Here is a 57,671-nt window from a genome sequence, read left to right as displayed (position 1 = left end):
AAAAGGATTGGAAGGAGAAAAAACATTGCCCAGACCACTGAATCCAACCAAGCCCCATCGGGGTTTGAATTTCCATCGGTACTCTCCTTGGATCAATGCCATATTTCTGTCGCGAAATTTGCCCTCAAACAAACCCCTCATCAATCTATTCCCTCCCAGTAAAGGCATACCAAAAAATGGAACTTCACCATTCAGAAGCTCTGCGTAGGCTTGGTAAACAAACACAGAGTTTTCTTTTATTGGCAAAACCTGCCTAAAATCACCTATCCAACGCATATAACTATAACCTGACCCGGTCCAAGGTCTGAACAATTGAAAACTGCTTTCTGCAAAAATCCCACTTGTAGGGTACAATTGACTGTCCCTTGAATCATAATAGAGCATCGGACCTATCCCTCCTATCCTACCTCCCATACTTCCAGGTATATTGTTTCCATCCAACAGTCCTCCTTCCTCTACTTCTTGGATTTGAAAATTATCATACCAATACCTTACGCCAGCATAAAAATCCCCCTTTATCTGCCTCAGGTAGTCAAAACGCAATCTGGGAAGTCTAGAATTGAACACTTCACGGTCTGATTCCGAAACACCTGGCCCAATACCATAAAAGAAAAACACATAATCATACCAGCCCAACTCTCCTGCAAATAGGTGTTTATTCTGCTCTGTGAAGATCCTCCAACTCGTGTAACTTAAAAACTGATTGAATAAAGTATAAGCACCTCCCAAAGCTATCTGGCTTTCGAATGTTTCATCTTTTTCTCCTAACCGAAAGTTGCCTACTGCCCCAGCTCCAAATGCCCATGAGGTTTCCGGGGTGTAGTAAATCAATGGCAAGACCGCTATAGTCGTTTGCTTTTCCTCATTGCCAAGTTTATCCAAGGGTTCATTTTGGGCAAAAGAGGAACCTGAAAAAATAAGAATCAAAGTAAATACTGAATAAAATTTCTTCACATTTGAATTACGCATTTAAATATAATCTGGATCAAGACCTATACCTAGGTTCTACCCACAGCAATGATGCTGATATCAATATCAGCACAAACCACAACCACGCTGGAATATTAGACTTACTGGTAATCCGCTCACTTCCAAAGCCATAATCTCTTCTTTCTTTAAGGAACTCTATCAATATTTTCCTGCCTTTAACAGCTTTGAAGCTTTCTTCATCTTCCACATAAATAGATAAACTATCAGAAAAATATATCCAACCACTTTCCAAAGGGATAAAACGTGAAAAGTACATGTCACCAATCAAAGCATCCTTTTTCCAAGTAAATGAAAGCTGTTCATTTTGAAGATTATTTGGAGAATCTGAAGCGCCCAGAAATGAAATATTTGATTTCAAGTTCCTAAATACAGGAGACGAAAGTTGAAAAGAGTTCTTATTCCCCATAGAAAGTTTTTCAAAGACAGGTTCCCAAACCTTAGCATAACCTATGCTATCCCCAGAAAGTAAAAGAGAAAAAGAGTCTTCCATCAAACTTACAGCAATGGTATGGTCACCTTTCATTTCAAAGGCAGTTGCAGAATTTTTCAGAGTATCTTGGTTGAATTTTGTTACAAAATCAAATGCTTGGGCGCTGGTGCCGTTTTCCTTCTCTACACTTTTCTCGGAGATCCTGTTGATTGTAAAACTGGTACCAAACTTCCTGTTCAGCTCTGAAATATCCAACTCAGGATTATTGACATTGGTTAAAAGTACAGCTTGGTAGTCAGAACCCAATTTATTGACATCAACACTTTTTAGCTGAGATGGATCAATGACCAATACACTTCTATCCGCTAATTCCTCCCCTGCAACAATACTGGAGCTTTGTGCCACTTGGGTTCTCAAGCTCACCAATTCACCTCTCTTCCTAAGGTAGTCGGCAAAAAACCTGGTTTCCGGATTGGGAAAACCTACTTTCAACTCAAAACTCATTTGTTCCGGACCCATGACAAAATACCTGACTGTACCAATTTTGCTTTCATCCAGATAAAGGTCCATTTCATTTTTCCCCAGAATCAAAGCTGAAAAAACGAGTTCAAAACTCTGTTCGCCATCCTCTAGAGTTTGTTCTGCCCATACTTCATTGACAAATCTCAATTGTAACTTCTGGCTCTTTTCGGAATTTAATATTCCGGTAATCTTTTGCTCTTGGCCATATTTCAGAATTCCTTCCCAGCCTAAGTCCAAAACAACAAAACTCTTGTCCGATGAAGGAATCCATTCCATATCAACTAAGGGCAAAGAAAGTAATTCTTCTTTCTTATAATTCTCTCCAAAAATATAGAGCTGCCTAAAGCCTTCTGCTCTTTCTCCAGCTTTAATGACTTTATCTACTTCCAATTCTTTTGAAAAATCAGAAAAATGGGCTTTGTTCTCGCTTTCAGGAATAAGTAAAGCTGAGCTTCCAGGAAGTTCCTTTTCCCAAGTAGGGTTCAAAATAAATAAGGAAAGCAGGCTGCTAAAAAGCAAAAACAAAAAAACCTTAAGATAGCGGCGTTCTACTTTTTTGAACAAATAATAAAACACTTGAAAAACCGAAATAAGAGCTAGGACTCCTAAAACCATTATCAGTATATTACCGGAAAGAATTGGTTCAAACTTTATCATTTGAAATTTTCCCAAAATGATTTAGCCAATTGCTCATTCCGTCCAACTGAAAAAGCATTTCTTCTTTCTAAATTGACCAAAGACTGGAGTTTTTTCCCTAATTCGGATTTTTCAGATTCACTGAGATTATCCTGTCGAAGCTTTTGTAAAAGCAATAAGGTGTTCCAATCCTCCATTCCTGTATGCGACAACCTCAATGACCAAAGTTGACCAAACTCATCCAAAACATCTTTATCAGCCTCCGAGAGTGATATTTGATTGAACATTCCCAAGATTTTCCCCGCCATAAGGGCCATTTCATTCACTGATACTGATTTTGCTGTGGCATAGTAGGTGTCAACTCCCTCAGTATCTCCGGTTAACCTTTTTTCAGCTTCCTTGATGGGTACAGGGTCAAATCCTGATTTTTTGACATAGGTTCTGGACTTTTGCTGAACAGACTTCAAATATTCCAATGCTTTATGTTGGAAAGGCAAGGCTTTTTCAGGCTCAAATAAGCGTAAATGAAGCTCTGATTGCCACATCTGTTCCAAAGCCATTTTCAGGATGCTCCTTGTGGACTGTTCGTACAAAGTATTCATTTCTTCAGAATCATGATTGTGCAGGTATTCTTCCAAGAGACTGGCAAGCTCATCATCTTCATCGTGATCATGGTCATGATGGTCATGATCTTGGTCACTTAGCTCACCCAATTGTTGTTTGAGCAATTCTTGATTTTTATCATGGTTTTCCCTGTATTGTTCCAATGCAGCATACCTAAATTTACTCAATGAGGGGGCTCCCTCATTTTCACCTTCATGATCATGATTATGAATAAAGCTTTCCAAAATATTCCTACCCTCAGCTGAATTCAGACTTCCCCCTGGTGCATTGGATTCAAACTCCTCCCCCAAATACTGCCCGTAGCGCATGCGAAGTAGTTTTTGTTCATACCCCAACTCGTTGGATTGTTCATTAAACTTCCGATCTGAAAGCTCTTCTTTTTCCTTCAACAGCTTTTCAGTATCAATGATGATTTGTCGCTGGCTTCTAAAATAATCAGGTAGAACATGGATTGCCAGGGACTCTAGCTGTGAATCGCTGAGTCCTGTAGAATCTACATACTGAATAAAGTAAGTGTCCGATTTACTGATATTGGGCTGAGGTCTTTTATTATCTACTGCCAACCAATAATAGTATAACTCATCACCGGGCTGAAAATCCATGGATTCTAAATCCAATGCCTGAGCTAATTCAGCCTCCTTAAAATTACTTTTGGGCAGCTCAATACGATTTTCCCTAAATTTCACATTTTCACCCCTACCCCTTGCCAAAGTAGCTACGATATAAACTTGCCTTACCTTAAAGTCATCAGAAACTCTGGCTCTTAATTTCCTTTGCATTGGATCTTTCTGAAAATGATAAACATATAGGTCCTTTTCTTCAGGAATTATCAAGGGAGACTTGTCACGGATCACTTCCAACCTGTAAAAATCTGACTCAAAAATTAATGAATCTTTCCCGAATGCCTGTATAGCATATATTCCTGAAGCTTCCAATTTATCCTTCATGGTGAATTGCTCCCCTTTTTTCTCAAAAGATAACTCTAATCCAGATGCGTCCACCAATTTTACATATTCTACCAAATCAGAATTAAAACTCAATCTCCATTCCAATATAGAACCTTCCAAAGCCCTGATATCCAAATCTTCTTGGAAAAAAACCGGCATTTCTGAATAATCAGGAGGGCTTACTATGATTAAGTTGTCGGACAAACTAACGGTTTTTACCTTCACATCATCCTCCACAATGGACTTCTCCATTTTAGCTTTACCATCAGGGGTTGGATTTTCAATTGTCAAAAAGCTACTCATGCCATAAAGGCCAGTACCCAATAATAAAAATAAGAATGCAGGAATTATATTTTTACCCAACAGTACAGGAGTAGAGGTAAAATTGATTTGATTAGCTAGTCGGTTCAATTGAAAAGTCTCAGCTAAGTTCCACTCTCTCTTATCCAATAAGTCTAAACTATATTCCAATTCAGGAAACCTACTGTGCAGGTAATTTTTTGCAGCTTGCTCATCTCTACGGAACATCCCAATATACCAAGCTAATAGGATAAAAACCACAATTGAAATTCCGAGACTAATAAGATGATTGACCCTAAAGGACAATAAAAATAAAAATACACCAACACTTACCAGCAATGCTTTCAAGAATGCATTTACTTGCTGTTGCAAAACAGTTTGTGCTAGTAGTTTTTGTAATTTTTTCATAAACCAGATCTATTCGCTATAAATCTTTCCCCCATCAATACCAACAGAAATACTATCCATAAGATTTCTTCAGCATTGGGTTTGATAGGTTTTTTGTATTTTTCTTGCCCTGATTTCAGGATGAATTTTTCTCTAACTTGAGTTTCGGCCAAACGGATCGACTCCCCCTTGATCCCATAGAAGTCCAGAATACTTTTAAGAATTTCAGTTGGGAGATCATCCAAAGTACTGTGACTTCTTGATTTGAATGGTTTCAGCCCATATACATTTGGAAATTGTTCAATACTCCTGTCATTTGAAAAGCTCAAGGTCAGAATTTCCTCATTTTCAGAAATATTATTTTCTGTAACTAAGATATCCACTTTTTCGTCTCCGGAAAATTCAAAGTTTAACCCAAATACTTTTTGCACAGCTTGAAATGCCGCCTGTATTTTTCTTTGGTCTTTTGAGTTTTCAACATCAACCTCAACCCCAAAATTGCCTTGAATGACATTTTTCATAACAGGTAAATCATCAGAAAACGTAAGGTTGTTGGTATTGTCAACAAAAAGATAGCGACCTCCATCAATCGCTAGAGAATTTCTCTGATGGTATTCATTCGAAAATTCAGAGAGAAATATTTCCGGTTGAGAACCAATCAAATACGCACTGAAATCAAAGCTATTTTCAAAACCTGAAAGGTAAATTTTAAAGTTGTATTTATCTTGATCTAACCGGTTGAGTGCGGTCTGCAAATGCATGATTTCAGAAGGTTTTGGGGTCTGTATATCCTTTTCTTCTAAAGCTTCCAATTGCTGATTCAACCAAAAAACTGGCTCCTGATTTTCTATTGCTTGAGCCAGCTCAAACTTAAATTCCGAAAGCAAATCAGCATTGGGTTCTACCAAGTGCACAACTTCTTTTTCTTCCTCTTTATCCAAAAATTTTATAAAAAGCTGAGCCATTAACAGGGTTAGCAACAGCAGCATGAACATTCTTAGCGCCATCAGAAGCCAATGCTCAAGCCTGATATGTCTTATAGGCTTGTTGTCATTTTCCTCCAAAAACCGAAATGCTGCCCAATAAACTTTGGTTCCCTTTCTTCCATTCCAAAGATGTATCAGTAGCGGAACTGACAGCGCAAACAAACCCCACAACATATATGGTGAAAGAAACTGCATCAGTTTATTGAATTTTGATTGAGTACGCGGTTCAAAAGCTGAACTATAGATTCCTGCATTTTGACTCTAATAAGTTCTACTTTTGGGAGGTTTAGATTGTGATCCAAATCATCCAGATATTCCTTCATTTTCTGATTATAGGTTTTCACCAATTGTCCCGCATCAGCATGTACAGACTCTCCTGACTCAAGGTCAATAAATCTCCTATTTCCTTTCAAATTCATCTCCATTTCTTGGGCCCCAAGTATCTGAAATAGCCAGAGTTGCTTTTTCGGATGCACCATGGATTTTACAATATCCGTCCATTCTGACTCTGATTGCAAAAAATCAGATGCCATAATGACCAATTCCCTTTCTCGGGATTTTAATTCAGGAAAGCTTCCCTTCCTTACCTGCCATGCCCCTCGGGCTTTGGCTGTCTCCAAGTTGTAGAGAATCATCTGAAAACCTTTACTCCCTGCTGAAGTCACCTGTTTCACCTTTCCATCTACCAAAAAGTATAAAGAAAGACTATCACCTTGTTTGAAGGCCAAGTATGCGATGGAAGCCAATAATACCTTTGCGTATGAAACCCTACTGATCTGATCCTCCTCATAATTCATAGAGCCCGAAAGATCCAGGATCAGTTTGACATGAAGATTGCTCTCAATTGGCGATTCCTTAATCAGGTATTTACCCGACCGGGCAAAAAGCTTCCAATCCAGACGTTTCAGATCATCTCCAATTTCATAATGTCTATATTGTTCAAATTCAGCTCCATAACCTACCCTTTGGCCAAAGTGATTCCCCTGAACCAATTTTTCACTGATTATTTTAGCTGCAAGACGCAAGTTCTGCAGTTTGATAATTTCAAGATGTTCTTCTTTACTTTCCAATTTGTGAGGCCTTCAAAATTTCTGAGATAATCTTGTCTGAATGAATCCCTTCTGCTTCCGCCCTAAAATGCAAGGCCAACCTGTGTCTCATCACAGGATAAATCAGCTTTTCTACGTCTTGAGGGATCACAGAAAACCTGCCCTGAATGAGTGCACGTGCCTTTGCGCAAAGGATTAAAGCTTGCCCTGCCCTTGGTCCCGCACCCCAATCGATGTATTGATTAACGGCCTCTACTTGAGATTCTTCCGGCCTACTCTGCCGAACGAGCTTATTGATTCCTGAAAGTAAGTTTTGATCAATATGTATCTGCCTCGTCAGCTTCTGAAGATTTTGGATTTCCTCTCCATCGAAAATAGGCTGAACTTCTTCATGCTGAGTTCCTGTGGTCCTTTCAAGAACCTCCAATTCTTCCTGCTCCGAAGGGTAGCCCAATTTTATATAGAGTAAAAACCGGTCCATTTGTGCTTCTGGCAAAGGGTAAGTTCCCGATTGCTCAATAGGGTTTTGGGTGGCTATTATCAAAAAAGGTTTGGGCAAGGGATAATTTTTCCCGCCATAAGTAACAATTTTTTCCTGCATGGCTTCCAAAAGTGCCGCCTGAGTCTTGGGAGGTGTTCTATTGATTTCATCTGCCAATACCATATTGGAAAAAATAGGTCCTTTATTGAATTGAAAAAAACGCCTGCCTGTGCTGTGGTCCTCTTCAAGTACTTCTGTGCCCAAAATATCCCCCGGCATTAAGTCAGGTGTAAACTGAATTCTCTTGAACTGCAAATCCATAGCCTCAGACAATGTTTTGACCAATAGGGTTTTTGCCAAACCAGGCACTCCTTCCAACAAGCAATGCCCTCCGGCAAGCAAGGCTATCAATACTTCCTCCACAGCTTCCTCCTGGCCAACTATCACTTTGGCTATTTCCTTTTTTAATAAGGGAAGGCGGTTCAATAATTTTTCGTAAGCTTTTGTATCTGTATTTTCCAAAGTAAAATCAGGTTAATGCATAAATGATAATGTTAACACCAAACTTAGTATTGTCTTCTCGTAGGAATCGCTTGTTTCTAAAATCATAATCCCACTCGCAACCATAGTCTTTGTTGCTATAGAGGACTCCAATCCTTCCATTGATAATGATAGCTTTGAGATAATCATGGACCAGGTCATCACCCCAGCCGTTCAGTTCAAAGGAAGTTGTGGGAGGTCCATCCTCAAATTTGAAAAAGCAATTGTAAATCTCATGATCATTGGGAATCTTCTGCAAAGCATCTTTTCCGAAAATCTCACTCATCTCCTCTTCAAATGACTTTGCAAACAGTCCATCGATATCGTGATTGCAGTCATCCGCAAAAAGAAAACCTCCATTTTGAATATAGGTTTTGAGGTTCTTTCTTTCACTTTCAGAAAAGGCAACCAACCTATGCCCACTCAGGTAACAAAATGGCGACCTAAAAATCTCAGTGCTTCCAACTTCAACAATCTTTTCCTGTTCTTCAATTGGTATTGTGGTGTATTCAACCAATGAATTCAGCAAATTGGTGGGCATACGTTGATCTGTATCCCAGTTTCCTGAATTGTATTTGAGTCTTGTAAAGAAAAAAGGCTGCATATAAGCATAAACAAACCCCGAAACCCTAAGATTCCGGGGATTTGGTTTTCAAGATTGGAGGGTTATACCGCGTCTGAAAGACTCGTAAAGGTAAAGTCCCTGATTTTCATAGGTGGAATCAGATTTCCTCCTGCTCTTTGGGGCTTACCCATGGCTTCAATATTGTTGAGCATAATTACAGGACTTTCGTTGAATCTGAAATTTTTGACAGGAAACTTGATCTGCCCATCCTCTATATAGAAAGTACCATCACGTGTCAATCCTGTATATAACAATGTCTGTGGATCAACAGCCCTGATATACCAAAACCTTGTTACCAAAACACCTCTTTGCGTATTCCTGATCATATCTGCCAAGGATTGGTTTCCTCCTTCAAAGATGATTCCTGTAGGTCTTCCTACGGGATCGACTCCCTGCTTATCTGCCCAATACCTTGAATAAAACATGTTTTTCACTGCTCCGTTTTCCACCCATGTGATTTTTTCACTGGGTAGTCCTTCGTTATTCCAAGGTCTTCCCGGCAGATCAGGATGCATAGGGTCTGAATAGACATTCACTCTTTCATCAAAAAGCTTTTCTCCTAAGCGTGTACCACCTCCTTTTTTGCTAAGAAAGCTTCTCCCCTCGTCAGCACTTCGGGCATCCATATTAAAAGCCAAAAGCCTCAAAAGGTCATTCGCAGCAGTAGGCTCCAAAATTACCGTATACTTTCCAGGTTCTATCGCTTGGGCATTTCCCGAAGCCTGTGCTTTTTGGGCAGCTATTTCGGTGACATTTTTGGCATTGAGCAAATTGACGTCATTGAAGTCACGAACAGCATAGCCTGAACCAGTACCATCGGCAGTCCTCACTGTGATTGAAAAATCAACTGAGGAATTTTTGTTGTATCCAAAACGGCCTCGACTGTTTCCTACTGCCGTAAAACCTGCAAAATCTTCCATGTACCCAGCTGCAGTCAGATTGCCCGTGTTGGACACCTCTATGCTGTCCATGGCTGCTTTTGCCCTGTATTCCGGATTGATGTCAGCTGTATTCTGAGAGAAATTCTTGGTAGACGGGTAATCCTGTGGCCCAAGCATTGGCATATACTCGGGGTTTTCCGGAGCCAGTTTTGCTATTTCTTCTGCTTTTTCAACTATCCTTTTTAAAGCAGCATCATCTAACTCATTCCCTGTAGCCACACCTGATTTTTTTCCATATACTGAAGTGACTGCTACCGTGATAGAATTAGACTCACCACTTGTATTGACTGTATTTCTTGCATATCGGATATTTCCTGTTCTTCCGCCACCGATACTCACTTCGGTCTCATCTGCTTTGGCATAGGAAAGTACTTTATCGATAATCTTTTTTGCTTCTTCTTGAGATAAAATTGCCATGTTATTTGATTTTTGGTGCTTAGATCTGTCTTCCTGTGTTGATTACATTGACACCGTTGAATCGGGTCGTAGAACTACCGTGAGAAACTGCCGAAACCTGTGAAGGCTGACCTTTTCCATCGAAGAAAGTACCAAAGAGTTTATAATCGTCTTTGTCGCAAATCTGTGCACACGAATTCCAGAATTCCTGGGTATTGGACTGATAGGCTACATCTTCCAGCATACCCACTATTTCTCCATCTTTGATTTCATAAAACAACTGTCCTCCAAACTGGAAATTGTAGCGCTGCTGGTCAATGGAATAAGAACCTCTTCCTACTATATAAATCCCTTTATCTACACCTTTTATCATTTCATTGACGCTGAGTTTGTCTTTTCCAGGTCTTAATGAGACATTAGGCATACGCTGAAACTGTACTGAGTCCCAGCTATCCGCATAGCAACAGCCATGGGATTCAGATTCATCTATGATACTGGCTTGGTCTCTGATTGCCTGGTAATTCACCAACACTCCATCTTTGATCAATTCCCATTCTTTGCATTTGACTCCCTCGTCATCATAGGCAGTTAGTCCAAGAGAATTGGGTTGTGTCTTATCTGCCACAATATTTACCAGATCGCTGCCATATTTGAAGTCTCCAGCTCTCCACTTATCCAATGTTGCAAAACTTGTCCCTGCATAATTGGCTTCATAACCAAGTACCCTATCCAACTCCAATGGGTGTCCGACAGATTCGTGAATAGTCAGTCCAAGATGATCCGGATCCAATACAAGGTCATACTTACCCGGAGTGACGGATTTAGCAGTTAACTTTTCTTTGGCGTGTTTGGCCGCTGCAACTGCATCCTCCACCATGTCATAAGAATTTCTGTAGCTGATGAGTCCTGCCGGGCCTTCGATTTTTTCGGAGGCCAGGCCATCAAGATATTCATAGCCCATTCCCATCGGCGCGCTCAGAGCCTGTCTGCTTCTGAATTTACCTTCTGATTGATTGACTGCTGTTACATTGAATGTTGGCCAGATCCTGTGAATATTCTGATCTATATAAGAACCATCAGAAGATGCAAAATACTTCTGCTCGTTGACCATGAATAGGTTGGAATTGACAAAAGTTGCTCCGTTGTCCAATGCTGCAGCATTGACACTTAATAAGAGATCAATCTTATCGGCTACAGGAATATCAAACGGGTTTTTGGAAATAGGCGTCTCCCAACTTACCTCTCCTGCACCTTGGACAGGCGCTAGGATTACAGGTTCTTTCTGCATGATTGAGTTTGCCTTAGCTATTGCCACAGCTGTCTCTGCACATTTTTTAATGCCATCTGGACTGACATCATTGGTGGCTGAAAACCCCCAAGTACCCTCAGCGATTACACGAATACCCACACCAAAGCTTTCGGTATTGGCTATGTTCTGTACATTTTTTTCTCTGGTAAATAAAAATTGATTTAAGTACCTACCTATTCTTACATCAGTATAAGTAGCACCATTTGATTTTGCTGTATTGAGGGCAATATCAGCCAAAGCTTTTTTTTCGGCATTTTCTAGACCAGGGTTCAATAGCTGATCAGCGGAAACCGGGTTGCCTGTGAGCAAAAACCCAGGAGTCATCAGCGCACCCATTCCGAGTCCTGACAAATGAATAAAGTCTCTTCTTTTCAAATTTCCTCCTTTTGTTAAGGTTGTGAGAATGATATAATCAGGGAAAGTATTTTATTATCGGCAACTATCCAATTTCCTTTACAAGGTTGGTTATATTTTGTGATTCCTGATTAAAAAAGGTTGAATTCAATTCTCTGAGAGTTCTACAGTGTTCCTTTTAAGATGAACAATCATCTCCGTACCATAACCTGCTTTACTTTTCACCTTCAAAAAGCCTCCATTATAGACCAATAGTTGTTTGACCAGTAATAGCCCCAAACCTGTTCCTTTTTCTCCTAAAGTGCCTTTCTGTGACTTGACCATTGAAAAATCATTTTCCAGTCTTTCCCTGTCTTCTGCCTCCATACCTTGACCACTGTCCTTGATATGTATTCTTGCAAACTCAGCACTTTCAGAATAGAAAATACTCAATTTGCCAGATTTGGGTGAAAACTTGATGGCATTGCTGATAATATTCTGAAAAATCATTTGCAAATGACTTCGGTCAGCAATTACATATTTCAGTGTTGGGTCAGGCCCAATATGCTGTATATTCAGCTGTTTGTTGCTGATCTGAAACTCATATTGTACGAGCGCTTCCTCCATTATTTCTTTGACAGATAGGACTTCCTGTTTGGTATTAAAACCCTCTAATTGAGATTTGGCCCAATCCAAAAGATTTTCCAATAAGTTGTCCGTTTTATTCAGCTGCTCTTCCAAAAGATTCAAAGCCTGTGTTTTTTCGTCCTGGTTAAATACTCCTTTTTTGTCCAGCATGACAAAACTTTTAAGGTTCCCTATTGGAGATCGAAGGTCATGGGAAAGTATTGAAAAAAGCTTATTTTTAGCTTCATTGATTTGGTTAAGGCTTTCATTTTGCGCTGCAATCAATTTCCTTTTTTCGTTTAACTCTTTGTTAAGCTTTTCGAGTTTTTGATTGAATCTATCCCTGAGCTTTAGGTTTTTTCTATAATTAAAAACCAATACTCCCAAAAAAATCGATAGCAGGATCAAAATCAGATTTAAGGCTCTTCTTTGCTGGGACTTTTGTTGAATCAATTCATTCTGATTCAATAGCTGTTTGTTTTCAGCATCTTTGACCTGAAGTTGTAAAAAACTAATCCCCCTTTCTTTTTCTATATTCAATAAGCTATCTGCGTAGGACTTATTCATCCTTGCAATATTTAGCGCTTGTCTATAATCCTGAAGATTTTCCAAAGCTCTTGACCAGATATTGGTTGCTCTTTCCATGTCCCACAAGGCCTTAAGATCCTTCGCAAAACCATACGATTTTTCAGAAAAAGCTGCAGCTTTGGCATCATTCCCAGCTTTCAACTCCAGCTCTGCAAGTCCCGCATATAAGAAAGTCTTTTCCCAATTACTCAGTTCATATTCCCTTGAGAGCAACATTCCGTAATACAACATAGCCTTTTCATCATTACCAATGTCAAAATAAACTTTCCCCAGTCTATTAATTGTCATGTCTTTCAAAGCAAGATTTCCCGAAACCTCTAATAGCTTGTAAGCTTCATGCAAAAATTCCAGTGATTTGGAATATTCAAAAATCTGAGAATAAGCCAAGCCTATATTGAAACTTAAATTACCCTCCATGCTTTTGTCTCCAGCTTTTTTGAAAACAGGTAATGCCTGTTTCCAAACATCGATAGCTTCAATATATTTTTCCTGCCCCAGTAAAATTAATCCTTTTCCATTTTGGACTTTGGCGATGGAAAGGGAATCTCCTGATTGTAAGGCAAGATCATGAGCCTCATTGTAAACACTTTGGGCATTGATATAATCACCGGAAACATAGTAGATACCACCCTTTCTGTAAAGCACCTCTGTCTTTTTGATGGGATCCGGGGATTTTTCTAAGTAATCCTCCAATCTGGATATAAAATAAAAGGCCGAATCCAAGTTATCATACCGGTACTTTAAGGCCTGCTCCATTAGGAAATCAAAGTCTTCATCCTGCTGAAAAGCAAAAGCTTCCAATAGAGTGAAAAAAAATGTGCAAATGAGGATTGTTCTGGTTTTAAGCATGAAATGGAAATCGGGGCGACTTGAAACTCAATAATATGAAATCTTCCGCTAAAATTCATCACCAGTCGACCTGTCGGTTTTTTTTCTTTTCGGATTGCTTCTTTTTTGATTTTAAACGTTTTTCGATGGCAGCTTTTCCAGGCTTGGTAGCCTTTCTGATTTTCCTCCGTTGAAAGGCTTTCCTTAACAAATCATAAAACTTTCGGACCGCAATTTCTTTATTCTGATATTGGGATCGCTTTTCCTCCACTTGTATCAGTAATTCTCCATCAGCATTGATCTTTTTATCCAGTTTTTTGAAAATCATTTCTTTCTCCTGCTCATTAAGCACGCGGGAATTCACAACCGAAAATTTCAGGGTGATTTTAGAATTGACTTTGTTGACATTTTGACCGCCAGGACCAGAACTTCGACTAGCTTGAAACTCAAGTTCATTATCCAGCAGCTTTTTATTGATTTTATCTTTGATTGACATGCTTTGATGGGACACCATATATATTTTCTTTCATGATTATCCGCTCTTATCAGTAGAACTTTAAGAGTGGAATAAACCTATGATTTCAAGACAATATCAATAAATAACTTGTCCGCCGAGGCGGATCCAATCCCGGAGCCTCGGGATCGGGTTAATCTAGGCTCTTATTTAGTTTGGTTAGTGGTATAATTGCGGATATGTATATTTGCTTACATACTTTAATCCTTTCTAGTTCCGATTGTTAATAATAAGGAACTAATTGTAAGGATTTTTTTTAGATTAGAAGCAGATTAGTTTTATTCAATGAAAATACGAGAAATCCAATCCAATGAACTTCATTTAGTCAGAGAAGTCGCCCTAGATGTATGGCCGAAGACTTTCTCTGACGTCCTGACACCCACACAAATTGATTTTATGATGGACTGGATGTATAGTCTGGAATCTCTTAAAAATCAAGTGGAAGATAAGAACCATGTGTTTTTACTGGGTGAGGAAAACCAAAGGCCCGTAGGTTACTGCTCCTATCAACTTGATGCCAAGGAGAAAAAGACCAAAATCCACAAAATCTACCTCTTACAGGAAACGCAGGGCAAAGGGTATGGCTTGAAGCTGATTGAAGAAGTCAAGTCAATTGCCAAACAGAATGGACAAAACCACATATTCCTCAATGTCAACCGACATAACCACAAAGCCATATCATTTTATCTAAAAATAGGTTTTTACGAAGCCTATCGTGAAGTAATCGATATAGGAAACGGTTTTGTCATGGATGATATCGTTATGGAAATGTCTATCTCAATGCTTCAGGCTGATAATTCCTAATAGGTTCCTCTCCCATCAAGTGTTCTATAAAATAATCCCAACGCTTCTTGGTGAAATAATCTCCATATGGCCTTCCGAAATTATGATCCCGGCTGGGCCATATGAAAAAATCGAAATCCTTGCCTGCCTTGATCAGCTCCTCGGCAAATTTGTAGGATGCGGAAGGGTTGACATTTTCATCCATGGCTCCATGTGCTATCAACAATTTCCCCTTAAGCTTATGTGCATTGGTCACATTGGATTGTTCGTGGTAGTATTCTTCTATTGGATACCCCATAAACATTTCCGGCCACCAGGCTTTTTCCATCCTATGGTCATGATCTGCTGCTGAGCTTACTCCTACTTTGTAAAAATCAGAATGAAGCAGCATAGCTCTAGCTGCATCGTATCCTCCTGCAGAATGTCCATAAATCCCGACTTTTTCCAAATCAATAAATGTGGTATTCTCTGCAAGTTGCTTTATGGCCAAAACATGATCTGTAGTGCCGTCTCCGAGGTTTCTATAGGAATGATTCTGAAATACTTTTCCCCTCCCACCAGTTCCCAGGCCATCGACCATCACTACTACAAAACCCAATTCCGCCATTTGCTGGGGATGGTTAAATAAAGCAGATTTGAAAGTTTTAGGAGTTACAGCTGTATGTGGTCCCGTGTAGGTGTAATCTATGACCGGGTATTTTTTGCCAGGGTCAAAATCACTTGGAACAAAATAAAGTCCGTATAGCTCTGTAATCCCATCTTTGGCTGTGGCGGTGAAGGAGTCCGGAAACTTATATCCCCTATTAAGCAAATTGGAAACATCCGCTCTTGATACTTCCCTAATGATACTCCCATCTTTTGCAGAGCGTAAGACAGAAACTGTTGGAGCATCAGGCCTTGAGTAGTTGTCCAAAAAGCTTTTGAAATCGGGTGCCAGATCAATCTCATGAAATGCATTTTCAGGAGTAAGTAACTTCACTCCGGTTCCGTCCAACTTTACGGAATAAAGGTGATTGAAATAAGGGTTACTCCCCTTTTCTTTTCCTGATGCTTCGAAAAAGACCAATTGGTTTTTTTCATCCACACCGGAGATTTTATGGATCACAAATTCTCCATTGGTGAGCTGTCTGATCAATCTTCCTGTGCTGTTATAATGGTACAGGTGGTTCCATCCTGATTTTTCGGAAGAAATGATAAAATCCCCATTTTGAAACTGATGAAACAAAACATCTCTATTCACAAAAGTCTCCTGCTCATCTGTAAACAAATCTCTCACAGCCCCATCCAAACTCACTTCCAGGAAATGTGACTTCTTAAAACCCCTTTCCAAATAAATCCCCCGAAGGTGCTGACTGTCCTCTTGCCACCTAAGGTTCACCGACATAAAATGTGGCCTCTTAAGAGAGTTTAAGAGCTTTTCAGTTTTGTTTTCTACATCAAAAATCACTGGAGTCAGCTGCACTACTGTAGAATCCCCTGGGGAAGCTCTATAATAGCCATACAAATCAGGCCTGAATTTATCATCTTGACTGAAGTCTAGCAGATACATTTTTTCGGCCAGGCGAAGGTCCACTACATTGGTCAGGATTTTCTTTGAATCGGGCGACCAAGACACATAAAACCGCTCAGGTCTTGTCCCTCCTTCTCCTTTGACCAAATCGCTCCAACCATAACCCGAAGCATATTCAAAGCCTTGCTTGCCTGCAACACTCAACTGCCTTTGTTCACCTGTGATGAGGTTCTCCACATAGAGGTTATGATCCTTTTGGAAGGCCCGCCATTGCCCATCCGGAGATAAGCCCTGAACGTTCTGCTTCCTATCACTTTGCTCAAATGAAAGATTCCCCTCTTCTAAATCATATATCCAGTCCCTGTTCCTCCAAGTAAATCCTATCTTTTTCCCTTCATACCACCTTATTCGATCAAATGGCAAATCAGCAGGATCAACATCCTCTCCTGATTGCTCTGAAAGTAAATCTGCCATCCTCCTGTGGTCAAACAAAGGTGTGGTCTTTGCGTCTTGAACCTCAGTAAGAAAAAATCTCTTTCCTTCAGCTGTCTGGGCCACATGCCAAAACTTACTTCCCTTTTCGACCCAATTGGGTTTGACTTCCAAGTGAAAAACTTCCTTTTCCAGGTTATTGGTCAGGTAATAAGCCGCTTTCTCATACTTTTCCTTAGGGAACTGGGCATAAGATTCCTGGACAAAAAACATACAAATCAATAGGGCAGATAGGTATTTCATAATAGGTAGAAGGTAAGTTTTGCCGATAAATATCACAAAAATCTGAATCAATTTCTCCCACACTTTTATAAGCGGAATGATACAATATATCTACCTCGAAAATATTAGCCAATCCTCACCTATTCTCGGAGTACATAACAACCTGTGAAATTTCTGACTATGAAAAAAAGGGCGATGCCGCCCTTTTTGTCACTCTTTAAATCTAAATTTCAGGTATTTGATTTTCTCTCCTTTATCACTGAATATTTTTTCATAGCGGGTCTTGATCCCATGATGCTCGTCTTTTAGCTCCGAAGTATAAAAATCATGAGTGGAAAAAATTAAATCCACGTCCTCCCGCTGACCTAGTACTTCCAGTGTGAAATCAAAAAGACCGGTATTGTCAGTTTTGAAATGCACAGTCCCGTCCTTTTGGATCATGGGTCTATACATATCCAAAAATCTGGGAGAAGTCAGCCTCCTCTTTTCATCCCCATCCCTAGGGAAAGGGTCCGGAAATGTAATCCAAAGCTCTGCGATTTCTCCATCAGCAAAAAATTTCTCCAACATCTGAATCTGGGTTCGTAAAAAAGCCACATTCTCCAATCCTTCCTGAATAGCGATAGTACTCCCTTTCCATATCCTGGAACCTTTGATATCAACTCCAATAAAATTTCTATCCGGATATTGTCTTGCCAAACCAACTGTAAATTCACCCCTGCCACAGGCCAATTCTACTGTAAGGGGTTTCTCGTTTTCAAATTGAAGGGCTTTCCAGTTACCCTTTATCTTTTCAAAAATCTCTTTTCCTTCCTGGACTACGTTTCGGTTTTCTTCGTTTTCCTTAAATCTTTGCAGTTTTTTTCTGCCCATCTTATAATTCCTTGATTTCAGCGACCACAAAGGTACTGCCTCCGATGAAAATCATATCCTTGAAACCTGCTTTTTTCCTTGCTTTTTCTACAGCAGTATTGACATCTTTCTCAATTTCTCCTCTTAAGCCAAAATTTTCACTCATAGCTGCCAGAGTTTCTGCTTCCAGAGCCCTTGGGATACTGGCTTGACAGAAAAAGTAATAAGCGGTTTTGGGCAACATGCTCAATACTTTCCTCAAATCCTTGTCGTTTACCAATCCCAAAACAAAAAACAAATGCTCATGAGGCGTCCTGCTGATTTGCTTCAAGATAATCTGGAGTCCATTCTCATTATGTCCGGTATCGCAAACAGTTAATGGATTCTCTGAAAGCACCTGCCATCTACCTTTTAAGCCTGTCGTTGAACATACTTGCATCATTGCTGATCTAACCTCTCTGGTTTGAATATGGTAGCCCAGTTCTTTTAACAAATCAATACTTTGCAATATCCCCGGAAGGTTAAAAGACTGGTAATCTCCCAGCAAATCTAAAGCTAATGAGTAGGAAAGTGCTCCATTTCTTATTGTATAGTTTCTTAATCCATTTGTTCCATTTTCAAATGGAGCAACTTCAAAAGTATCTTCTGCAAAGTAGATGGGTGCATTTTTCTCGTGGGAGACCTTCCTGAAAACATCATCTGTCTCAGGTTGTCTTTGACTGATAACTACCGGTACGCCCTCTTTGATTATTCCGGCCTTCTCAGCGGCTATTTCTGGAAGGCTATTCCCCAAATACTGCATATGATCCCAACCGATATTGGTGATTACTGTCAATTGAGGATTAATGATATTGGTACTGTCCAATCTTCCTCCCATACCAACTTCGATGACAGCTACGTCAATTTTGGATTTAGCAAAATACCAGAAAGCCAGACCAACAGTCATTTCAAAAAAACTAGGCTTTATCTCATCCAGAAAGGATTTATGCTCTTTTACAAAATCGACAACTTCCTTTTCAGGAATTTCCTGTCCATTAATTTTGATTCTTTCTGTAAAAGACTTGAGATGAGGAGAAGTATATAAACCCACCTTATAACCAGCCTGCATAAGCACAGCACACAAAGCATGGGATGTACTCCCTTTGCCGTTAGTGCCTGCTACATGGATAGATCTGAATTGATCTTGCGGATCGCCCAAATGGGTACAAAGGGCAATGGTGTTCCTAAGATCCTTTTTAAAAGCAGCTGCACCTACCCGCTGAAACATGGGCAAAGCATTGAACAGGTAGTCCAACGTCTCTTGATATGTCATTTTAATCAACCTTGATTATAAAAGTAATTTTCCCTTGAGAATAATCGGCTGTGGCAGCACCTGCTTGTCTTTTAAAATTGATCTGATTGACCACAGTACGGTAATAGGCCAAGACCTCATTGGATACATTATACTCCAAAGGAACAGCCTGAACTATTCTGCCACTATCGTCAACCGTAATTCTAAAAACAATTTTACCATTACGGGTAGACACTCTATCACTGATGTTAGGTCTAGAGGCAAAGTCCCACCCTGCAAGTTCAAGGTTATAACCTGAAGCAGGCCCCGGGTTTCCCTCTCCTGAACCGGACCCCATAATTGCTCTTCCATCTACAGTCCCCTGAGGCTTCCCTTCATCACCTTTTTTATCTGTTGAACCTTGGGCTGAGCCTTGAGCAGGTTGATTTCCTGAACCTGAAGTTCCACCAGCACCAAATATTGCTCTTTGATCAATTTTTGGTTTTTCCTCAGCCTTCGTCGTTGTTTTTTCTGCTTCGGAAGTAGCAGGCTGGGCCACAGGAGTGGTTTCTTTCTTGACAGGACTTGGTTCTTTGGGTGCGGGTTTGGGCTTCTCGCTTCCTGTAACTGGGCTTGGTGTCTTGGATCGGGCTTCAACAGTGGGCCTTACAGGACTTGTCTGTGGCTTTGCTGCTTCTGTTTTGGGTTGGGTAATTGGAACAGATGACTCCGTAGGTTGAGGAGCTTGTTCACCTGGCGCTGGAGCTTGAGTATTTTGTGTTTGGGTTTCAGAAGGTGGAACTGTAGTTTGGACGTTACCGCTTCCAAAGTCAGAGAAACCTAAATTGAGTTCCATACCATACTTAGGTAAAGGAGGAATTTGCTCTTTCCATACTACGATAAAGAATACAGCCAAAAGCACCAGGATATTTACTATCAAGGTGATGATGGCAGCTTTCTTTTTGTTTTCTGCCTCTTGGCTATCTGATTCCCAAATCTGCATTATTTGTACGGTTTGGTCGCGATGGTCACATTTGCTTCAAGCCCGGCTGCTATTCCGCCTATTTCTACCAAATGCTCTACGGGTACTTCTTTATCTATGTGCAAGACAACCTGCCCCTTTTTATCCTTGAGAAGATTGGTAAGTTCAGACTTCACTTGTTCTCTGGACACTACCCTGTCATTGACTGAAAACTTCAGGTCCTTGGTAACTGTAACGGTAATTTCCTGCATAACGATATCTGAAGATTCGCTGGAAGGTAGATTAACAGGCAAACCTGAAGGCGTAATGAAAGAAGACGTAAGCATGAAAAATATCAACAACAAGAAGATGATATCCGTCATGGAGGACATACTGAATGCTGAATCTACTTTATGTTTGGATTGCAGTCCCATATTATTTGTCTTGCAATAAATCGATGAATTCTATGGAGGAATACTCCATGCTATGTACAAGCTTTGAAACCTGTGTTACCAAATAGTTGTAACCTAAGTAAGCTATAATCCCTACGACCAATCCTGTGGCAGTTGTAATCATGGCTTCATAGATACCTGTAGAAAGTAATTTAGGGCTTACCATACCTTCTTCTTGGGCTACACCGATAAATGCCCGGATCATCCCGGCAACTGTTCCCAAGAAACCAATCATTGGAGCTGCTCCGGCCACTGTGGCCAAGAGACCAAGATTTTTTTCCAGCTTATAAATCTCAATTTTACCTACATTCTCAATAGATACTTCAATGTTTTTCAAGGGACTACCTATTCTTTCCAACCCTTTCTGAATCATATTGACCACAGGCGTATCCTCTTGCTGGCAAAGCATTTTGGCCTGTTCTATTTTTCCTGCCTGAACCAAAATTTTAACTTGATCCATCAAATTTTTGGGAGACTTACCAGCTTTTTTTAGGGTGATTACTTTTTCTACGAAAATGAATACTGCCAGCACAAATAAAATGTACAGGGGAATCATCATATAACCTCCTTTGATCATCAAGTCCATTAGACCTATGCTCTCCGGAGCTTTTTCCATCAAGGAAAGTGAATCGGCCATCATTTGGCCATCAGTGCTGATTTGTGTAATTATCATGTTAGTATTTCAAAATCCATATTGAATCATCTAATTCAGCTTTTGCTTCTTCCAAAGCACTTGAAGCTGCTCCGAAAGTGCTGTAAGAACCAACGGACAAGCGGTAATTTTTGGTATCCCCTTGGGGAATTAACATCCAAATATCTTTACCCTGGATAAGAAATTTCTCAGCCTCCTGCCTTGCAAGGCTTTCATTGGGAACACTACCCACAATTATATGATAGGCGGGCCTTTCTCCAGGTTCATTCACGGCATAAAGTGTTCCTGTGCTTGATTGAATCTCAGTGCTTGTCTCTTGGGACGGGGTGATCGTCTCTTCTTCGGGAATCAACTCAGGTTCCACATCAATCAATTCTTCATCCTCTACACTTGCGGCTCCTTCCGCTTCTACAGGTACAGGAAAGCTAGTTTCCTCAGTTAGTTGACTGCCTTTTGCAGGTTCTTCAGATGTTGGTAAATAGTACAAGAAATATGCCATCACTGATAAAATAATTACAATCAGCAGTACGATTGAAAATAAAACAGGTGATTGTTTTTTTGGTCTTTTTTCCGATCCTCTAACAGGCTTTATAAGTCCTTTATTTACAGCAGGTTTATCCTTTTCTTTTTCGCTGGCAGCTTTATCAGAAACAACCATTGTTTTTGCTTCATGTTCCACTTTGGGTAACGGTGCCCCAAGAGGTTTAACTTCAACAAAAGGAAAACCAAAATCTTTATCTTCTTGGCCTGAATTGTTCTCTGATTGTTTAGACGTCATAATTCTGGAATTTCTTTTAACCTACGAAGCTAAAATAATTGATGCAATTGACCAACCTAAATAGCTATCGAATAGACCAGTGATGGAAATTAGTAACCAAATTTATATGTAAGTCCAACAATCCCCTGTATTCCTCTCACAGGGTAATTTAGAAATCTTTGGTTTTTTCGGTTCAGGAGATTATTCCCTACAGCAAATACTGAGAACTGATCATTGATCTGATAATCTGCTTTGAGCTGTAAATCAATAATAACCGGCAGCACCTCACTTCTGAATGCTGTTGATTCCAGCTCTGCTTCCGGTCTAAGTGGATCAAATATTCCTGCAACAATCCCTCCCATCACATTGGCATTGAATTGAATCAGCCATTTTTCATCGAGGATAAAATTATTGTTTAGACTGAGCTCCCATTCCGGTCTCTGATAGGCCGCTTCCAATGTAGAAGTGTTGTAAAAGAAGTAGTTTGCCTTAGCCAATAACCTATACCAGCCTTCATATTCCCAACCAACTTTTGCCTGATAATTCAATACTCTGGTGTCGTCATCATAGAAAATATTGAATCTTGTACTGTCTATCCCTGAATTGGCAAAAAAGTGCATATTTCTGAATCTACCATAGCCAAAACCAAGCTCATAAGTTAATTCCTGATTCAAAACACCTTTGACCCCAGCTTTAACCTCATAATTCTGAATGGTGTTCAATAGCCTTTCACTAGGTCCAAGAAAAGGGTTTTCCAACACAAAATCCTGATAGGTCTTCCTATGCACATCTCCCTCAAATCCTGCATAAACACCAAATTCATCCTGAATCATGTATTCACCTATCACTTGGGGAAAAACCTGAAAATCGGATGTCTTATTTTGAGTGACATCATTCTCAAAAACGACATTGGCACCTGCTCTCACTTTCAATGCTTCGTTTTGATATGCCACGTAAGGGTTTACTTTAAAGTAATTTCTGCTGATATCTGAATAGAACTCATCCCTTGGTCTGGTCAGGGAAAGATCAAGATCGATAGCAGTTTTCAAATAATCCTCAAACCAGAATCCGGATTTGATTTTTAATGCAAGTTCGGTTTCAGCTGCTTCATATCTATCATTGAAAGCTCTCATGCCCAGGTTGACATCATAATTGAATCCTTCCATCCTGTCAAGATCCTGAATTCCTGCATGCAATTTAAAAGTGTTGAGAATATTTTGATTTGGAATAAAGTTTTCAAGTGCTGGGTTTTCAAAATCATAACCATAAAAATTAAACTTATGCCTGTAATAATCTACTCCTCCATACACTTGGAAGAAATCTCTGAAAAGTGTACCGTTCAACCCTACATCAGTAAAATTCTCAGCTGAATTTCTTCCTTCTACAGGCCCTGTATAAAAACCCTCATGCTTTACTTTGACGCCGTAGTTATAATCACCATCTTCCCAATTATTGAATCTTCCTTCGAACAAAGGAGAACTGTAATTGCCAAAACCTAACCTTGCAAACCCTGGATAGAGATCTTGCCTCTTCCGTGGCCATTGTTTTTGAGCTGCCTCCGGCTGCATTACCTCAGGAGCAAGAGATAAAAAATATGGATTCACCGTATAATCAAATCTGCCATCACTTTTGGGCACTGGCAATACAGGGGTTCTCTCAAACTTCCTGGGTTGAGTTGGCAAAGTCAAAACCCTGTCTTTTCTGATCACGAATTCCTGATCTTTGACTTCACCTGCTTGTTGGGCTGATACCTGAAAGGCATTGGTAAGTATAACCACCCCCGCCCAAATTACTTTTATGATATTTTTACTGGTCTTGTTCATCTTAGGGGAAATGATTATTTGATTTTTTCCAACTTCTCGTTGGCCAGTTTGATAACTTCTTGATTATTGGAATTTTCTATGATAGACTCCAAGGTTGCTTTAGCCTGAAATTCTTCTCCCAATTGGATGAAGTTTTCTGCCAGCAAAACAAATACTCTTCCGTACCAATACCCATAGCCTGAATATGGTCCTGAAAGATCAAAAATGATTTCATTTGATTTTTCGTATTGACCGCTTTTATTGAGATTCTCAGCTAGTAGATACAGTGCTTCAGCTCCGTGTATGGTTTTATATTCATCAATCAAAGCTCTGAATACCTGCTCTGCCTGATCACTGTTTTTGGTTTTTAGTTTTGATTTGCCTTTTACCAGCATAGCTTCAGGAACAGCATCGCCTGTAACATTCCCCAATGCAATCACTCTATCTGCATAATGCGCTGAGGAATCATAGGTCTCAGTCTCAAAGTGCGCCCTCATCAAGCCTCTGAAAGCTTCATATTCCTCTATTTGATTTCTGGCGTTTTTGGAAGCCTCTCTAAGGAAAGGCAAAGCTCTTCCATAGTTATTGTTTTCCATTTCAATGGCAGCAATTCTCTGAACTGCCCTGATTCTTTGTGGTGATTCTCTTTCTTTCTCAATTCTGTAGAAATTCTCCAAGGCAAGATCTTTTCTACCAACTCTATAATGGGATTCAGCTATAAAAAACACTGCTTCTGATCTATTTGCAGCTTGTGGGTAATTTCTGAGATATGTTTCAAAAGCCTGGATTGCCTGCTGCCATGAATTATCAAAATAAAGTGCCTTGGCCGCCTCAAATTCAAGATTTTGGAGACTCTTATTATCCGGGTTAGCTCCTCTATACCTGCTTAGGTATTGCGAGAATTCGGCCGAACGCCCTTCTATTGCCAAAGCCTCCTGCAATCCTACCAATGCCGATTCTGAGTTGGTTGAGTTGGGATGGTTTTCCAAAATCCTCTTGTAGTCATTGATGGTTTCGTTGTAATTTTGAAGCGAAAAATTTGCTACTGCTCTTCCTTCTAAGGCAAATGGCATAAAAGGACTGTTTGGTCGGGTGGAAATCAGCCTTCCAAAACCATCACGTGCATCGGCATAACGCATTTCTTCCATATTGATCTGGGATTTTTGAAATATCGCATCTTCCAAGTACAAACTGTTTGGATAATTATTGATGACCATATTCATCTGCTGTATAGCCTCATCATTTCTGTTTTGAAAATTGAAAACAACTCCGCTTCGGAAATAGGCATAATCAATGTAATCATTGCTTTCCCTAGTGGCTCTTTGGAAAATAGCCTGGGCCTCGGAAAATTTCTTCTGAACATAATAAGTATCGCCTAATCTGATCAAAGCTTCATCATAAAATTCCGGATCAGTGCTACCTTGCTTTCTGTCAGTATAATTTCTGAATTGTGTTTCGGCCTTTCCGTATTGTTCAGTATTAAAATAAGCATATCCTAAGCCGTAATAAGATTTGATCAGATAGGGATCATTAGGGTTTGGTCTTTGAGCCTGAAGAGATTCATATGCTCTACTGGCAGCTGGAAGGTCACCTTTTGCGGAAAGGGACTCTCCTTTCCAAAAATAAGCCTGGATTACCAGGTCCTTGTTCACGGGGGTAGAAATGGATTTATCAAAATAATTTGATGCCATATCAGGCCTATTATCCCTGTAGTATACTATCCCTTGGTATAATGTGATTTTTTGATAAGCTTCTTTTATCCTCTGAGATTTGTTGGGCATTTTTTCAATGTGCTCAATTGCCCTCAGGTAGTTGTTAGTATTGATCAAAGCGTCGGTAAGCAATGCTTCTGCCTCCCTCGCATGCTTTCCATTTGGATATCGGTCCAGATAATTGTCCAAAGCACCAACAGCATCCTGGAAGCTTCCTCTTTCTAGATTGACTTTGGCAAAATTAATAAGAGCATCTTCCTTAATCTCAGTGTTAAAGTCAGCCTTTGCAGCTGCCGAAAAACTGTTTGAAGCAAATTGGGGATTATTCAGCTTGACATAAGCATGTCCCAAGTAGTAGGAAGAGACCTGCCCTATTTCATCGCTCTCACCAGCTGATACTTTAAAATAATCAGTGGCTCTTTGATAATTTCCTATTTCAAAAAGTGAAATTCCTGCTTTATAAATCTGGGGCCTTTTAAGGTCTCCTTTTTTGGAATTTACAAAAGCATCATAATTTTCAGCGGCTTTATTAAAATTCCTTTTTTCAAAATAAGCCTCAGCCAGATACAAATGGATTTCCTCTTTTCTGTCTAGATTTTTCCTGTTTTGAAGTACAGACTCGGCATAGGAAACCAGTTCATCATACTGAGCTTGTCTGTAATAAATCCCGGAAAGCATATATGGGACCTTAGTCGTGTAAAACTGGGATTTGTCAGCTGCACTGAAATCCCTACTTGCCTGCTCATAATTGCCCTGCTCCATTGCAATAAAACCGGCATAATAGAAAGCATCTGCAGAGTATTCCCCTCCTCTTCCTTTGATCTGATTGAAATTCTGCAGAGCTCGTGGATAATCCCCCAATTGAAAGTATGCATAACCTGTTTTGAAGACTACTTCGGATCTTTGGGCATCAGAAACCTTTTCGGTGTTTACTTTTTCAAAGGCTGGAATAGCTTCTCTGTAATTCCTGTTATCAAAATAAAAATTACCCAATACATGGGCTGCTTCGTTGGTTTTGGGATGATTTCTGTAATCTCTGATAAAAGTATAGACTAAATCTGCACTCCCAGGATTATCAATTTTGATTGAAGAAATGGCATAGTAGAACTCGCTGAGAATCTTTTTCTCTTCTTCGCTTACAGACTCTTTCAGCGCTTCAAACTCATATTTGGATGCACTGAAGAGGTGCTTGTTGAAAATCTCAAAATTTTCATCCAGTAATTTGGTATCGCTTGTCTGATACAAACTTGATTGGGAATAAGCCAACCTGCCCAAGCCAAAAATCAAGAGCAATACAAAGCTTTTTTTCATAGTGGGGCACAATTATTAGTGCATGATTTTAAATATCATTTCCCGAAGGATTGCAGATTCATCCATTCCTCCGGAATCAACTCCTTTAGAACGCAAATCAGCTTCTCGGATGTATGTGAAGCAATCAATAACCTTGCCTATTTGATAGTTTCTAGCGGCTATGCGGTATTCCTTTAAAAAATAAGGGTTCACGCCTATTTTCCTGGCAAGCTCTCCATCATTAGCCTTAGCATTGTAATGGACGATAGCTATTTTTGTAAAGTAATTGTAAATCAAAGCTATCATCGGAATCAATGGATGGTTTTTGGGGTTCTGCCCAAAATAATGAATGATTTTGTTGACCTTGATTATTTCTTTTTGCCCGATCGCCTTAGTCAGCTCAAAGTTATTATACTCTTTATTTATACCTATGAACTTTTGAATATGATCCTTAGTGATTTTTGTGCTTTCGCTGAAATTAATGAACATTTTACCCAACTCATTGGCGATCACTTCCAGGTTGTTTCCAATACTTTCGGCCAAAAAGCTTGCAGTACCACTATCGATTTGGTGCCCCTTGGTCTGAATATACATCTCTATCCATTTGGGAAGGTCCCAATCTTTTACTTTTTCACTGTTTACAAGTATTGCTCTTTTATCTATTTCTTTTGATAGCGGCTTCCTCCCATCCAGCTTTTTGTATTTATGGGCAAATACCAAAATTGTACTGGGCAGCGGATTTTGAAGATATTGTATGAGAAGATTGTCTACATCTTCTTTTCCCAATCCATAAATATTCTGTGCTTCTTTGACAATCACTACCTGTCTATCAGCCATCATCGGAAAGCGCCTGGCATTACTCAGAATTACATTCATCTGAGCATCCTTCCCATACATAACCATTTGGTTGAAACCTTTTTCATGCTCGGGAATGGCGTTTTCTTCAATAAAGTCACTGATTTGGTCTATAAAAAATGGCTCTTCTCCCTGTAAAAAATAAACCGGAGCAAATTTACCTGCTTTTAAATCTTTTAATACAACGTCTGCTTTAATTGCCATAGTTAGGATTTCAACTCAAAGATATAAAGAAATGCTTTTTCCGAAAGCCATATATAAATGTCTAAGGAATTTAATTTTAAACTTTATCTGCTCTATTTTTGTATTTTATTTAATACCAATCAAGTAAACCGTGAGTAATTTCGAAAAGTCAGTAAAATATTTCAAAGAAGGGAAGTTCCAGGATTCATTAGAGCTGATCAATACATGTATCCATGAAGAAAGCTCAAACTTGGAATATTATTTTTTTAGAGCAAGAGTACAATCCCGCATAGGGAATTATGACGGTTCGCTGAAAGATTTCGATCATTTGATTTCGCTCGAACCGTTTAATCCTACATTTATCAGCGATAGGGCTGTTGTCCTTCATTTGTTGGAAAGAAATGATGAGGCTATGGAGGAGTTTGACAGGGCTATTAATCTAGAACCTGGAAATCCCTACAGGTATTCCAGCAGGGCTTATTTCAAAGACAGAATTGGTGATTTACAAGGTGCAATTGCCGATTATGAAAAAGCCATTGAGCTGGATCCTGAAGATGCCGTGGCTTACAATAACAAAGGCTTGGTAGAAGAAAAATTAGGCTATCAGTCCAGGTCCAAGAAGAGTTTTGAAAAAGCGGATGATTTGGTGGGATATAAACCTAAAAAAGAAAGCTCTAAAGCAGATGCACTTCCTCCGATAGGTGACAAACCGACAAATGGTAGTGACAGAATCAGCATGGAACCTATGGATCCAAATGAAGTTCCCAGAAAAATAACTTTGAGTGGCTATCTGAACACTTTAAAAAGTGTATTTACAGACAAGACCACTCAAAGGGAGTTTTTAGATTTTATTAAGGCTGGTTTCAAAAAAAAGAATGACTAGGCTCTTTTTAAAACCAACAAGGGTTTATTGATAAAGTATGACATTTTCTTGGACAGATTATTGGTAAATATCTGTTCAAACCAGGATTTCTTTTTGCTCAATGTGACCAAAATATCTCCTCTTGCTGTGATCAGATAGTTTTCCAAACCAAGTCCAGGTTCATCCCTGTACGATTTGAGAACATAATTTACCTTCTCATATTTGATAAAGGGACTGAGTTCATCTACCATTGTTTTATGGAGTGATTTATCAATGGAAGTGTTTTTTGAAGAAACGTGAACAATATCCACCTCACTATCAAAAAAAGATGAAAGCTCTGTAACTTTTTGGATCGCTATTTTGTCCTCCTCGAGGTAGTCTGTCGCATAGACAAACTTTCTGGGTGGTTTGAAATAGACCTTCCTGGGGATCACAAACACATCTACACTGGACTTAGTGACAATTTTGCTGGCTTTGGTTCCGATATAGTTGTTTTTGAAATCATTGACTCCTTCGGTACCCATAACGATCAAGTCCGCATTGACCTCGTTGGAAAAATCGACTACTGAACTGACAATTTTACCTTCTTTGACTTCTGATTTACAGGAAGCCAAACCTTTGGGAAGACTTTCTTTTTCTACTGTTTGGACTAAGCTATCTAGCTTTTTCTTGATAAAAGCATACTGGTCTCCCCCATGCCCGTCCACAGCGGCTAGTTTTTGATAATCATCCTTGTCTGGCACATGGATAATGATCAAGTCTGCCCTATATTTTTCTCCCAATCTCGCCGCATACTCTACGGCATTCAGTGAACATTCGGAAAAATCTACTGGACAGACGATTTTGAAATTTTGTTTCATCGTCTTTAGTATCCTCTTTTTGGGTTAATTTGATTAATGAATGGTTGACTTTTTTTTATTCGGTGGTAATTTTCAATAATCTGTGGGGCCGCAGCCTTTGGATTGGTCACACTCGCGATGTGCGGAGTGATGGTAATCTCATTCTTGTTCCAAAAAGGGTGTTCTTCCGGTAATGGCTCTTTTTGGAACACATCAAGCAAAGCGCCTGAAATGTAACCCTCGTCAATAGCTTCTAGCAGGTCCTCTTCTACCAAATGCTTTCCTCGGGCGACATTGACTAAATAAGTATTTTTGTTACATTTTCTAAATAGATTAAGGTTTAAAATCCCCTCCGTCTTGGGTGTAAGCGGTAACATGCACACCAATATATTAATTTTAGATAGAAATTTATGTATTTCATCACCAAAAAAATATGGATATTTCATGTTTTCTTTATGAGTGTTCCCGTAGCCTACCACATCAAACCTCAATTGTTGAAGTTTCTCTGCTATATCTCCACCCAATTCACCTACTCCCATGATCCCGACTGTTACAGGGATTTCAGGATTTGACATATCCCATACCTTATTTTTTTGATCTTCTTGATACCTATTGATTTGTCTGTGATAATTGAGCACTCCCATCACCACATAGTTGGTCATTGAGGTTGTCAGCTTATCATCAATAATTCTAGTAATAGGAATATCTTTTTGAATACTGTTGTCTGAAAGAATATGGTCGACCCCTGCCCCCATAGAACAAATCAGCTTCAGGTTGGGAAAATCACTAAGCATACCCTTTGGATGATTCCAAAGAGCCACTGCTTCTACTTTCTCAGGGTCAGTTATTTCCGGATACACTTGAATGTCAATTTCAGGGTCTAATTCCTTAAAATTTTCAATCCATAACCTCACATCTCTCCCAGGTGAAATAATCGCTAATGCCATGAACTTTACTTTGACAATTAAATAATTTTTGCTGCTTCATCACAATAAGCAATAACAATCGTTATTTTCGCAAATAAGCTTCCGCAAGCAGTTAATAATGGGTAATCAATAGAAGTTTTGACTTTTTCCAAGTTAAAACTATCCATTCGCAATATAACAACTAAAGGAAAAATCCAATAATTAATCATCAACTATTACACCATGACAATAAGAATCACCTTTTTAACGGTTTTTTGCCTTATGATTGGCTTAAACCTAGCTTCAGCACAGCAAATCCAAATGCCTCAAGCCAGCCCTGCTGCACAAATCAGCCAAAAAGTAGGCCTTACGGATGTTCGTATAGAATACAGTAGACCAAGTATGCGTGGAAGAAAGATCTTCGGAGAACTTGTTCCCTATGGCGATGTATGGAGAACTGGCGCAAATGCAGCCACTGTAATCTCGTTTTCTACTGAAGTCAAAATCGAAGGAAATGAGGTGCCTGCCGGAGATTATGCACTCTATGCTATCCCTGACAAAAATGAATGGACCATTATCCTGTCATCCAATACTAAGCTTTGGGGAGCCGTTGGATACAATTCTGAGGATGATGTATTGAGATTTAAGGTAAAACCTGGTAAGACGGGTCAAAAATACGAAACCATGGAGATCAATTTTGTGGACATTTCAGATACCGGAACATCCGTTGCCATCAAGTGGGAAAACACTAGAGCTAAATTCAGGATTGAAACTGAGGTAGACGATATTGTGATGTCCCAGATCAAAGAATTGGTCATCGATCAACAACCAACAAATCCAGGGCTTTATTATCAAGCTGCCAATTATTACTTTACCAATAACAAAGACATGGATCAGGCTTATGATTGGATCAATAGGTCTGTAGTGGATGATCCCAAATACTGGACAGTCCACTTAAAAGCTAAAATCGAACTGGCATTGGGTAAGAAAAAGGAAGCCTTAGAATCTGCCAAAAAATCTATGGAGATGGCCAGAGATGCAAAAAACCCTGATTACGTGGGATTAAATGAGAGATTAATCAAGTCAATCAAGTAAGATGTATAGGAAAGTGAATATAGAGAAGTGGTCAAGAAAAGACCACTTTCTTTTTTTTTCTAAGTTTGAAGAACCTTTTTTCGGAATATGTACAAAGGTAGATTGTACCAGAGCATTTCTAGATTCCAAACAAAACAACAGCTCTTTTTTTCTAAGATACCTCCATGATTGTCTAAAAGCTGCCAATGTTAAACAAAATTTCATAAAAGAATTAAGCCCTCAAATCAAATATTTCCCCTACCTTTGAATCCCATAAGAATTCAAACAAAATTAAAGCCCGCACCATTCTTATGGCCCAATCCACCAAATACATATTTATTACAGGAGGCGTCACTTCCTCTCTTGGCAAAGGTATTATTGCAGCTTCTTTAGCCAAATTACTCCAATCCAGAGGGTTCACAGTGACCATCCAAAAATTTGACCCATACCTCAACATTGACCCCGGAACACTCAATCCATATGAGCACGGAGAATGTTACGTTACTGAAGATGGGGCAGAAACCGATCTTGACTTAGGTCATTATGAGCGTTTTCTAAACTCCGCTACTTCCCAGGCCAACAATGTGACTACAGGGAGGATTTATAACAATGTCATCACCAAAGAAAGAAAAGGGGAATACCTTGGCAAGACTGTCCAAGTCATTCCGCACATCACTGATGAAATCAAAAGAAATTTCCTTAAACTCGGAGAGGATGGAAAGTTTGATGTCATCATTACAGAAATAGGTGGCTGTGTCGGAGATATAGAATCTCTTCCTTTTATAGAAGCTGTAAGACAAGCCAAATGGGAACTTGGAACCAACAATTTCCTGGTTATTCACCTTACCTTGATTCCTTACCTGGCTGCTGCTAAAGAATTGAAAACCAAGCCAACTCAGCATTCTGTAAAACAACTTCTTGAAGCCGGAATCCAGCCAGATATTCTCGTTTGCAGAACTGAGCATCATTTACCTATGGATGTTAAGAAAAAGCTGGCTTTGTTTTGTAATGTTCAGCTCAATTGCGTCATAGAAGCCATGGATGCAGAAACCATCTATGATGTCCCTTTACTGATGAAAAAGGAAAAGCTGGACGAAAGGGTAATGAGTAAACTCAAACTTACCTCCAAAAGCAATACAGATCTGGAGCAATGGAAAGATTTCTTGGGAAGACTTAAAAACCCAACGCAGGAAGTTACCATAGGTTTGATAGGGAAATATGTTTCCTTGCCTGATTCTTACAAATCAATCATAGAAGCATTTGTACACGCCGGCGCTGCCTGTGAATGCAAGGTGAATTTAAGGTTGATATCTTCTGAAGAGTTGCACCCTGAGTCAGTGATGAAAAAACTGGAAGGCCTTGATGGTATTGTTGTCGCTCCTGGCTTCGGTGAGCGTGGGCTTGAGGGAAAAATAGAAACTGTTAAATTTGCCCGGGAAAATAAACTTCCCTTCTTCGGAATCTGTTTGGGAATGCAAGTAGCGGTCATTGAGTTCGCGAGAAACGTAATGGGCCATGAAAAAGCCAACAGTACAGAAATGGACCCTGGAACGGCATTTCCTTTCATTGATTTGATGGAAGAACAAAAAAATCTTGAGCAAATGGGTGGAACCATGCGATTAGGTTCGTATCCTTGCGATCTGAAAAGGGGAAGTAAATCTGCCCAAGCTTATGGAAAACTGAAAATACAGGAACGACATAGGCACAGATATGAATTTAACAACAAGTATCTGAAAGAGATGGAAGAGGCAGGAATGATCGCCACTGGCATCAACCCTGAAACAAAGCTGGTCGAAATCGTTGAAATCAAAAACCATCCATGGTTTGTAGGTGTTCAATTTCATCCGGAATACAAAAGTACCGTTTTGGATCCCCACCCTTTATTCGTGAAATTCATCAACGCTACTATTGACAACAAAAAAATAAAGTAATTGTAATAAGCTCTTTTATAAAACACGGTAACCCAAAATCGAACAGAAGTATAGAAACTGTCGGTTTTGGGTTACTTTTGCTTTTCAAAAAGAGAATAAAGTAAATTTTATGGATAGAAATCAAGCGACAGGACTGATACTGTTCGCAGCAGTCTTGCTGATTTATTCGCTGTTCTTTGCAAGTGCTCCTGAACCACTTCCTCAGGAAAGTACAGAAGCTGCGCAGACGGCTTTGAATGATTCTGAAGCTGCGAATGAAATTGACCAAGACGTGACAGAGTTCATGTCTGAACCTGATAGCCTCCAGGATGTCAGAGCACAAAGGGAGTTTGGTGTTTTTGCGGCAATGACCAGAGGTCAGGAAGAGGATATCAAGATTGAAAATGACAAGATGATTGTTACATTTTCAACCAAAGGTGCTGAAATCAAGCAGGTTGAATTGAAAGAATTCAAAACATGGGACCAAAGACCTTTGCTCCTTGTGGAGAGTGAGAGTTCAGACCTTGATTATTTCATTGAAACTGACAAAGGACAATTGAGCCTCAATCAATTTTATTTCAACCCTACTGTATCCACCATGGATATGGAAGGTGTCGATGCCACAGTTTTGACTTTCATAGCGCAAAGTGGAAATGGACAGATAGTAAGAACTTACACCTTACCTGAGGGCGGCTACATTTTAGGTAAGTCACTGGAATTTTCAGGGCTTGAAAGAAATCTGAGCAGTTCGGACCTGAAAATGGTTTGGGATGACAGATTGCTCAGGCAAGAACAGGATTTGGAAGAGTCCAGAAGAAAAACCAATATCAATTGGTATAAGACTTCCGGCAAGCACAATGACCTGAGTTTGAGCTCAGATTCAGATGATGACCAAATCAACGAACCTTTGAAGTGGGTAAGTTTCAGCCAAAGGTTCTTTACATCAGGGATTATAGCAGACAGGCAATTCTCCTCAGGTATTTTTGAGCAGCAAACTCCAAAAGATACACTTTCAGTGAAAAACATGAGGGCTGAGTTGATCATTCCTATTGAAAATGGAAGAGTAGACCTGAGCTATTATTTTGGACCAAACAATTACAATGTACTCAAAAAAGTCACACCGGGCTTTGAGGAAAATGTTTACATGGGTTACGTTTTCGTAAGCTGGGTAAATAAGTATATCATTGTCAATCTGTTTCAGTTTCTGGAAAGATACTTCAGCAATTATGGTATCATAATCATCCTGATCGTTTTGATTATCAAAGCAGCGTTATTTCCATTGACATACAAGTCTTATATGGGAATGGCCAAAATGCGGGTAATCAAACCTGAAATTGACGAGCTTAAAGCAAAATACCCTGACGATCCTACCAAAATGCAGCAGGAGCAAATGAAGCTCTTTGGACAGCTTGGTGTTAGCCCGATTTCAGGATGTTTGCCTATGGTATTTCAGATGCCTTTCCTATTCGCGATGTTCTTCTTTTTCCCTAATTCGATAGAATTACGTCAGGAATCATTCCTATGGGCTCATGACCTTTCTACTTATGATTCAATCATCAACTTGCCGTTTACCATTCCTTTCTATGGTGCCCACGTCAGTTTGTTCACCTTGTTGATGACTGTTTCGCAGATTGCCTATACACATTTCAACAATCAGCTGACTGCCCAGACTGGCCCAATGAAGAATATTGGTTATATCATGCCGGTAATATTCATGTTTGTACTGAATTCTTTCCCTGCAGCTTTAAGTTTCTATTATTTTGTTTCCAATATGGTGACCTTTGGGCAGCAGGCATTGATCAAGCTATTTGTAGATGATAGCAAAATCAGAGAGAAGATTGAGGAGAACAAAAAGAAAAATGTAAACAAGAAAAAGTCCAAATTCCAGCAAAAACTGGAAGATGCGATGAAGGCCGCTGAGGCAAATAGAAAAAAATAAAATTGAAGAGACCCTCAGTGGTCTCTTTTTCTTTTCAGAAGTTCATAATCAGAGGCTTAGAGGTATCCACATACAGATGTGGAAAACAATTCGTTTATAGGTTCGATATTAATTATATATTTGTAAGCCTTATAAACCAATAAACTGACACACCATGATTGACATCACATACTATGGGCATTCAGCCTTTTTGGTAAAAATGGGGGGTAAATCTATTATTTTTGACCCCTTTATCAGTCCAAATGAAAAAGCTTCCGAAATAGATGTATCATCCCTCAAAGCGGATTATGTTCTCATCAGCCACGGTCATGAAGACCATGTAGCAGACGCAGAGGCTATCGCAAAGTCCTCAGATGCCATGCTCGTATCCAATTACGAAGTTGCTGTTTGGTTTTCTGAAAAAGGAGTGAAAAAATTTCATCCTATGAACCACGGGGGAAGTAAGAAATTTGACTTCGGTTGGGTAAAATATGTGACTGCTATCCATAGCAGTACACTTCCTGATGGTTCTTCAGGAGGGAACCCAGGTGGTTTTGTAGTCAAACATGAGGGCGGTTGCTTTTACTATGCTGGAGACACGGCACTTACTTATGACATGAAGCTCATCGGAGAAGAGTTCAAAGTAGATTTCGCTTTTCTTCCGATCGGTGACAATTTCACAATGGGGATAGCAGATGCTATCAAAGCCGCTGATTTTGTGGGTACTGACAAAATCATTGGAATGCATTATGACACCTTTCCATATATTGAAATTGATTTGGAACAAGCAAAAAAAGCAGCGGCAAAGGCAGGAAAAGAATTGATTTTACTTAATATTGGAGAATCTATAAAGTTATAATATAACCTGATGGGAAAAGTAATTGCAATAGCAAATCAAAAGGGAGGCGTAGGAAAAACTACTACCGCTATGAATCTGGCAGCCAGCTTGGCAGTGTTGGAATTCAAAACCCTTGTTATAGACGCTGACCCGCAGGCCAATACCACCTCGGGACTTGGCCATGACCCAAAAGGTATAGATACCAGTATTTATGAATGTATGGTTGACGGAATAGATATCCAGAGCATCATTCTTAAAACAGAAATAGAACATCTTGAACTAGTTCCTTCACACATTGACCTTGTAGGTGCTGAGGTAGAGATGATCAATCTGGAAAACAGGGAAGAAAAAATGAAAGGCGTAATCGCCAAAGTCAGAGATAAATATGATTTCATAATCATTGATTGCTCGCCTTCACTTGGTCTCATTACAATCAATGCACTTACAGCTGCCAATTCAGTTATCATACCTGTTCAATGCGAATACTTCGCTCTGGAAGGATTAGGAAAGCTTCTCAACACCATCAAAATCATACAGACGCGTCTTAATCCAGATCTGGAAATCGAAGGCATACTACTTACCATGTATGATGTGAGACTTAGATTGAGCAATCAAGTTGTGGAAGAAGTAAGATTGCATTTCAAAAACCTGGTTTTTCAGACAATTATCCCCAGAAATGTACGCTTAAGTGAGTCCCCTAGCTTTGGTTTACCGGCAATTGCATTTGATGCAGACGGAAAAGGGGCAGTCGCTTACTTAAATTTAGCCCATGAAATTGCCATCAAAAATGGAATGGGGAAAACTACTGACGCATAAAAATTATGGCTGATAAAAAACCTACACCTAAAAAATCTGCATTAGGCAGAGGACTGGGTGCCTTACTGGAAGATTCGCCTCAAAAAAACAAAAGCCAGGAATTGGTACCATCCCACCCTGTTGCAGGCATCTTTGAAATCGGTTTGGAAGAAATTCAAGTAAACCCCTACCAACCAAGAACCCATTTTGACAAAGAGGCTCTTCAGGAATTGGCAGACTCGATCAAAGTTCAGGGTATCATTCAGCCAATCACAGTAAGAAAACTTGCAGACAAAGAATACCAGCTCATCTCAGGAGAAAGGCGGTTTCAAGCCTCTAAAATAGCAGGACTGACCAAAATTCCTGCCTATGTCAGGACAGCAAATGATCAGCAAATGCTGGAAATGGCATTGATAGAGAATATCCAGAGAGAAAACCTTAATGCTCTTGAAATAGCCCATTCATACCAAAGACTTCTTGCTGAATGTGATCTGAAGCAAGAGCAACTAGGAGACAGAGTGGGGAAAAACAGAACTACGGTCAACAATTACCTGAGGCTTTTGAAGCTGCCACCTGATGTTCAGGCCGGATTGAGAGACAACAGAATATCTATGGGACATGCGCGAGCTATCATCAATGTGGAAGACATTGACAAACAGCTGGCCATTTACAAAAGGACAATTGCTGAAGAGCTAAGTGTACGAAAGGTAGAAGCATTGGTCAAAGCCTTGAACGAAGGGTCAGCCGAAAAAACTTCTGACAAATCGCAGGACTTGGACCCTGTGAAGAAATACGAGATTGGAAAAATACAGCAAAGACTGGCTTCCCATTTCGGAACAAAAGTGCAGTTAAAATCTGATGGGAAAGACAAAGGGGAAATCAAAATCCCATTTCGATCTACCGAAGATTTAAACAGAATTCTTGAAATACTGGAGATTATCTGAGCCTTGAATACGGCAATTCCATTAAAATTTCGATTTGAAAAAATAAAAGCAATGGTTCCAGCGGGGATCATTGCTCTTTTGGTTTTGTCCTTTTTCTGTACAAGAAATGTTATGGCCCAGCGTATTGACACACTCAATACGGAAATCAAGGAGCTTCCATCCATAAAGCTGAAAGACAATACAGTAAAGGATCCAAAAAAAGCAACCCTCCTGTCTGCTTTCATTCCGGGGGCCGGTCAGGTCTATAATGAAAAAGCCTGGAAAGTACCTTTGATTTATGGAGGCTTCGCTACCAACATCTTCTTTATAGATTTTAACAATAGAAGATATTTAGCACTCAGGGAAGGCCTTTTTCAGTTGGACCGTGGAGAAGAAAACAATTTCCCAAACCTGAACAGGGTCGGACTTGTCAGGCAAGTCAATTTCTGGCGAAGGAACCGGGATCTGAATTACTTTATCTTTATTGGGATCTATGCGCTCAATATAGTAGATGCCCATGTAGATGCGCATTTATCCTCCTTTGATGTCAGTGAAGACCTTACTTTCAGGTTTGAACCCGTTTACGAAAATTTGTCAGTAGGAGGAAATATGTTTGGTTTATCAATGAAAATTAATTTCTGAATATGAATATACTTTTGTTAGGATACGGAAAAATGGGCAGGATCATCGGTGAAATCGCCGAAGAAAGAGGCCATCAGATTTCCGGAAAAATCAATATTGACAACAGGTCAGATCTTGATCAGATCGACCCTGATTCAGTAGATGTTGCTATAGAATTCAGCCAACCCGATGCTGCAGTTGAAAATATCAGCTGGGCGATCAAAAGGGGGATCCCCGTAGTTTCAGGAACTACAGGGTGGCTTGACCAAAAACCTCAGATCGAAGAATTGACATTAAAGCACAATACAGCTTTCTTTTATGCCTCCAACTTCAGTGTTGGTGTAAATATATTCTTCAAAGTAAACAAGTTTTTGGCTTCATTGATGAAAGATCAGGCTGAATACAAAGTCAGCATGGAAGAAATCCATCATACTGAAAAAAAAGACGCTCCCAGTGGAACTGCCATCACATTGGCTGAGGGAATTATTGCTGAAAATCCAAGGGTTGATCATTGGAAATTGGAAGAGGATTCCGACAAAAATGAACAAACAATTCCTATCACATCGAAAAGAATTGACCCAGCCCCAGGCACACACATAATCAAGTATAAGTCCGAAATCGATGATATTGAAATCGCACATACCGCTCATAGCCGCAAAGGATTTGCTCAAGGAGCAGTACTCGTAGCCGAGTGGATAAAAGCCAAAAAAGGTATTTTATCAATGGATGATTTCCTATCTTTCTAAAATTTTTAAACAAAATGACAGGAGAAAAGAAGAAAAAGTCAGCCGCTCGCGAGTGGGCGGACGCACTCATATTTGCAGTAATTGCAGCATCTTTAATTAGGTGGCTGCTTTTGGAACCCTTTACCATACCCACAGGATCCATGGAAAGATCTTTATTGATCGGGGATTTCCTGTTTGTGAGTAAAATGCATTATGGAACCCGCGTTCCAAAAACACCTCTTCAGATGCCTTTGACGCATCAAAAAATCTGGGGAACAGACGTCAATTCCTATGTGGATTGGATCCAACTTCCTTATATGAGGCTTCCAGGATTCACCTCTGTAAAAAGGAATGATGTGGTAGTTTTCAACTATCCGGCAGAATTCGAATATCCAGTGGATTTAAAAACCAATTATATCAAAAGAGCTGTAGCAGTACCCGGAGATGTACTTGAAATCAGGGGGACACAAATCTTTATCAATGGAGAACAAGGTGAGAATCCCGAGGAAATGCAGTTTTCCTATGATGTGATGACAAATAGAAATCTCAGCTCTGACTTCTTTTCTGACTATGGTATCAACCCCGAGGGCTACATGCCTTTCTCCAATGGTTCGGGCTATATGGTCATGGCAACAGAGGAAACTGTAGAAAGGTTAAAAAAATCTCCTGCCATCGGCAATGTGACTATGAGAACAGATCGGGCAGATCTTGGTGATCCAAGAATATTCCCCGATGGAGCCTACTTTGGTTGGAACAAGGACAATATGGGGCCTTTGGAAATCCCTGGAAAGGATTGGACCATCACAATGGATAAGGACAATATAGCCAAGTATGCTTTTACAATTGAAAAGTTTGAAGGGCATGATGATGTGGAAGTCAGAGACAACGAACTCTACATCGATGGGCAAAAAGTTGAAACTTATACATTCAAGCAAAATTATTACTTCATGATGGGTGATAACCGCCATGATTCCCTGGATTCCAGGTATTGGGGTTTTGTGCCAGAAGACCATATTGTAGGAAAAGCTTGGTTCCTTTGGTTATCATTAGATAAGCATAAGTCTATGTTCAACAAAATTCGTTGGAGTCGTTTCTTTAACAGCATTCATTAATAAGTCAAGGTCAGCCCAAAAGCTGACCTTTTCTTTTTTTCGATGATCCCCCCCCTAAAACACCAGACTATTTATCAACCTTAGAAATAGACAGCACAATATTTCCAATAGATTTCCTGCTGATCAGGACAAACATCTATTACCATGAAATCTCTGTCAAACCCTTTTCCCTCAAATATTCATTGGTCTTGGAAAAATGTGAACAGCCTAAAAATCCACGGTGGGCAGAAAGCGGACTGGGATGAGGGGCATAGAGTTTTAAATGCTTGTTGTCTGATATAAAAGCAGCCTTTTTCCTGGCATAAGCACCCCAAAGTAAAAAAACCACATTGTCTTTTTCTTCGGCAATCACTTTGATTACGGCATCCGTAAATTCTTCCCAGCCTTTGTTTTGATGAGACCCTGCCTGATGTGCTCTTACAGTTAGGGTTGCATTCAGCAATAAAACTCCCTGATGAGCCCACCTTTCTAAGTTTCCATGAGACGGAATAGACTGATCAAGATCCCTGTTGATTTCTTTAAAGATATTCAGAAGACTTGGAGGAAAACGAACCCCTTCTCTAACCGAAAAAGACAATCCATGGGCCTGACCTGGACCGTGATAAGGGTCTTGACCAAGAATCACTACTTTCACCTTATCCAAGGGACAATACGCAAATGCATTGAAAATTTCTTTACCCTTGGGATAAATCAACTGATTTTGGTATTCTTGGCGAATAAATTCAACCAAATCTTTGAAATAAGGCTTGGAAAACTCCTTACTCAGTATATTTCTCCAGCTTTCTTCGATTTTAACATCCATTTTACTTAATATGCGTTGTAATTAAAGATTTAAATTTTATTTTTAACGATTCATCAGGCAAAATCCAAAAGAAATATGGTTACAGCCATTACTGAAGGTATAAAGGTTACTGTTGAAACCACTTACCAGGCAGAGTTTTCTAGCCCCCACCAACACCATTATGTTTTTACCTACAAGGTAAAGATAGAAAACAACGGTCCTCACACCATACAATTACTCAGAAGAAAGTGGGAAATCCACGATGCAGGAGATGCCACTAAAGTTGTAGAGGGTGATGGAGTAGTTGGCCAGCAGCCTATTTTAGAGCCGGGAGGCCAACATGAATATGTTTCAGGCTGTAACCTGAAGTCCGGCTTAGGAAAAATGAAAGGTTGCTATAGAATGGAAAAGCTTTTTGACGGAAAAATTATTGACGTACAGATTCCGGAATTCCAGTTGATTGCAGATATTTTTGACAATTGATTTGGACCTTTTCCCTTTAATTGCATACATCAGATACTGGCTGGAACAGGAAGATCAATACTCCCTTCAAGCTCCTTTTGTCTCAAAACTTTACACAGACCTGAAGAAAGACCTTCAAAGAAACTTATCTCAAACAGACCCTTTCGCTGAGCAAAGAGTTTTACTCTCCGGGGATAAAGAAAAAATAAATATCAGAGACTTTGGGGCCGGTTCCAAAAAGCTCAAATCGGCCCATAGAACAACCTCTGATATTTACAGGTATAGTACTACAGGCCGTAAATTCTCTACAATCTACAATTTCCTATGCAGGCAAACTCCAGCAGCCCATGTCCTGGAGCTTGGAACTTGTCTTGGAATCAACACCTTGTACTTGGCAAAAGCCACCGAAGGGAATCTGTACAGTTTCGAAGGTTCCCCTAGTCTTGTCTCAAAAGCAGAAAATATCAATTGCTTTGACCATGTTTCTTTTGTAAGCGGAGACATCTCCGAAACCCTCCCTGTCCATTTGAAAACCCATATTCCAGTAGATTTTGCTCTTTTGGACGCTACCCACACTTATGAAGCTACACTGAAATATGTAGAAATGCTCCTCCCCCATCTGCACGATGACAGTATCTTAGTCATTGATGACATTCATTGGTCCAGGGGCATGCAAAAGGCATGGGAAGAAATCAATTCTCTCAAGGAGGTAAGCTTCAGTATTGATTTTTATGAATGTGGTGTTTTGCTTTTCAAAAAAGGGATGCAGAAGGAAAACCGTATCCTGTCTATTTGAATATTGCTGATTTTACTTTTCTGCCATCAAAAACAACTCGGATCCTTGTCTGGGAACAATAGAGTTATAGCAAGGCTCAATGCTTAATTTTGAAAATTTTTCTCCAAAAAGATCCAGGTAATCCTCTCTCTTTCCACCAAAAGGAGGCCCATCATACGTGAACTCCACTCCAAACAGGACACCTACCAGTTTACCACCTGGATTGAGAAGACTATGCATTTTTTTCACGTATTCAGATCTTAAGGAAGGGTCTAAAGCGCAAAAGAATGTTTGCTCCAGAATAAGGTCATATTTATCCTCATGTTCAAAAAAATCTTTATGCAGAAGTTGCTTTTCAGGAAAACTTGAGCAGCTCTTTTGAAATTTTTCCAGTGGGTGTGCAGAAATATCAAGAACATATACATTTTGAAAACCGTTTTCAAAAGCATATTTTGCTTCATGAGCATTGCCAGCTCCGGGAATAAGTATCTTTACTTCTTTTTGGTAAATTTGGTCTAAATATTGCTTAATTGGGGTCGTTGCAGAACCTACATCCCAACCGGTTTGGTTTTCCTTGTAGCGTTCTGTCCAGTATTGAGCATCTAATCGTTTTGTCATAAATTTTATATTTCATCTTACAAGCTGTTAAACTTATGGAATACAATTACAATCCACAACCAAAAAAGAACGATAACGGCAAAAATATTCTCATTATTGTTCTAATCATTTTGGTAATTATCAGCGGTATCAAGCTTTACACTGATTATTTGGACAGAACCAGAAAATCTGAGGAGATTCTGATTCTATCAGAAGAAAACAACGACCTCAACAAGCGATTGGATTCCATGACTTACCAGCTTGACCTTCGGATCCAGGAAATAGAAAAGCTTGGCGGTGATATCGAGTCTTTGGAGGAAATAAGATCCCAATTGATAGCAGAGCGAAATTCTGACAGAAAGCGATCGTCAGAGGAAATTGCTGCTTTGAACAGACGAATCAATAGCTTCTCAGCCACTCTTCAGGAAAAAGATGAAGAAATCCTGAGATTAAGAGATGTCAATCAACAACTCTATGCAGAAAACAGAGACTTAAAGAGTTCACAGGCCACTATAGAAGAAGAAGTGGTCCAGCTCAATATAAAACAACAGGAACTTCAGGAAAAAGTCAATATTGCAGCAATGCTCAAAGCTGAAAACATTGTTGTGGCCGCAGTAAATTCCAGAGGAAGAGAAAGAGAAGATGGATTTAGAAATAGACAAATTGAAAAACTAAAAGTGTCTTTCAACATTGCGGACAATAAAGTGGCACCAGAAGGACACAGGGATATATACCTTCAGGTGATCGCACCCAACAATCAGCCAATTTTTGATGTAGCCAAAGGTTCCGGTACATTTACTTTAGATGGAAGGGAGGAATTCTTCACAGCCCATCAAGATCTCTTCTTCAACAATTCGGAACACCTATTGACCTATTACTACGAAAAAGGGAGTAAATACACTTCAGGTATCTATGAGGTACGGATATATGCAGATGGTTATCAAATAGGAACCAAGACGTTCGAAGTGAAATAAAGAATAAGCCCCTCAGCGGGCTTATTTTTTTATCTTAGCTTGTAATAAACCGAATAATCTTCTACTTTTGCGGTCTGTTAAAATTTTAATACAGTAACAAAATAAATTATGTTCCAGAGAAATTACGAAACGGTATTCATACTTACTCCCGTTTTGTCTGAAGTTCAGATGAAGGATACCGTAGACAAGTTTGTAGACTTGTTGAAAACAGAGGGGGCAGAAATCATCAATGTTGAAAATTGGGGTCTTAAGAAAATGGCTTACCCAATTCAGAAAAAAAGCACCGGATTTTACGTTTTGGTTGAATTCAAATCAGAGCCAACTGCCATCAAAAAGTTGGAAATTGAATTGAGAAGAGACGAGAAAGTCATGAGGTTCTTGACTACAGTACTTGACAAGCATGCTATTGTCTATGCTGAAAGAAGAAGAAAAGGTGAATTTAACAAAAAAACTGAAGCTAAGGAGGAGCCAGCAAAATGACATTAAGAAACGAACCAATCAACAGAGTTGAAAACAGAAAGAAATACTGTAGATTCAAAAAACACGGTATCAAATATATCGATTACAAAGATCCTAACTTCCTTTTGAAGTTTGTCAATGAGCAGGGAAAAATCCTTCCTAGAAGACTGACCGGCAACTCTGCCAAATACCAAAGAAAAGTGGCTAATGCTATCAAAAAAGCAAGGCACTTGGCATTATTGCCTTTCGTAACTGACGGTTTGAAATAAGCCATCAAATTCGATTCATTCAAATTTTAAAAATTGTACAACAATGGAAGTTATTCTAAAAACAGATATAAAAGGACTTGGGTATAAAAATGACATGGTGGACGTAAAGCCAGGTTATGGAAGAAACTACCTTATTCCTCAAGGCTTCGCTGTATTGGCTACGCCTTCCAACAGGAAAATCCTTGAAGAAAACATCAAGCAAGCTGCCCACAAAGCAGAAAAAATCAAAACTGCTGCTGAAGAAGTTGCTTCAAAACTTGAAGCATTGACCTTGGAAATCAAAGCCAAGATTGGTGAATCAGGAAAAATCTTCGGTAAGGTTACCACCCTTCAGATTTCTGATGCTCTTTCTGAGAAAGGTATAGAAATCGACAGAAAGAAAATTTCTATCAACTCTCCAGTAACAGGTGCCGGTGAGTTTGAAGCTGAAGTTGACCTTCACAGAGAAGTCAAGAGCAACGTAAAATTTGTGGTTGTAGCTGAATAAGCGCAATTGACAGAAATAAAAAAAGGCTTTCGATTTGAAAGCCTTTTTTCGTTTTAATTCATCGCGATTTTTTCCAAATCATCTACAAGTTTCTTTGCTACAGCACGGCTGTTCTCTTTTCTTTTTGCTTTAAACAGATCCAAGGCAACCTTACTCTTTTCGATTACTCCTACTGGATTTTGATCAGCCAGGTAGCTGTTCCAGCACCAAGACAGTTCAGCATGAAGCTTTTCATCCAACTTTAATTTCTCAAGTTTTTCTAGAGTTGAAACAATCGTTTTTTCTGAAATTTTGACAGACATGATAGTATTTATTTGGTTTAATAATTGAATTCCTGATTTTTCAAATTCGATAGCAAAACAAGATATTATTTTCCATAAATACAAAACAATCAGACACTTAATAACATAATATTAACAAACAATCGATTACGTTACGTTTTTTCAAATAATTTTTTATTTGGAAATTACTTAACTTTCACCGAATCAAACTTGAGTATGCAAAGAAAACAATCTCTTCAGGAAGAATTTGCCAATAGTATCACCCATGGATTTGGTATCCTTTTCAGTATAGTTGCCATTTCTTTGCTTGTAACATTTTCCATGCTCAATGGAAGCACAATCGAAATCGTCAGTTCATCCATTTTTGGAGCATCCATTTTGTTCCTTTACACTTTCTCCACTTTATATCATTCGGTACAACAGGAGAAAGTAAAATCATGGCTACGTACCTTTGACCACATTGGTATATATTTACTGATTGCAGGCACCTACACTCCTTTTTTGCTATTGACAGTGGGAGGTAAAACGGGCTGGATTTTTTTTGGAATAATTTGGGGACTGGCTGCTTTTGGATTAGTCTTCAAAATTTTCTTTACGCACAGGTTCAAAAAGGCATCACTGATTCTTTACCTGGGAATGGGGTGGATGGCTATTTTACTTATCAAGCCTCTCTTTCAAAATTTGGATATAAACACATTGAGCCTGATTGCAGCGGGTGGGTTAAGCTATACTTTAGGCACGCTTTTTTACACCAGACCACAAATGAGATTTGCCCATACCATTTGGCATCTTTTCGTTTTGGCTGGAACAATCCTTCATTTTATAGCAATTATGTTTATTCTACAGACCCCGGCTTAATTTTTTCGATTGAATTATAGTGTATTAGCAAGGTTATGGTAAAAACTTTTGAGGCAAATTTGCATAAAAAAGAAAGTCCACCTACATTTGTGACACCTTTCAGAGAAAGGGAAATAAGAATCAAAAATTGACCGATGGTGTAACTGGCAACACGTCTGATTTTGGTTCAGAAGAGTCCAGGTTCGAGCCCTGGTCGGTCAACAAAAAAGCCGCTTAGAAATAAGCGGCTTTTTTATTTTTATACATTTACAATCTCTCTTACATGCAGACCCTCAAGCAAAACCACAACTTCCAATAACTGTAGTCTGGTGGTAAACTGTCCGCAGTCTTTCGCATAGCAAGGACAACATCATCTTAATTCCTGCAATCACGTGGACCAAAACCCTAATATCAACTTAATATCCACCGAATATCTCCTCAAAATAGAATCCCTCTCAACAACAGGAATAAGACAAGGGTACAGATTATTATCACTCCACCACTTTAATAGTTTTACTGGCCTGATGTACGTTCCCATACATATCCTCTGCCTGTATCTCTACAGTGTGCTCTCCTGCTTCTAAATTCGAAGGAATACCCGCTCTCCAAAGATGGTCCGTACGCACTGGATTGGAAGGCCTCCTGTGAGCTATTGGCTCATCTGCTGTATCCCACCTGAACATATTGACCAAGTAAGCCGGATCATAATCTTCTAAGTTGTTCATTTCTTTCCATTCTGAGCCATTGATCCTGTACATCACTTTGTCTTCTTTGGTTCCTGTGAAAAAATTGGCGAAAATCCCGGAGGAAGTGCGTACACCTTTTTTCAAAACTTTAGGAGCAAATACTTCAATTTGATAGTCTTCACTCCTTCGGGCTGGCTTGTATCTGGCTACATAATCAGTCCCATCAAAGTCAAGAAATACATAACCATTCGGGGAACCATCTCTCATGGTCGCCATAGGTATTCCATTTTCATCCATCTCACCTGAGTACCAATCCCCTGATGGGGTTCCTATATTGAAATGATGATGAGGTTTTTCTTGATTATACCCATCCTCTTCACCAAAAAACACTTGCTTCATATAATGTGTGTGCGCTGATAAAGATACTGTATGAGGGAAATCAGAAAGCAATTCAAAAAGCTTTTCCCGATCAGCATCCCTGAAACTGTCACCTTCTTCAAAAAGAGGAATGTGCATAAACAATACAATCAGTTTATCCTTGGGAACTGTCTTTAGGTTGTTTTCAATAAACTTGAGCTGATCTTCCCTGAAACCTCCCCAATATTGCGATTTTTCCCTTGGGTCAGGATATAGGATATTCTCCAATACTATAAAATGGACATCTCCATGATTGAAAGCATAAGTCGCTGGACCAAAATTGGCAGTAAAACTTTCATCTGATAATTTGTCCTCTTTGGCATCAAAATTCATATCATGGTTTCCCATTACTGAATACCAGGGAACTCCAATTTTACTGATTACTTTGGCATATGGTTGAAATAAATCCGGGTCATCTCCAACTATATCTCCTAAAGCAATTCCAAAATCAATTCCTTGAATCCCTTCAACTTCTGAAACCACTCCTTTATCAAAATAGGATAGTTGGTCAAGATTATAGGGTTGTGGATCTCCAAATACCAAAGCTGTAAATTTGGATTGGTATTCACCTGGGATCAACCCAAAATCCACAGATTTAGGTAAGGATCCTGTAGGGGCTACTCCAGGGTATCGATAAGTAGTGGGAGAGCCTTTTTCCTTATGGATGTAAAAAAACTGCGGAAGATTGTTGGTATCTACAGGTACTTCAAAACCGGATGGCTTGATGACAAATATTACATCATCATCCGAAATAGGGAGCTCATATTTACCGCTCTCATCTGTGAGTACAACGTCCTCTCCATTAGAAACCGCAACTCCCGGAACACCCGGTTCTCTTCTTTCCTTTTTTCCATTCTGATTTTTGTCTTCAAAAACGAAGCCTGTCACAGTCTGGGCCTGCAGGCTTAATGCCAGGCAAAATACAGTTAAGCTTAATGTTATTTTTTTCATTTCAGGATCTTTAATTTTACCTAAAATTAGCCCCTTGATTTTGCAATTGTATTAAGCCCAAATTAACCTTCCATTAAGATTCCCCTTTCCCAAAATCCCCATAAAAGCGGAAAATGTGTTCAAAAAGCAACAAAACCCCGTTTATTTGATTTTTTTTCGAAAAAATAAATACCCCTAAGCACGTGTAATAGCCAATTCTACATATCTTGATAGTATTATTTTAATTTAACCCAAAACAGATTGAATTATGAGCAGATTTGAAGAAGTAGTAGCACAAGTTTCCGCTTTGGAAGCAGATTTCAAAAAATTTTATGAGCAAGGTAATAAGGCCGCTGGAACAAGAGTAAGAAATGGCATGAACAACCTGAAGAAAATGGCTCAGGATATAAGAAAAGAAGTTACTGAGATCAAAAACTCAAGCAAGTAATTAATTTTTACTGAAGCATTCTTGACAGAAACTCGACCACTGTGTATTTATATGCAGTGGTTTTTTGTTTATTAAGATGAGGTAAAGTGTATTTTTATATTTCCTGTTCCTATAGAATAAAGCGGAAAAGGTAAGTTCAGCTACAAGAAAACCATACATTTATATTTGATTTACCAAAAGATCCTATTTGTCCATAAATCAGGTTTTTTGGTTTACTTTTTATCAGGGTTTTCCATAGAAGATTGAGTTACTAACATCCTGAAAATCAAAACTTAAAAAAATCTACTAAAATATAAATTATTGATTTTTGCTTGGTTTTCCATATAAAATTCCAAGACGATCTATTTTTTAACAATTCAATAACAATAATCTTCTGAATTTATAAAAAACAAAAATGTACTTTTAAATGCAATTTTTGATTGCATCAGTTCATATAAACTCCAATCTAAAAGTTAAGAGAATGAAACAAATTTTACCAAGATTTGTACTCATGTTGGGTCTGATCAGTTTGGTTATGCTGCAAGTAAACGCACAAACCGAAGTGATAGCAGGCTGGACATTTGAGTCTTCAGAGGTTTCCGAGCGGATCAATGCCGATCTCGGGAATGCCAACAACACGGGCGAAAACGCCCAAGTCATCACTCCCGTTAACATCAACTTTACCTCCTATGTACAAGGTACAGGAGGTTCAGGTACTTTTGCCAAAAATGCCAACCAGTGGCAAGTCGAATCAGGTACAGAAAAATACTGGCAAGTAAGGGTAAATACTTTAGGGTTTGAGAACCTTACCCTATCCAGTAGACACCAAGGTAGCGGTACAGGCCCGAGAGACTTCCGCATTGACTACAGCTTGGATGGTGTAGATTGGACTCCGGTAGCCGGAAGTGATTTCACCCTAACGACTAATTTCAATACAGGTGGATCAGTCAGTAACCTGGTTTTGCCATCCCCTACTTTTAATCAGGATCAGGTATTTATCAGATGGATCAATACCTCATCTACCAGCATTAATGAGGGAACCACTGCCAATACAGGTACAAGTAGAATAGACGATATTATCGTTTCCGGTACGGTTATAGGAGATGGTGAAGAGCCAACACCTCCTGCTGTATCTACTTTAGGACAATGGGATTTTGAAGGAGAGCCTGGCAACCAAGCTGCTACCTCAGGTATGGGAAGCGACCAAATTGCCGCTCTCGACTTTGTGAGAGGAAGTGCGATTATGCCCACTGGAGCAGGCAATTCTATAAGCGGCAGCAATTGGAGCACCGGAGAGAATTCCTATTTTGAATTTGGCCTTACCGTTGAAGAAGGCTTTGAAGCAAATCTTGAAGAACTTTTGATTGCCACAAGATCTTCTAATACAGGTCCTAGAGACTTGGCTTTGAGATATAGTGTAGACAATTTTACTACAAACCTTGCTGAGTGGCAAAACATCAACACCAACTTCTCCAATCTGAGATTGGATCTTTCCCAAATTACCGGATTAAGCGGAACGGTCAGATTTAGAATAGTAGTGACGAGCAATGTATCTGCTAATGGAGGTACCCTAAGTTCAGGAGGTACCTTACGTGCAGGCAACTTGTTTGAGTCAGGAACATTCATTCCAGTTCAGTTCACTGGATCAGTTGTAGAGGCTGAGGTAGTTCCTCCTGCCGAACCTGAACCAATTGTGAATTATAACTTCAATGGAGAACCTGGAGGTCAGGAATTTACTGCTGCAAATTTAATCGCTGATGGGCTATTGGCTTTGGACTTTGCCAGAGGTGCCAGTATTAATCCTTCCAATGCAAACAATTCCATCAGCTCTAATGGATGGAATTCAGGAGATCAAAGATACTTTACATTTGGGTTTACAGTCGCACCTGACAAACTGGTAGATTTGAGTCAGTTACAAATTGGAACAAGGGCTTCAGGAACTGGACCAAAAGATATGGCTTTGAGATACAGTGGTGATAATTTCACTTCAGATCTTGCCACTTGGGTCAATCCTGCCAACGAATTTTTCAATCAGGTTATTGACCTTTCCGACCTTCAGAACCTAAGCGGAACAGTGGAGTTTAGAATTGTCAACATAAGCGAAACTTCAGCCAATGATGGTAACATCGGATCTGGGGGTACATTAAGAGTCACCAACTTCTTCCCTACTAATGTGGGGACCACTTTTGTAGGTGTTGTTAAAGAAGCCGACGGGGTACTAGTACCGGGATTGACTGTAGATCCTTCTTCCTTGGATTTTGGAGCTGTAAGTATTGCTGATGAAGCCCAAGTGCTTTCTTACGAACTAGCAGCAGTGAATTTGGAAAGTAGCGTCAATGTAACTACAACTGCCCCATTCTCTGTATCGAAAGACGGGGTCAACTTCACTGCTTCACTTGAGTTCTCTGTTGAGGAGATGGCTTCAGCACAGACTGTATTTGTAATGTTTGACAATAGTACTGAGGGAGATTTCAATTCAGCCATTACCAATCAGACCGAAGGTACACTTCCAGTGACTGTAAGTGTTGCAGGCTCTGTATTTGATCCTTTCAATATCAGTGAGGACTTCAATAACATCTGCCAAGCCAATCTTGGACCTATTGGAGGCTCTTGGTCAACTATAAGTGTATTAGGAGATCAAGTTTGGTCATGTACCAATTTTGGAAGAGCAGGTACCACTCCTACAGCCTCTGCTCCATTTGGTGTTCAGATCAATGGATTTGCCGCAGGAAGTGCCAGACTCAATGAAGATTGGTTGATCACACCGGAATTCGACCTAGCCGGTTTCAACATTCCTTTGCTGTCTTTCTACAGCAGGGTAGCATTCAATGGCCCAAGATTAAAGCTATTGATCTCTACTGATTACATTGATGGAGATCCAAATACAGCTACTTGGACGGAATTGGATGACAGGTTTGCCAATGGAGATGTTTGGACATTCTCAGGAGAACTGGACTTGACTGAATACTTAGACCAAAAAATAAGATTGGCATTTGTTTATAATTCTTCACCTGAAGAAGGTGCAGCCAGATGGACTTTGGATGATTTTGAATTGAGAAGCTCAGACGTACCTGCGGCTCCATTCTTCTCCAACGACATCGGAAATGTGGACTACTTCCATTTCGGAATCATTCCGGCAGGATCAGTTTCTTCAGAGACAAGATCCTTCAATTTCAATCTTAGCAATCCAATTGCACCACTGACAATTGACAATGGTCCGGTTGGCGGATTTGAGTTCTCTAAAGATGGCGTAGAATTCAGTCCTACCTTGACTTACAGTATTGAGGAACTGAAAGGAAGTCAGACAGTGACAGTAAGATTTGCCCCATCAACTGAAGGTGCATTCAGCGGACCTATTACATTCAATTCCGGTGATATTTCAGTTAAAAGAGGATACTTATCGGGTGCTACCATCAGTAAGGATAAAACCTTCGATATTGTGACTTGGAATGTTGAGTGGTTTGGATCTTCAAGTAACGGACCAAGCAACTTGGACCTGCAGCTTCAAAATGTCAAAACCATCATAGAAGATCTGGGAGCTGATGTTTATGCTTTCCAGGAAATCACAGGACTTGAAAAATTTGATGAGTTGGTAGAGGCTTTAGAAGATTATGGAAGCTTTGTGTCTCCAGCGACTTCTTTGGGACCAGACAATTTTGAAACGGCTCAGAAACTCACATTCCTTTATAAAAAGTCTACTGTTGAACCTATCAAAACAAGAGTCTTGCTTGAAGGTGTGCAACCTGAAGATTTGGTGGATTATCCATCTTCTCCGGATAGGTTCTGGGCAAGTGGAAGACTACCATTCCTGATGGAAGTAAAAGCCAGTATAGACGGAGTTGAGCAGAAATTTAACTTGATCAATATTCACGCAAGATCAAACGGAGGAGGAGAAAGTGCCGGAAATCCAAGATATGCCATGAGAAGGTATGATGTGAATGTGCTCAAAGATTCATTGGACATGTATTATGCCAATGTACCATTGATCATTTTAGGTGATTACAATGATGATCTGGATGAAACAGTAGCTGATCAAAATGCTCCTACTGTCAATACATCTGAAACATCTTTCATCAATTATATCAATGATTCAGAAAACTATACTGCTGTTACCTTGCCTTTGAGTGAAGCAGGATTGCGTTCTTTCCCTTCATTTGAAAATGTGATAGACCATACCATCGTTTCCAATGAGCTTCAGGACAACTGGATTGTCAACTCAGAGAGGATTGTTGCTCCATTTAATTTGATTCAAAATTATTTGAATACGACCTCCGATCACATTCCGGTTAAATCGAGATTCATCTTAAGCTGTGATATTGATCTACCTGTAATCATTGGAGATGGTGAAATCTGTTCAGGAACGGGCAGTACCGAACTACACTTATTCGGCGGGAATTACACCAATGTGCTGGTCTGGCAGGTCTCCTTGGATGGAGGTGAATCTTGGGAAAATATAGAAGGAAGTGAAGGTGCCACAAGTCTTGAAGTTTCAGAACTTGTAAGCAGCAAACTATTCAGAGCAAGAGTAGAATCTGAACTTTGCTTTAGCAATACTCTTGAATTTGAAGTTGGTATCAGCGAACTCCCTGAACCGGTAATCTTGTTTGAACAAGGTAAATTGGTGACCATTGAGGGTGATTATATTTTCACCTGGATCAAAGACGGTCAGGTAATCCAGTCTGGTTCTGAAAACAGTGTCAGAATCGCCGGATCGGGCAACTATCAGGTTGTAATCCAAAATGACCAAGGTTGTGAAAATGCTTCGGACATTATCAGGTTCCCGATCAGACCTACAAAAGCAAATGTGAGAGTATTCCCGAACCCGGCAAACAGATTGGTAAATATTACACTCAGAAATGCTGAAGGACTACAAAATGTCGAACTTAGAACTGCTGCAGGCTCTTTGATAAGCTCAGAGCTTTCCTCAGATGGATTTGTTCAATTTGATGTCAGCAACCTTTCAAAAGGAACCTACCTGATCATTATTACTGATCAGCATGGTCAAAAACAAGTTGAAAGGCTGATTATAAGATAATTCAGCTCCATACAGAATTTCAAGAAGCTGCTTCCCATCGGAGCAGCTTCTTTTTTTACCCTCTGGCATTTTAAAAATAAATGATAATCATCCATCTGTTTGAATAAATGAAAAACACATATTCAAGCTTGAAAGGCCACCTCTTAAATTAAAATTTACTTTCTTTGTAATCCAACAAAACAAATCGAATGTCTCCATTTGAAGATATCAGACCCTATTACGACATTGAAGTCAATCAGGCTATCAGAGAAATTCTGGATCATCCTATGCTCAAAGCAATGATGAATTTCACTTTTCCCGATCATGAAGATAGCTATTGGAAGGATCTGATGCTTCACTGCCATTCCATCAGGGACTTTCAGATCAATTTTATCTATCCGGGAGTAAAAAAGGTACTGGAAAAAAGCTCAAATGGGCTCACTACTTCAGGTTTTGAAAAGCTGGAAAAAGACACTTCTTACCTATTTATCTCCAACCATAGGGATATAATATTGGACACCTCTTTGTTGAATGCCAGTCTTTTTGAGCATGGTTTGTTTATGACAACTTCTGCTATAGGGGATAACCTGGTCAAAAAACCCTTTTTAAAGCACCTATCTAAGATGACCCGAAACTTTATTATCAAAAGGGGTCTTCCTGCCAGGGAGCTTTTGGAAAGTTCAAGGACAGTATCGGCCTTTATCAGACATTCCTTACTCAGAGAAAACAGATCGGTCTGGATTGCCCAGAGAGAGGGACGTACCAAGGATGGAAATGACATGACCCACAAAGGCGTGTTGAAGATGATCGGTATGGCTTCGGATGAAGGAGAGCATTTCCTGGACTATTTCAAACGGCTCAATGTAGTTCCTATCAGTATATCTTATGAATATGACCCTACTGATATGCTCAAAATGCCGGAACTTTTGGCCAAAGCCAATCAGGAAGTATATGTAAAAGGAGAAAACGAGGATTTCAACACCTTACTGAGCGGGATTATTGGACAGAAAAAAAGAATTCATATCCATGTAGGTGACTGTCTCAATGACAGAATAGATCAGATCAAAGAAAATAACCAAGGGCAGGTCAAACAGCTGCAAGCTTTGACAGACCTGATTGATGATCAGATAATTCTAGGATACAAGCTTTGGCCTACTAAGTATATTGCCCATGACCTGCTTACAGGAACTGCACAATATAGTTCAGAATATTCTCCGGAAGAAAAAGCTCTTTTTGAGGCTAGGTTTAGACGGGGCGTGGATCAAAAAAATCCTTTGGCTGTCAGAAGCTTTTTGGCTATGTACGCCAATCCTGTAAGTAACCAAAAAAGGCTCTTGGAAGAAATTCAAAGTTAATTTGATTCCGGTTTTAAAGTATTTGAAAGCTAATAAAACCTTAAAAATCCGATCTCAGTTTACGGCTTAATGAAACCCCTAGATGGAAGGAAACCTGTTTTGTTTCAAATCATCAAAACCCAAATCTTGTGAAAAAAGGTTTAAGCCGGAAGGGTGATTTCAAATTGACTGTATTGTCCTTGAACTGACTTAATGGACATTTTACCTTGCATGCTTTCCACCAGGTGTTTTACCAAAGGAAGCCCAAAGCCAAAGCCCGTTTCTCCCCCTGTACCGTTCATTGATTTAGCATTTCCATCAAGGATCTGATTGATTTGTTCCTGGCTCAACCCTTTTCCGGTATCCCGAACAACAACTGATAAATTTTTCTTCTCGTCTACTTCCTCCAAGTCCAGATTCACAGAAACATCCCCTCCACTTGAAGTAAATTTGATTGCATTGGAAATAAGGTTTCCGATCACCTGAAGCATCTTATTTTTATTAAATGGCAGATGACCATGTTCTTGATTCAGTGAAATACTCAGATTTACCTCTTTTTGCTTTGCCTGAACACCATACATGTCCAATAATTTTCCTTTCAACAACTCGAGATTCAGTTCTGTATGTGGATTGATTTTGACTTTTTGAGGTTCCTGGAAGTTCTCCGAGAGTATATCATCAGCCAACTCCAAAAGGGACTTTCCGCTTTTTTGGATCAAATGTATAAACTCCAATACCTCTTCAAGGCTATTTTCATTACCTTGTTCTTTGATAACTTGAGCCAATCCAATTATTCCTCCTAAAGGGCCTCTAATATCATGAGCAACCCTTTTGTTGTTTTGACTCATATCATTCATTTTGGTCTTGAGTTGCTGAATAGTCAAAAGAATCTTCAATCTATTGACAATTTCATCCGCTATGATTTTGAGCAATTCAACCTTTTCCGGACTTAGGTCCTTGGCATGCTTATCCATCACGCAAAGTGCCCCGAGATTGAAGCCTTTTTCATCTTTTAGAGGAATCCCCCAATAATAGGTTAAGTTAGGATCGTCGGTAACGTAAAATTTGTTGTTGAAACGCTCATCTCTGGTCAGGTCTCTGATTTCGAATGATTCCTCCCCCATGATGGTATAAGTACAGACTGAATCTTCCCTTGGCATTTGCAGGGCGGGAATGCCATGTGTGGAAACAGACCATTGGGTAAAGCTATCGATGAGGTTGATCAAAGAAATTTCTGTCCCAGCAACCTTCGCCGCGAGTTTGGTAAGATCTTTAAACTGTGACTCAAGGTCAGAATAATCCAGGTCATATTCACTCAGACGGATTACTCTTTCAAGTTCATTGGAAGGAAAAGGGATATTCATCACTTATAAAATCAGGGGTAAACATTTCAAAAGTATCAAGCAGAGAGGGCTATTCCAAAGATATAGCGTTATAATTTAAGGTTCTGGGACCCAAAGTGTTTTATTGGGTTAGAAGTCCACAATACTGATGCTTTTCTTAAGAGATTCCGGAAGCTTTTACTTGATTGAGTTTAATCGATTAGCTAAAACTACCCGTTGAATTTAAACTTTTCCAAAGTTTGATTAAAAGGATAAGCAACCACAATTGACAAAACTGAACTTTGGAAAAGTTGCCCTGACCAAATGACATTGAATAGGAATAAGACCTGGCAAGTTTCAAAAACCTGACAGTCTCTTTCAAGCTGTGAATTGCTTTTCAAATCGACCAGAGGGAGATTCATGAACACCATTGAAAAACATTATCATAGTGAATAAATTGATATCTGCAAAATAGGTCCATTAATGATTATAGTTATTGCCAGGACCTATCAGGTTTCAAAAACCTGACAGTCTCTTTCAAGCTGTGAATTGCTTTTCAAATCGACCAGAGGGAGATTCATGAACACCATTGAAAAACATTATCATAGTGAATAAATTGATATCTTCCCAAGGGAATCATAGCTACGTTATGGAACGTTTGACAAACGTAGCTGTTGTGAATTGCTTTCAAATTGATATCTTCCCAAGGGAATCACAGCTTATTTGTTAAGGCTTCTAAGCGTGTCCATGTTGTGAATTGCTTTCAAATTGATATCTTCCCAAGGGAATCACAGCTTGCGGTGCGCTTCTATATGCTTCGGTTAGTTGTGAATTGCTTTCAAATTGATATCTTCCCAAGGGAATCACAGCTTCAATGTGACATCATACAGCGCATTGACCGTTGTGAATTGCTTTCAAATTGATATCTTCCCAAGGGAATCACAGCGTAGGCAGACTATGTCATGCTATTCCTAGAGTTGTGAATTGCTTTCAAATTGATATCTTCCCAAGGGAATCACAGCAGCATAATGGTAAATGTGTTTACTCTGATGTTGTGAATTGCTTTCAAATTGATATCTTCCCAAGGGAATCACAGCTTAGACATCATAATCTTCCTCCATTTCTAAGTTGTGAATTGCTTTCAAATTGATATCTTCCCAAGGGAATCACAGCGTTTTAATGTGGTTTTACATTGTTAGCAAGTTGTGAATTGCTTTCAAATTGATATCTTCCCAAGGCACACAGGGGATA

Annotated in this window: 49 protein-coding genes and 1 tRNA gene (1 of these 50 running past the window's edge); 22 read left to right on the top strand and 28 right to left on the bottom strand. The window is 39.5% G+C overall.

Annotated features, from left to right (window positions below):
• The 11 genes from A33Q_RS03810 to arfB form a co-directional block, all read right to left on the bottom strand.
• Positions 1–969: the 5' portion of a BamA/TamA family outer membrane protein gene (locus tag A33Q_RS03810; protein WP_009035729.1), read on the bottom strand. It extends 144 nt beyond the left edge of the window; only the first 969 of its 1,113 coding nucleotides appear in the window; it begins with the start codon at positions 967–969; the stop codon falls past the left edge of the window.
• Positions 970–985: 16 nt separating this feature from the next.
• The gene (locus A33Q_RS03805) at positions 986–2,599 is read right to left on the bottom strand and encodes a hypothetical protein (RefSeq protein WP_016254612.1); all 1,614 of its coding nucleotides are present in this window, start codon (positions 2,597–2,599) and stop codon (positions 986–988) included.
• Positions 2,596–4,857: a hypothetical protein gene (locus A33Q_RS03800; protein WP_009035727.1), complete on the bottom strand. Its 2,262-nt coding sequence runs from the start codon at positions 4,855–4,857 to the stop codon at positions 2,596–2,598. Before A33Q_RS03800 ends, A33Q_RS03805 begins: the two co-directional genes overlap by 4 nt.
• On the bottom strand, positions 4,854–6,017 hold the full coding sequence (locus tag A33Q_RS03795; protein WP_009035726.1) for a BatA domain-containing protein: 1,164 nt from the start codon (positions 6,015–6,017) through the stop codon (positions 4,854–4,856). The genes A33Q_RS03800 and A33Q_RS03795 overlap by 4 nt, the downstream gene beginning before the upstream one ends.
• Positions 6,017–6,892, bottom strand: a complete 876-nt coding sequence (locus A33Q_RS03790; protein ID WP_009035725.1) for a DUF58 domain-containing protein — start codon at positions 6,890–6,892, stop codon at positions 6,017–6,019. Before A33Q_RS03790 ends, A33Q_RS03795 begins: the two co-directional genes overlap by 1 nt.
• Positions 6,882–7,874 (bottom strand): AAA family ATPase, encoded by a 993-nt coding sequence (locus A33Q_RS03785; RefSeq protein WP_009035724.1) that lies wholly within the window; start codon positions 7,872–7,874, stop codon positions 6,882–6,884. The genes A33Q_RS03790 and A33Q_RS03785 overlap by 11 nt, the downstream gene beginning before the upstream one ends.
• A gap of 7 nt (positions 7,875–7,881) precedes the next feature.
• Positions 7,882–8,496, bottom strand: coding sequence for a DUF4159 domain-containing protein (locus A33Q_RS03780; RefSeq protein ID WP_009035723.1), 615 nt, complete (start codon positions 8,494–8,496; stop codon positions 7,882–7,884).
• A gap of 62 nt (positions 8,497–8,558) precedes the next feature.
• A complete protein-coding gene (locus tag A33Q_RS03775; protein ID WP_009035722.1) occupies positions 8,559–9,875 on the bottom strand; it encodes a TldD/PmbA family protein in 1,317 nt (438 codons plus the stop codon).
• A 19-nt stretch (positions 9,876–9,894) separates the two neighbouring features.
• Entirely contained in the window at positions 9,895–11,538 is a 1,644-nt protein-coding gene (locus A33Q_RS03770; protein WP_009035721.1) for a TldD/PmbA family protein, read from the bottom strand.
• A 126-nt stretch (positions 11,539–11,664) separates the two neighbouring features.
• Positions 11,665–13,560, bottom strand: coding sequence for a tetratricopeptide repeat-containing sensor histidine kinase (locus A33Q_RS03765; protein ID WP_009035720.1), 1,896 nt, complete (start codon positions 13,558–13,560; stop codon positions 11,665–11,667).
• Between the two features lie 58 nt (positions 13,561–13,618).
• Positions 13,619–14,035, bottom strand: coding sequence for an alternative ribosome rescue aminoacyl-tRNA hydrolase ArfB (arfB, locus tag A33Q_RS03760; RefSeq protein WP_009035719.1), 417 nt, complete (start codon positions 14,033–14,035; stop codon positions 13,619–13,621).
• A 303-nt stretch (positions 14,036–14,338) separates the two neighbouring features.
• Between arfB and A33Q_RS03755 the strand changes: the two genes are divergently transcribed.
• Positions 14,339–14,857 (top strand): GNAT family N-acetyltransferase, encoded by a 519-nt coding sequence (locus tag A33Q_RS03755; RefSeq protein ID WP_009035718.1) that lies wholly within the window; start codon positions 14,339–14,341, stop codon positions 14,855–14,857.
• On the opposite strand, the gene A33Q_RS03750 is transcribed toward A33Q_RS03755, so the two are convergent.
• From A33Q_RS03750 to holA, 10 genes are all read right to left on the bottom strand, one after another.
• Positions 14,826–17,081 (bottom strand): S9 family peptidase, encoded by a 2,256-nt coding sequence (locus tag A33Q_RS03750; protein ID WP_009035717.1) that lies wholly within the window; start codon positions 17,079–17,081, stop codon positions 14,826–14,828. The two genes, A33Q_RS03755 and A33Q_RS03750, sit on opposite strands and share 32 nt — an antisense overlap.
• A 189-nt stretch (positions 17,082–17,270) precedes the next feature.
• Positions 17,271–17,933 carry a tRNA (guanosine(46)-N7)-methyltransferase TrmB gene (gene trmB, locus A33Q_RS03745; RefSeq protein WP_009035716.1) on the bottom strand — a complete coding sequence of 221 codons (663 nt, stop codon included), beginning with the start codon at positions 17,931–17,933 and terminating at the stop codon, positions 17,271–17,273.
• Between the two features lies 1 nt (position 17,934).
• Positions 17,935–19,224 carry a bifunctional folylpolyglutamate synthase/dihydrofolate synthase gene (locus A33Q_RS03740; protein ID WP_009035715.1) on the bottom strand — a complete coding sequence of 430 codons (1,290 nt, stop codon included), beginning with the start codon at positions 19,222–19,224 and terminating at the stop codon, positions 17,935–17,937.
• Position 19,225: 1 nt separating this feature from the next.
• Positions 19,226–20,185: a hypothetical protein gene (locus A33Q_RS03735; protein WP_009035714.1), complete on the bottom strand. Its 960-nt coding sequence runs from the start codon at positions 20,183–20,185 to the stop codon at positions 19,226–19,228.
• Positions 20,185–20,577 (bottom strand): ExbD/TolR family protein, encoded by a 393-nt coding sequence (locus tag A33Q_RS03730; protein ID WP_009035713.1) that lies wholly within the window; start codon positions 20,575–20,577, stop codon positions 20,185–20,187. The genes A33Q_RS03735 and A33Q_RS03730 overlap by 1 nt, the downstream gene beginning before the upstream one ends.
• Before the next feature lies 1 nt (position 20,578).
• Positions 20,579–21,268: a MotA/TolQ/ExbB proton channel family protein gene (locus tag A33Q_RS03725; protein ID WP_009035712.1), complete on the bottom strand. Its 690-nt coding sequence runs from the start codon at positions 21,266–21,268 to the stop codon at positions 20,579–20,581.
• Position 21,269: 1 nt separating this feature from the next.
• Positions 21,270–22,025: an SPOR domain-containing protein gene (locus tag A33Q_RS03720; protein WP_009035711.1), complete on the bottom strand. Its 756-nt coding sequence runs from the start codon at positions 22,023–22,025 to the stop codon at positions 21,270–21,272.
• Positions 22,026–22,114: 89 nt separating this feature from the next.
• The gene (locus A33Q_RS03715) at positions 22,115–23,827 is read right to left on the bottom strand and encodes a TonB-dependent receptor (protein ID WP_009035710.1); all 1,713 of its coding nucleotides are present in this window, start codon (positions 23,825–23,827) and stop codon (positions 22,115–22,117) included.
• A gap of 14 nt (positions 23,828–23,841) precedes the next feature.
• On the bottom strand, positions 23,842–26,829 hold the full coding sequence (locus A33Q_RS03710) for a tetratricopeptide repeat protein (RefSeq protein WP_009035709.1): 2,988 nt from the start codon (positions 26,827–26,829) through the stop codon (positions 23,842–23,844).
• Positions 26,830–26,844: 15 nt separating this feature from the next.
• The gene (gene holA / locus A33Q_RS03705) at positions 26,845–27,867 is read right to left on the bottom strand and encodes a DNA polymerase III subunit delta (RefSeq protein WP_009035708.1); all 1,023 of its coding nucleotides are present in this window, start codon (positions 27,865–27,867) and stop codon (positions 26,845–26,847) included.
• A 130-nt stretch (positions 27,868–27,997) separates the two neighbouring features.
• Here holA and A33Q_RS03700 point away from each other — a divergent pair, with 130 nt between their 5' ends.
• Entirely contained in the window at positions 27,998–28,729 is a 732-nt protein-coding gene (locus tag A33Q_RS03700) for a tetratricopeptide repeat protein (protein WP_009035707.1), read from the top strand.
• Here the strand turns inward: A33Q_RS03700 and A33Q_RS03695 are convergent.
• Positions 28,726–29,568 carry a universal stress protein gene (locus tag A33Q_RS03695; RefSeq protein WP_009035706.1) on the bottom strand — a complete coding sequence of 281 codons (843 nt, stop codon included), beginning with the start codon at positions 29,566–29,568 and terminating at the stop codon, positions 28,726–28,728. The two genes, A33Q_RS03700 and A33Q_RS03695, sit on opposite strands and share 4 nt — an antisense overlap.
• Positions 29,569–29,573: 5 nt before the next feature.
• Positions 29,574–30,494 carry a 2-hydroxyacid dehydrogenase gene (locus A33Q_RS03690; protein ID WP_009035705.1) on the bottom strand — a complete coding sequence of 307 codons (921 nt, stop codon included), beginning with the start codon at positions 30,492–30,494 and terminating at the stop codon, positions 29,574–29,576.
• Positions 30,495–30,695: 201 nt separating this feature from the next.
• Between A33Q_RS03690 and A33Q_RS03685 the strand changes: the two genes are divergently transcribed.
• The 9 genes from A33Q_RS03685 to lepB all read left to right on the top strand — a co-directional run bounded on the left by A33Q_RS03685 (position 30,696) and on the right by lepB (position 40,368).
• Positions 30,696–31,547, top strand: coding sequence for a DUF2911 domain-containing protein (locus A33Q_RS03685; RefSeq protein WP_009035704.1), 852 nt, complete (start codon positions 30,696–30,698; stop codon positions 31,545–31,547).
• A gap of 290 nt (positions 31,548–31,837) precedes the next feature.
• Positions 31,838–33,457, top strand: coding sequence for a CTP synthase (locus tag A33Q_RS03675; protein ID WP_009035702.1), 1,620 nt, complete (start codon positions 31,838–31,840; stop codon positions 33,455–33,457).
• A gap of 109 nt (positions 33,458–33,566) precedes the next feature.
• Complete coding sequence (gene yidC / locus A33Q_RS03670) at positions 33,567–35,375, top strand: membrane protein insertase YidC (RefSeq protein ID WP_009035701.1); 1,809 nt, start codon at positions 33,567–33,569, stop codon at positions 35,373–35,375.
• A gap of 154 nt (positions 35,376–35,529) precedes the next feature.
• Positions 35,530–36,213, top strand: a complete 684-nt coding sequence (locus A33Q_RS03665; RefSeq protein WP_009035700.1) for a metal-dependent hydrolase — start codon at positions 35,530–35,532, stop codon at positions 36,211–36,213.
• Positions 36,214–36,222: 9 nt separating this feature from the next.
• Positions 36,223–37,008 (top strand): ParA family protein, encoded by a 786-nt coding sequence (locus tag A33Q_RS03660; protein ID WP_009035699.1) that lies wholly within the window; start codon positions 36,223–36,225, stop codon positions 37,006–37,008.
• A gap of 5 nt (positions 37,009–37,013) precedes the next feature.
• Entirely contained in the window at positions 37,014–37,931 is a 918-nt protein-coding gene (locus A33Q_RS03655; protein ID WP_009035698.1) for a ParB/RepB/Spo0J family partition protein, read from the top strand.
• 111 nt (positions 37,932–38,042) lie between these two features.
• Positions 38,043–38,552: a DUF5683 domain-containing protein gene (locus A33Q_RS03650; RefSeq protein ID WP_235062770.1), complete on the top strand. Its 510-nt coding sequence runs from the start codon at positions 38,043–38,045 to the stop codon at positions 38,550–38,552.
• Between the two features lie 2 nt (positions 38,553–38,554).
• Positions 38,555–39,277: a 4-hydroxy-tetrahydrodipicolinate reductase gene (dapB, locus tag A33Q_RS03645; RefSeq protein ID WP_009035696.1), complete on the top strand. Its 723-nt coding sequence runs from the start codon at positions 38,555–38,557 to the stop codon at positions 39,275–39,277.
• A 14-nt stretch (positions 39,278–39,291) separates the two neighbouring features.
• A complete protein-coding gene (gene lepB / locus A33Q_RS03640; RefSeq protein WP_009035695.1) occupies positions 39,292–40,368 on the top strand; it encodes a signal peptidase I in 1,077 nt (358 codons plus the stop codon).
• A 139-nt stretch (positions 40,369–40,507) separates the two neighbouring features.
• On the opposite strand, the gene ung is transcribed toward lepB, so the two are convergent.
• Positions 40,508–41,170 (bottom strand): uracil-DNA glycosylase, encoded by a 663-nt coding sequence (gene ung / locus A33Q_RS03635; RefSeq protein ID WP_009035694.1) that lies wholly within the window; start codon positions 41,168–41,170, stop codon positions 40,508–40,510.
• Positions 41,171–41,245: 75 nt separating this feature from the next.
• On the opposite strand from ung, the gene apaG reads away from it, so the two are divergent.
• Together apaG and A33Q_RS03625 are read left to right on the top strand one after the other, a co-directional pair.
• Entirely contained in the window at positions 41,246–41,632 is a 387-nt protein-coding gene (apaG, locus tag A33Q_RS03630; protein ID WP_009035693.1) for a Co2+/Mg2+ efflux protein ApaG, read from the top strand.
• Positions 41,610–42,407 carry an O-methyltransferase gene (locus A33Q_RS03625; protein ID WP_009035692.1) on the top strand — a complete coding sequence of 266 codons (798 nt, stop codon included), beginning with the start codon at positions 41,610–41,612 and terminating at the stop codon, positions 42,405–42,407. The genes apaG and A33Q_RS03625 overlap by 23 nt, the downstream gene beginning before the upstream one ends.
• Before the next feature lie 12 nt (positions 42,408–42,419).
• On the opposite strand, the gene A33Q_RS03620 is transcribed toward A33Q_RS03625, so the two are convergent.
• The gene (locus tag A33Q_RS03620) at positions 42,420–43,004 is read right to left on the bottom strand and encodes a methyltransferase (RefSeq protein ID WP_009035691.1); all 585 of its coding nucleotides are present in this window, start codon (positions 43,002–43,004) and stop codon (positions 42,420–42,422) included.
• A 35-nt stretch (positions 43,005–43,039) separates the two neighbouring features.
• Here A33Q_RS03620 and A33Q_RS03615 point away from each other — a divergent pair, with 35 nt between their 5' ends.
• From A33Q_RS03615 to rplI, 4 genes are all read left to right on the top strand, one after another.
• Positions 43,040–43,957 carry a coiled-coil domain-containing protein gene (locus A33Q_RS03615; RefSeq protein ID WP_009035690.1) on the top strand — a complete coding sequence of 306 codons (918 nt, stop codon included), beginning with the start codon at positions 43,040–43,042 and terminating at the stop codon, positions 43,955–43,957.
• 108 nt (positions 43,958–44,065) lie between these two features.
• Complete coding sequence (gene rpsF, locus A33Q_RS03610; protein WP_009035689.1) at positions 44,066–44,437, top strand: 30S ribosomal protein S6; 372 nt, start codon at positions 44,066–44,068, stop codon at positions 44,435–44,437.
• On the top strand, positions 44,434–44,685 hold the full coding sequence (rpsR, locus tag A33Q_RS03605) for a 30S ribosomal protein S18 (protein ID WP_009035688.1): 252 nt from the start codon (positions 44,434–44,436) through the stop codon (positions 44,683–44,685). The genes rpsF and rpsR overlap by 4 nt, the downstream gene beginning before the upstream one ends.
• A 43-nt stretch (positions 44,686–44,728) precedes the next feature.
• The gene (rplI, locus tag A33Q_RS03600; protein WP_009035687.1) at positions 44,729–45,172 is read left to right on the top strand and encodes a 50S ribosomal protein L9; all 444 of its coding nucleotides are present in this window, start codon (positions 44,729–44,731) and stop codon (positions 45,170–45,172) included.
• A 53-nt stretch (positions 45,173–45,225) separates the two neighbouring features.
• Here rplI and A33Q_RS03595 read toward each other — a convergent pair whose 3' ends face one another.
• On the bottom strand, positions 45,226–45,474 hold the full coding sequence (locus A33Q_RS03595) for a hypothetical protein (protein WP_009035686.1): 249 nt from the start codon (positions 45,472–45,474) through the stop codon (positions 45,226–45,228).
• A gap of 195 nt (positions 45,475–45,669) precedes the next feature.
• Between A33Q_RS03595 and trhA the strand changes: the two genes are divergently transcribed.
• Both trhA and A33Q_RS03585 read left to right on the top strand, forming a co-directional pair.
• Complete coding sequence (trhA, locus tag A33Q_RS03590) at positions 45,670–46,311, top strand: PAQR family membrane homeostasis protein TrhA (protein ID WP_009035685.1); 642 nt, start codon at positions 45,670–45,672, stop codon at positions 46,309–46,311.
• A gap of 128 nt (positions 46,312–46,439) precedes the next feature.
• A tRNA-Gln gene (locus A33Q_RS03585) sits at positions 46,440–46,512 on the top strand.
• A gap of 269 nt (positions 46,513–46,781) precedes the next feature.
• On the opposite strand, the gene A33Q_RS03580 is transcribed toward A33Q_RS03585, so the two are convergent.
• Positions 46,782–48,344, bottom strand: coding sequence for a calcineurin-like phosphoesterase C-terminal domain-containing protein (locus A33Q_RS03580; protein ID WP_009035684.1), 1,563 nt, complete (start codon positions 48,342–48,344; stop codon positions 46,782–46,784).
• A 247-nt stretch (positions 48,345–48,591) separates the two neighbouring features.
• Between A33Q_RS03580 and A33Q_RS03575 the strand changes: the two genes are divergently transcribed.
• The 3 genes from A33Q_RS03575 to A33Q_RS03565 all read left to right on the top strand — a co-directional run bounded on the left by A33Q_RS03575 (position 48,592) and on the right by A33Q_RS03565 (position 55,119).
• Positions 48,592–48,771 (top strand): histone H1, encoded by a 180-nt coding sequence (locus A33Q_RS03575; protein WP_009035683.1) that lies wholly within the window; start codon positions 48,592–48,594, stop codon positions 48,769–48,771.
• Positions 48,772–49,231: 460 nt separating this feature from the next.
• Positions 49,232–53,785, top strand: coding sequence for a T9SS-dependent choice-of-anchor J family protein (locus A33Q_RS03570; RefSeq protein WP_040489842.1), 4,554 nt, complete (start codon positions 49,232–49,234; stop codon positions 53,783–53,785).
• 188 nt (positions 53,786–53,973) lie between these two features.
• Positions 53,974–55,119 carry a 1-acyl-sn-glycerol-3-phosphate acyltransferase gene (locus tag A33Q_RS03565; RefSeq protein WP_009035681.1) on the top strand — a complete coding sequence of 382 codons (1,146 nt, stop codon included), beginning with the start codon at positions 53,974–53,976 and terminating at the stop codon, positions 55,117–55,119.
• A 140-nt stretch (positions 55,120–55,259) separates the two neighbouring features.
• Here A33Q_RS03565 and A33Q_RS03560 read toward each other — a convergent pair whose 3' ends face one another.
• Positions 55,260–56,462: a GAF domain-containing sensor histidine kinase gene (locus A33Q_RS03560; protein ID WP_009035680.1), complete on the bottom strand. Its 1,203-nt coding sequence runs from the start codon at positions 56,460–56,462 to the stop codon at positions 55,260–55,262.
• Positions 56,463–57,671: the final 1,209 nt, after the last annotated feature.

The organism is Indibacter alkaliphilus LW1, assembly GCF_000295935.2.
GTDB lineage: Bacteria > Bacteroidota > Bacteroidia > Cytophagales > Cyclobacteriaceae > Indibacter > Indibacter alkaliphilus.
Note: the sequence above shows the minus strand (reverse complement) of the source record. Positions and strands in the feature narration are given on the sequence as shown.

Excerpts from the sequence above, each read along its gene's own strand:
- A33Q_RS03805 (WP_016254612.1), bottom strand. The coding sequence starts at position 2,599 with ATGATAAAGTTTGAACCAATTCTTTCCGGTAATATACTGATAATGGTT.
- A33Q_RS03800 (WP_009035727.1), bottom strand. The coding sequence starts at position 4,857 with ATGAAAAAATTACAAAAACTACTAGCACAAACTGTTTTGCAACAGCAA.
- A33Q_RS03795 (WP_009035726.1), bottom strand. The coding sequence starts at position 6,017 with ATGCAGTTTCTTTCACCATATATGTTGTGGGGTTTGTTTGCGCTGTCA.
- A33Q_RS03780 (WP_009035723.1), bottom strand. The coding sequence starts at position 8,496 with ATGCAGCCTTTTTTCTTTACAAGACTCAAATACAATTCAGGAAACTGG.
- A33Q_RS03775 (WP_009035722.1), bottom strand. The coding sequence starts at position 9,875 with ATGGCAATTTTATCTCAAGAAGAAGCAAAAAAGATTATCGATAAAGTA.
- A33Q_RS03765 (WP_009035720.1), bottom strand. The coding sequence starts at position 13,560 with ATGCTTAAAACCAGAACAATCCTCATTTGCACATTTTTTTTCACTCTA.
- arfB (WP_009035719.1), bottom strand. The coding sequence starts at position 14,035 with ATGTCAATCAAAGATAAAATCAATAAAAAGCTGCTGGATAATGAACTT.
- A33Q_RS03755 (WP_009035718.1), top strand. The coding sequence starts at position 14,339 with ATGAAAATACGAGAAATCCAATCCAATGAACTTCATTTAGTCAGAGAA.
- A33Q_RS03750 (WP_009035717.1), bottom strand. The coding sequence starts at position 17,081 with ATGAAATACCTATCTGCCCTATTGATTTGTATGTTTTTTGTCCAGGAA.
- trmB (WP_009035716.1), bottom strand. The coding sequence starts at position 17,933 with ATGGGCAGAAAAAAACTGCAAAGATTTAAGGAAAACGAAGAAAACCGA.
- A33Q_RS03740 (WP_009035715.1), bottom strand. The coding sequence starts at position 19,224 with ATGACATATCAAGAGACGTTGGACTACCTGTTCAATGCTTTGCCCATG.
- A33Q_RS03735 (WP_009035714.1), bottom strand. The coding sequence starts at position 20,185 with ATGCAGATTTGGGAATCAGATAGCCAAGAGGCAGAAAACAAAAAGAAA.
- A33Q_RS03730 (WP_009035713.1), bottom strand. The coding sequence starts at position 20,577 with ATGGGACTGCAATCCAAACATAAAGTAGATTCAGCATTCAGTATGTCC.
- A33Q_RS03725 (WP_009035712.1), bottom strand. The coding sequence starts at position 21,268 with ATGATAATTACACAAATCAGCACTGATGGCCAAATGATGGCCGATTCA.
- A33Q_RS03720 (WP_009035711.1), bottom strand. The coding sequence starts at position 22,025 with ATGACGTCTAAACAATCAGAGAACAATTCAGGCCAAGAAGATAAAGAT.
- A33Q_RS03715 (WP_009035710.1), bottom strand. The coding sequence starts at position 23,827 with ATGAACAAGACCAGTAAAAATATCATAAAAGTAATTTGGGCGGGGGTG.
- A33Q_RS03710 (WP_009035709.1), bottom strand. The coding sequence starts at position 26,829 with ATGAAAAAAAGCTTTGTATTGCTCTTGATTTTTGGCTTGGGCAGGTTG.
- holA (WP_009035708.1), bottom strand. The coding sequence starts at position 27,867 with ATGGCAATTAAAGCAGACGTTGTATTAAAAGATTTAAAAGCAGGTAAA.
- A33Q_RS03695 (WP_009035706.1), bottom strand. The coding sequence starts at position 29,568 with ATGAAACAAAATTTCAAAATCGTCTGTCCAGTAGATTTTTCCGAATGT.
- A33Q_RS03690 (WP_009035705.1), bottom strand. The coding sequence starts at position 30,494 with ATGGCATTAGCGATTATTTCACCTGGGAGAGATGTGAGGTTATGGATT.
- A33Q_RS03685 (WP_009035704.1), top strand. The coding sequence starts at position 30,696 with ATGACAATAAGAATCACCTTTTTAACGGTTTTTTGCCTTATGATTGGC.
- A33Q_RS03675 (WP_009035702.1), top strand. The coding sequence starts at position 31,838 with ATGGCCCAATCCACCAAATACATATTTATTACAGGAGGCGTCACTTCC.
- yidC (WP_009035701.1), top strand. The coding sequence starts at position 33,567 with ATGGATAGAAATCAAGCGACAGGACTGATACTGTTCGCAGCAGTCTTG.
- A33Q_RS03665 (WP_009035700.1), top strand. The coding sequence starts at position 35,530 with ATGATTGACATCACATACTATGGGCATTCAGCCTTTTTGGTAAAAATG.
- A33Q_RS03660 (WP_009035699.1), top strand. The coding sequence starts at position 36,223 with ATGGGAAAAGTAATTGCAATAGCAAATCAAAAGGGAGGCGTAGGAAAA.
- A33Q_RS03655 (WP_009035698.1), top strand. The coding sequence starts at position 37,014 with ATGGCTGATAAAAAACCTACACCTAAAAAATCTGCATTAGGCAGAGGA.
- A33Q_RS03650 (WP_235062770.1), top strand. The coding sequence starts at position 38,043 with ATGGCCCAGCGTATTGACACACTCAATACGGAAATCAAGGAGCTTCCA.
- dapB (WP_009035696.1), top strand. The coding sequence starts at position 38,555 with ATGAATATACTTTTGTTAGGATACGGAAAAATGGGCAGGATCATCGGT.
- lepB (WP_009035695.1), top strand. The coding sequence starts at position 39,292 with ATGACAGGAGAAAAGAAGAAAAAGTCAGCCGCTCGCGAGTGGGCGGAC.
- ung (WP_009035694.1), bottom strand. The coding sequence starts at position 41,170 with ATGGATGTTAAAATCGAAGAAAGCTGGAGAAATATACTGAGTAAGGAG.
- apaG (WP_009035693.1), top strand. The coding sequence starts at position 41,246 with ATGGTTACAGCCATTACTGAAGGTATAAAGGTTACTGTTGAAACCACT.
- A33Q_RS03620 (WP_009035691.1), bottom strand. The coding sequence starts at position 43,004 with ATGACAAAACGATTAGATGCTCAATACTGGACAGAACGCTACAAGGAA.
- A33Q_RS03615 (WP_009035690.1), top strand. The coding sequence starts at position 43,040 with ATGGAATACAATTACAATCCACAACCAAAAAAGAACGATAACGGCAAA.
- rpsF (WP_009035689.1), top strand. The coding sequence starts at position 44,066 with ATGTTCCAGAGAAATTACGAAACGGTATTCATACTTACTCCCGTTTTG.
- rpsR (WP_009035688.1), top strand. The coding sequence starts at position 44,434 with ATGACATTAAGAAACGAACCAATCAACAGAGTTGAAAACAGAAAGAAA.
- rplI (WP_009035687.1), top strand. The coding sequence starts at position 44,729 with ATGGAAGTTATTCTAAAAACAGATATAAAAGGACTTGGGTATAAAAAT.
- A33Q_RS03595 (WP_009035686.1), bottom strand. The coding sequence starts at position 45,474 with ATGTCTGTCAAAATTTCAGAAAAAACGATTGTTTCAACTCTAGAAAAA.
- trhA (WP_009035685.1), top strand. The coding sequence starts at position 45,670 with ATGCAAAGAAAACAATCTCTTCAGGAAGAATTTGCCAATAGTATCACC.
- A33Q_RS03580 (WP_009035684.1), bottom strand. The coding sequence starts at position 48,344 with ATGAAAAAAATAACATTAAGCTTAACTGTATTTTGCCTGGCATTAAGC.
- A33Q_RS03575 (WP_009035683.1), top strand. The coding sequence starts at position 48,592 with ATGAGCAGATTTGAAGAAGTAGTAGCACAAGTTTCCGCTTTGGAAGCA.
- A33Q_RS03570 (WP_040489842.1), top strand. The coding sequence starts at position 49,232 with ATGAAACAAATTTTACCAAGATTTGTACTCATGTTGGGTCTGATCAGT.
- A33Q_RS03565 (WP_009035681.1), top strand. The coding sequence starts at position 53,974 with ATGTCTCCATTTGAAGATATCAGACCCTATTACGACATTGAAGTCAAT.
- A33Q_RS03560 (WP_009035680.1), bottom strand. The coding sequence starts at position 56,462 with ATGAATATCCCTTTTCCTTCCAATGAACTTGAAAGAGTAATCCGTCTG.